This is a genomic window from Dickeya sp. Secpp 1600, from assembly GCF_003049805.1.
Lineage (GTDB): Bacteria > Pseudomonadota > Gammaproteobacteria > Enterobacterales > Enterobacteriaceae > Dickeya > Dickeya fangzhongdai.
The window spans coordinates 4,898,303-4,955,973 of sequence record NZ_CP023484.1 but is presented as its reverse complement, the minus strand read 5'-3'; the positions used below and the strand labels follow the sequence as shown (position 1 = coordinate 4,955,973).

Sequence of the window (57,671 nt, the reverse complement as noted above, 5' to 3'; positions counted from 1 at the left end):
TGTGATCCAAATTGGCTCTGTGCACATCTCTGCACAGAGCTTTTATTTTAGCACCTATCCCTCGAAGGCTAATTTCCTTGCCGTGTTGAACCCTGGTAGTATCCGACATGCTCACGGATTCCGTGTTGGTGACGGGTTACTCGCTCTGCCTGAACCATCCTGCAACCCAAATATTTAGGGTATAGATACGTGAAATGTGAAATAGGCTACAGTATTTTTTTCTATCATTGATAAAAAACGGGTTAACTATATAATTGTATTGTGCTGTTTGGTATAAAATACGGTGGGAATATGAAAAATAATGAGATCGTGATTTTTTCAGTTTCAAAAACGATTACTCAACGAATTTCCAACGTGTTGATTGAAAGAGAGTTAGATATTCCCCTCTACGAAATTCATTATTTTGATGTTGTGGAAAATGCGCTTGATCTTATTCGTGGTGGAACGAAGATAATTATTAGTCGTGGGGGCACTGCGGCACTGTTAAGAAGTAATGTTAATATTCCCGTTGTTGAAATAGCACATGATTTTCATGGTATTTATCGAATCATTCGTGAGGCGAAAAATCAATCGCAAAAAATTGCTGCTGTAGGGTTCCCTCAATTCTGCAATGTCCTTAGACATTATCAGAATATGACGAATGAAGAGTTAAAAATATGTCAGGTATACAACCATTACGATATTGAAAGTGTAGTGAAAAACCTTGCGGAAAATGATTATCAGTTGGTCATCGGTGGGCTTGCCGTTGCTGAGATGGCCAAAAAATATGATCTTAATGTCGTCATGGGGGATACGGACAATATATCTATTGAGCAGGCACTGAATGAGGCGTTTAGCCTGTTAAAATATATCAATAAAGAAAATGAAAAACTCTCGATGAGTTATTCAGCGTTGAACCAGTCTAGAGAAGCTATCATGTGCATAGATCAGACTGGAGAAGTTATTAGTATAAACTCCAAAGGGCTTGCATTATTTCAATGCAATCCTGGTGATAAGATCTTCAAAAAAGAAGTTTTTAAAGATATTTTTGGAAGCATCATAAAAGAAATTGATGTTAAAGATCTGGTCATGGAGATTGATGGTGAGTTGATACATGTAACTATTAAACATTTCTCGCATAAACAAAATTTCTATAGCGTGATAACTGGACTTAAACAAGATGGTTCACTGTGGTTAAATTCGCGTGGTAATAAGAAAAATAACCTTAAAGGATTTGCCGCTACTTACTTTTTCTCCGATATTATAGGTAAGTCAGAGGTTATTTCTAAGGTGATTGAAAGAGCAAGGCTATATGCTCATCACGATTTACCCGTTAACATTTTTGGTGACACGGGAACGGGTAAGGAATTATTCGCACAGAGTATTCATAATGCCAGCGTCAGGTGCGCAGAACCATTTATTGCCATCAATTGTGCAGCAATCCCTGAAAGTATTCTTGAGAGCGAACTGTTTGGTTATGCAGACGGTGCATTTACAAATGCCAGAAAGGGTGGAAAACCTGGTATATTTGAAATGGCGATGAATGGTACTGTTTTTATTGATGAGATTAGTGAAGCCCCGCTATCAGTACAAGTGAAATTATTAAGAGTATTGCAGGAAAAGAAATTTACGCGCCTTGGTGGTGATTCTCTGATTTCTGCTGATTTTCGTCTAATAACTGCCAGTAATAAGGATCTGAGTGAACTGGTAAAATCAGGGAGTTTCAGGCAGGATTTGTATTATCGAATTAATATACTTGAATTAAAGTTGCCTGCTTTACATGAAAGATCTGATGATGTAATGCTGATTATTAATGATCTGCTATCCCGGCATGGTAAGAATCTAACATTCACTAATGATGCTATAGATTTTCTTAATAATTATACCTGGCCAGGGAATATTCGAGAATTACAGGCGATGATATACAGATTAATCGTTTTGATTAATGGAGATGTCGTTGATAAGAGTGTTCTACATAATATAATTAAAATTTCTTCATCTAATATAAATTATTTTACTGAAAATCAGGACTCTGGCGAGATAGATTTATTGAAAAAACAAGAGAAAAAACTTATTGCCAGTATAATAAAGAAAACAGACGGTGATCGTGCGAGAGCCTCTGTAATTCTTGGCATAAGTCCAACTACACTCTGGAGAAAAATAAAAGAATATAAAATAAACGGCTGATAATCCCGTTTATAGCTTAAATAATTCGGGTTGCATACGCTCCACTTACCCCAGCGCCTGCGCACACGCCCAGGCGGAGCTCCAGGCCCACTGGAAGTTGTAACCGCCGAGCCAGCCGGTGACGTCCACCACTTCACCGATGAAGTACAGCCCCGGCACTTTGCCGGCTTCCATCGTTTTTGACGACAGTTCGCGGGTATCGACGCCGCCGAGCGTCACTTCCGCCGTGCGATAGCCTTCGGTGCCGTTAGGCTGTACCCGCCACTGTTGCAGCGTGGTTTCCACCTCGGCCTGCTGTGGCTTGTTGAGCTGTTTTAGCGTGACGTCCGGTAACTGCCCCAGCGCCTGCAGGCATTCCACCAGCCGCTTCGGCAGCCACTGAGCTAATGTGTTTTTCAGGCTCTGGTTCGGATGCGCCAGACGTTCGTTGTTAAGGCATTCGGTCAGATCAAGGTTCGGCAACAGGTTGATGGTGACGAATTCTCCCGGCTGCCAATAGCTGGACAGCTGTAGGATCGCCGGGCCGGACAGGCCGCGGTGAGTAAACAGAATATTTTCGCGGAAGGTGGTGCCGTTTTCGGCCGTGACCACCGCCGGCACCGACACGCCGGAGAGCGTCTGCAACTGTTCCAGCAGCGGCTTATGTAGGGTAAACGGCACCAGCGCGGCGCGGGTCGGTAATACGTTGAGGCCAAACTGCGTCGCCAGTTGATAACCGAACGGCGTAGCGCCCAGCCCCGGCATCGACAGCCCGCCGCTGGCGATCACTAGCGCCGGCGCCTGTACCACCCCGGTGTTGAGCTTCACCAGGAACCGATCGGTTTTTTCCACCGACAGCACCTCGCTGCGCAGACGCAGCGTCACCTTACCGGTTTCGCACTCTTTCATCAGCATATCGACAATCTGCTGCGCGGAATCGTCGCAGAACAGTTGGCCGAGGGTTTTTTCGTGATACGCGATGCCGTGGCGGTTTACCAGGCTGATGAAATCCCATTGGGTGTAGCGGGCGAGGGCGGATTTGCAAAAGTGTGGGTTGCTCGACAGGTAGGCTGCCGGCTCGGCGTACATATTGGTGAAGTTGCAGCGCCCGCCGCCGGACATCAGAATCTTGCGGCCCGGTTTTTTGCCGTTGTCCACCAGCAGCGCCCGCAGTCCTTTCTGGCCTGCCTGCGCCGCACAGAACAGCCCGGCCGCGCCCGCGCCAATGATGATTACGTCAAACTGTTCCACATTACTCTCCCGTTGTTCCGCCATGCCATTGCCCCACAGGGCGGCCGATTATAGGCGATGTCCCGACGCCGGTCATCGCCCAGGTGCGCCTTGTTCCTTGCGCCATGCTGCGCTGCCGCCGTTTGCCGGTAACAAAGTGTGTGGAGGGGTAAAAACAATAATGCCTTGATTTTAATTAACTAAAACATTGTCACCGGCAAGAATGGCGTAAATTAAGTCAAAATAATGTCATATTTTGCTTTTCCCGTTTCCGCTTGTCGCCGATAATGCGCCGCGTTCATGACCACTACATGGCCTAACACTTATGCTACATTTATTTGCCGGGCTTGATTTCCACACCGGTCTGATGCTGGTTCTCGCTCTGCTATTTGTTCTGTTCTACGAAGCCATTAACGGCTTTCACGATACCGCCAACGCGGTAGCCACTGTTATCTATACCCGTGCGATGCGTGCCCAACTGGCGGTTGTCATGGCCGGGGTTTTCAACTTTCTCGGGGTATTGCTGGGCGGGCTGAGCGTTGCGTACGCCATTGTTCACCTGCTGCCGACCGATCTGCTGCTGAACGTTAGCTCGACCCACGGGCTGGCGATGGTGTTTTCCATGCTGCTGGCGGCGATCATCTGGAACCTGGGAACCTGGTATTTCGGGCTGCCTGCTTCCAGTTCGCATACGCTGATCGGTTCCATTATCGGTATCGGTCTGACCAATGCGTTGGTGACCCATACGTCGGTGGTGGATGCGCTCAATATTCCCAAAATGGTCAGTATCTTCCTGTCGCTGCTGGTGTCGCCTGTGGTCGGCATGATCATCGCCGGGTTGATGGTGTATCTGCTGCGTCGTTACTGGAGCAGTAATAAGAAGCGCCAACGCGTTCACCTGACGCCGGCCGAGCGCGAAAAACAGGACGGTAAGCGCAAACCGCCGTTCTGGACCCGTACCGCGCTGATCCTGTCTGCGGTGGGCGTGAGCTTCTCGCATGGCGCGAACGACGGTCAGAAAGGCATCGGTCTGATCATGTTGGTGCTGATTGGCGTGGCGCCGGCCGGATTTATGCTGAACATGAATGCGTCCGGTTACGATATCAGCCGCACCCGCGACGCGGTGGTGAACCTGCAGACATACTACCAGTCTCACAGCGCGGCGCTGACGCATGTGATCGACCTGTCGCATCCGGTGATTCCGGCGCCGGAAAACGTGATTCCGTCCACCGGCAATAAACCGGATTTTCACTGTGATACCTCCCGCGCGATGATCGCCATCGATCGCGTGCAGGTGCTGCTGAATAACGTCAAAAGCTACGATGAACTGGCGGCGGATGACCGCGCCCGCGCTCGCCGCTTGCTGATGTGCATCGCCGATACGCTGGATCGCGTCGTCAAGCTGCCGGAAACCCCGTCTGACGACAAACGCCTGCTTAACAATCTGCGCAGCGATTTGCTGTACACGGTGGAATATGCGCCGCTGTGGATTATCGTTGCGGTGGCGCTGGCGCTGTCGCTCGGCACGATGGTGGGCTGGAAGCGCGTGGCGGTGACCATCGGCGAGAAGATTGGCAGAAAAGGCATGACCTATGCGCAGGGCGTTTCGGCGCAGGTGACGGCGGCGATGTCCATCGGTATCGCCAGCTATACCGGCATGCCGGTCTCCACGACTCACGTACTCTCGTCCGCGGTGGCCGGAACCATGATTGTAGATGGCGGCGGCGTACAGGGGAAAACCGTGAAAAGCATTCTGCTGGCCTGGGTGTTTACCCTGCCGGTATCAATGTTGCTCTCCGGCGTGCTGTACTGGCTGGCGCTGAAGCTGATCTGACTCGGCACGGTGATAAAGCCGTAGCGGGTATAAGTATAAGAAAGGCGGCCATCAGGCCGCCTTTCTGCTGTCAGGGCATAGGGTTGGGGTTGATAGAAACACGACCGGTTTACGCTGCCGGGCCGCCTCAGTGCCAGATGATCAAGGCAATGAGACTGACCACAATCAGCCCGCACAAGGCGGAGGTCAGCAGAAACTGACCGCGCACCCGCGCGCAGCGACGGATGAACTCGGGGTCGTGATGATCAAGATAACGTTGTGCGTAGATGTAGCGAACCAACCGCAACTGTTTACTGGGCTGACCGTGGGAGGTAAAAAAACCGCCCCCGTCCACATACTGGTACAGTAGCGGATCGCAGTCTCTCAGTATCAGCAGCAGCACTCGTAACGAAGAATAATATCGCGCCATATTGATGACACAGACGACACATAAAGCCCAGAAAAGCGCAAATGTACTAATCATCATGCTTCCCTCCCGGATTATGACCCATCAGATGCTTTCACGTGTCGAGTCCTGCCGACATCACATCTGTGGGTATTTATGCCACACGTTATTCACGCGATGTTATGGGGCTGCCAGACCATGGCGAGTTGCCCGGGTGTTCTTCTTCACCGCTGTATCCTTGCCTGGAGAAGGGCCTGCAGGGTCCCCCTCAATTTCATTGTAGAAGAGCCTTGCGTTTTTTTTCCATATCTGACGTAAGGTTCCTGAAAGCAAAAAACATCACGACTTCTTTTGATCTGACACCGGCTTTCTCCTCCGTAGGTCGCGCCCTTTTCAACTACACTTTGCATACGGGCGGGAGGTTTCACCGTTATAAGCGATAAACCGTCATCAGCTATAAACAGTATCGGCGCAGATGGACGGTCGCTTCAGGGCAAGTAGTTACCAGTATCCGCAGAACCGTTACAAAATATGTGGCGTTGTGATCTGTTGAACATAACCCGGAATCAGCGGGGTGCTATGCTCATTACAGCCATCGGTTATCAGACTGGCAGGAGAAATATCTGCTGACCCATCAGTTAGTCATTACGGAAGGAGCTTATCATGGCTTACAAACACATCCTTATCGCGGTCGACCTGTCACCGGAAAGTAAGGTGTTAGTGGAAAAAGCGGTTTCCATGGCGCGACCGTATGATGCCAAAGTCTCTTTGATCCATGTTGACGTGAATTACTCCGATCTCTACACCGGGCTGATCGATGTCAACCTGGGCGACATGCAGCAACGTATTTCCGAAGAAACCCAGAATGCCCTGAGGGAACTGGCGGAAAACGCTGGCTATCCGATCTCGGAAACCCTGAGCGGCAGCGGCGATCTGGGCCAGGTGTTGGTTGACGCCATCCGCAAGTATGATGTCGACCTGGTGCTGTGCGGTCATCATCAGGATTTCTGGAGCAAACTGATGTCGTCCGCGCGCCAGCTGATCAATACGGTGCACATCGACATGCTGATTGTGCCGCTGCGTGAAGAAGAGGAATAAGCCGCCCGAAGCGGCTCTGATAAGGGTCGGGTGAGCAGGCGGATACGAATAAGGCATAGCCATTCGGCTATGCCTTTTGCGTGATGGGGTTCCGCCAGGTGATCAATGAATACGGAACACCTGCACCAGTTGCGCCAGTTGCCGGGCCTGATCTTCCAGTGAAGCGGCGGCGGCTGTGGCTTGCTGTACCAGCGCGGCGTTTTGCTGGGTGACGCCGTCCATTTCATGCACCGCCTGCGTCACCTGACTGATACCGCGGGATTGCTCGTCGGACGCGGCGACAATCTCGCTCATGATGTCGTTGACCGACGTCACGGCGGTCAGCATGTCCCGCATGGTTTTCCCGGCGCTTTCCACCATGCCGACCCCATGACCGACCCGTTCGGCGGATTCGCCGATCAGCGCGGTGATGTCTTTTACCGCATCGGCGCTGCGCTGGGCCAGACTGCGCACCTCGCCGGCCACCACCGCGAAACCGCGACCCTGTTCGCCGGCGCGGGCCGCTTCCACCGCCGCATTGAGCGCCAGAATGTTGGTCTGAAAAGCAATGCTGCTGATGATGCCGGTGATCTCGCTGATTTTCTTCGAGCTTTCATCAATGCTGCCCATGACGCTGACCACCTGACCCACAATTTCGTCGCCGCGCTGGGCGATGTGCGCCGCGTTCTGCGTCAGTCGGGTGGCGCTGTGCGCGTTATCGGCGTTTTGTTTCACGGTAGCGGTGATCTGTTCCATGCTGGCGGCGGTTTCTTCCAGCGCCGCCGCCTGCTGTTCGGTACGGGACGCCAAATCGACGTTGCCGGCTGAGATTTCCACCGCACCGTGACTGACCGACTCGCTGGTGCTCATCAGTTGTTCCACGATGCTGCGTAGCTGCTGCTGCATTTCCGACATCGCATAGAAGATGCTGCTGGTGTCTTTGGGTTGGACCGGGATGTGGAGCGTCAGGTCGCCTTGCGCCACCGCCAGCGCGATCGCCGCCGCTTCCACCGGTTCGCCGCCCACCGGGCGCAGCACCTTGCGGGTGAAGATCAGGCCAATCACCCCGGACACCACCAGAATGCTAAGCAGGGTCATGAGTGCGCCGATGTAACGCAGCCGCACCGATTCGGCCATCACCACCTGTTCCGGCACGCTCACCCCCAGCATCCACGGCGTGCCGGTATTGCCGATGGCGATCGGCACGTAGGCATTCATCATGTCGGCGTTGGTGAAGCTATTGAAACGCTGCCGGTTATAGGGCTTGCCCGCGGCGATGCTATCCATCAGCGGCGGGTCGCCCTCCAGTTTTTTGGCGATGCGCGCCTTGTCCGGATGGGCGATGTAGGTGCCGGAGGCGGAGTACATCGTGGCGTAACCGGCGCCCTGATAAGGTTTGATGCCGTTGACCATCTGCTGCAGCGTATCCAGCGAGAAGTCGGCGGTTACCGAACCGTAGAATTTGCCGTCAATCATGATCGGCACCGCAATCGAGGTCAGCAGTACGTCGACGCCGTTATAGGGGTAGCTATAGGGTTCGAGAATCACCTCTTTTTGCAGTTTGCGCGGCAGCAGATAGTAATCGCCGCTGCCGGGCGTTTCGTAATCGGTCAGGTTGTGCAGCGCCACTTTACCGGCGTTGTCGCGGTCAACGTAGCGCACAAACCGGCCCTTCGGGTCCTGCTCCGGCTGGCTGGCGTACTGTTGGTCTTTGCCGTCAAAGGCGTTCGGCTCCCATGCCAGCGACATCGACAGCAAATCCGGGTGGCTTTTGAGCGCGTTTTTCAGCAACAGCTCGGCGGTGGCGCGGTCCGGCGCGCCGGTTTCCCGCAGGCTGGTCACGCTCTGCGCCAGGTCGCGGGCGGCAAACAGCGCGATATCGAGCCGGTTCTGCACCGAATAGGCGCTGGTGTAGGCGGTTTGTTCCAGTAGTTGTTGGGCGGTGTTTTTTTGTTGCTGGCCGGATTGCCACAGCAGAAAACCAATAGTAAGGATAAAGCCGCAGGTAATGATGAAAACCGTGGTAATCAGCACCAGCGCGCGGGTAGACAGTTTTTTCTTCCCGGCGGTGGAGGGAGAAACCAGAGGCGTCTGGGTAGAGGAAGTATGGGAAACCAGCTCAATGGACATGATGAGAACTCCCCTGTGTGAAGCCATTCAATGGATGAAAGAAAAATCAACAGCAGGTGAACGTGTGCAGCCTGAACCATGTCCCTATTGTGAACTGCATCACATTTATAATATCGGCCAGCGTAGAGGGGGCTTTAATGTAGGAGCCATGAAACTGACGCTGTTTTTCTGGCTTCGCCCGGCGAAATCGCGCTAGCATGCAGGGAGTTGAACTGATTATTGGGGAAATTCATGGCGATAAAACTGATTGCGATTGATATGGACGGCACGCTGCTGACGCCGGAAAATCAAATCTCGCCAGTGGTGAAACAGGCGATTGTCGCCGCACGCGAAAAAGGCGTCTATGTGGCGCTGGCTACCGGGCGTCCGTTCATCGGCGTCGAGCGCTATCTGCAACAGCTGGGCCTGCAGCAGGACGGACATTACTGCATCACCAATAACGGCGCGCTGGTGCAACGCACGGCGACGGGCGAATGTGTGGCGCAAACCACGCTGAGCTTTGAGGATTACCTCCATTTCGAGGCGCTGTCGCGTGAGCTGGGCGTGCACTTCCATGCGCTTGATTTCAATTATGTTTACACCGCCAACAAAGACATCAGCGCCTACACGGTGCATGAGTCCCATCTGACCAGCATGCCGCTGAAATACCGGGCGGTGGAGGAAATGGACCCTGGTCTGCGTTTCCCGAAAGTGATGATGATTGACGAACCCGAGTTACTGGATGCCGCTATCGCTCGCATTCCGCGCGAAGATTTCACGCGTTACACCATCATGAAAAGCGCCGCTTTCTATCTGGAGATTCTGGACCAGCGCGTGAATAAAGGCGAAGGGGTGAAAATGCTGGCGCAGCACCTTGGCCTTGAACGTGATGAAGTGATGGCGCTGGGCGATCAGGAAAACGATCTGGCGATGATTGAGTTCGCCGGGCTGGGTGTGGCGATGGGCAATGCTATCGACGCGGTCAAGGCGGCGAGCCAGTTTGTCACCAAATCTAATAGTGAAGACGGCGTGGCTTACGCTATCGAGAAGTTTGTGTTGAATGTCTGACCCGCGCGGGCCAGACATATATACCCGTCATACTTCAAGCTGCAGATGCGTTGGCTTTATTACTCGGCCCATCCCTGGGCCTCGCCCCTTCGGGGCCGCGGTAAACCGCGTTCAACGCTGCTCCCGGCAGCGTTGTCGCTCACCCCAGTCACTTACTTGAGTAAGCTCCTGGGGATTCGCTGCGTCGCCGCGTTACAAGGCTCATTCTGAGCCTTGCCCTAAAGGGCCAACGCGTGGCGTTGTTCAACACGCGAGCGTGTTGTCCTGCAACTTGAATTATTTAGGGTATAGGGGAGTGTGCGGATCAGTCGTTAAAGAACGTCTGTTTGATCGCCAGTTCGACGCCGCGCACTTCCGCCAGCCCTTTTAGCCGCCCGATGGCGGAATAACCGGGGTTGGTTTTCTTCTTCAGGTCATCCAGCATCTGGTGGCCGTGATCGGGGCGCATCGGAATGGCACGGGTGTTGCCCTGCTGACGGCGGCGGTGTTCTTCCGCCAGAATCGCTTTCACCACTTTCACCATGTCCACATCGCCATGCAGGTGCGCGGCTTCGTGGAAGCTTTTCGGGTTGTCTTCGCGGCAGGTAGCGCGCAAATGGGTAAAGTGGATGCGGTCGGCGAAGGTTTCGATCATCTTCACCAGATCGTTGTCCGCCCGCACGCCGTAAGACCCGGTGCACATGGTGAAACCGTTATGGATGCTGTCCACGGCGTCTTTCAGCCACTGCATATCTTCAATGGTGGACACGATGCGCGGCAGGCCGAGAATCGGACGCGGCGGATCGTCCGGATGCACCGCCAATACGATGCCGGCTTCTTCCGCCACCGGCACAATCGCCCGCAGGAATTCAGCCATGTGCTCACGCAATTTCGCCTTGTCGATGCCGTCGTACTGCGCCAGCTGGGCGCGGAACTGTTCCAGCGTATACCCTTCTTCGGCGCCCGGCAGACCGGCGATAATATTGCGGGTCAGCTTGTCTTTGTCCGCGTCGGTCATGGCGGCGAAATAGGCGGCGGCCTGGCGTTGTTCGTCGTCGGTGTAGTCGGCGGCGGCGCCTGCGCGCTGGAGCAGGTGCAGTTCGAAGGCGGCGAAGGCGGTGTGGTCAAAACGCAGCGCCCGGGAGCCGTCCGGCAGCGGGTATTCCAGGTCGGTACGGGTCCAGTCCAGCACCGGCATAAAGTTGTAGCACACGGTATCGATGCCGCAGGCGCCGAGATTACGCAGCGACTGCTGATAGTTGGCGATGTAGCGGCGGTAGTCGCCGGTCTGGGTTTTGATGGCTTCGTGCACCGGCACGCTTTCCACCACCGACCAGATCAACCCTTTTTCAGCCAGTTGCGCCTGGCGTTTCTTAATCTCTTCAACGCTCCACACTTCGCCATTCGGGATGTGATGCAGAGCGGTGACGATACCGGTCGCGCCCGCCTGGCGGGCATCATCCAGCGACACCGGATCGTTGGGGCCGTACCAGCGCCAGGTGTGTTCCATAAAGTAGCTCCTTAAGCTATCGACTTGAGTAATCATCGGGATCGGATAATAATCGGTCTGGTGGTCAGGCCACCAGACCGGTTCACTATTCACCACCTGCGGTGATATTTCTGTGATTTAGATCACGCAAACATCAGGCAAGAGGCCGCTGTGGTGCCCGGGTGTGAGATGGATAGCAGCCTTGTCATCTGCGTATGGCGCTGCGGCATTTAATTTTCTGGCGTTTTGGCGGCTATGGTAAGCTGCGGGCTATTGTTTACAGGACATATGCTTATAGGGCATATGCTGACAGGACACGGCTGGCGCGGCCGGAGGGGATATAGTGTTACCCACACTGAAAGTTGAGCGGCTGTACCGGCAGATATCCAACCTGCTGATTAACTGTATCAGAAACGGTCAGTTTACGGCCGGGCAACTGCTGCCCTCGGAGCGTGAACTGGCGAAACAGCTGGGGGTGAGCCGCTCGTCCATCCGCGAGGCGCTGATTGCGCTGGAAATTACCGGTTGGGTGGAGATTCGCACCGGGAATGGCGTGTACGTCAACGACCCGCTGCCGGACGCGCCGCCCGCCGCACCGCCGGAAGACGAATTCAGCCTGCGGGCGTTCATTCAGGCCCGTCAGGTATACGAGGCGATGATGGCGGAGCTGGCGGCGGTGCATGCCACCGACGAGCAACGCGCCGCGTTGCAGGATATCACCCGCGACCTGTCACGCCTGCACGTCAACGACGCGCAATTTCTGCACGAAGACAAGCGCTTCCATCTGTTGATCAGTGAAATGTCCGGCAATGAAGTGCTGCAGGACATGATGGATTACCTGTGGAACAAGCGTCAGAGCAGCCGGTTTGTGCGGCTGGAAACGCTCTACGCCGACCCCGATTTCCCCCGCACCATGAATCAGGACCATGCCGATATTGCCGACGCCATCGTCGCGCGCGACCCGGCCCGGGCACGCGCCAGCATGGAACGCCATCTCCAGCATGTGTACGATCATCTGTTCAGCGGTGATAAGTAGGCGTGAGTTCCGCCAGAAATGAAAAAACCCCGGGGGGACACAGGCACCGGGGTCGAGGGTAATGATGAGCGTGGGCGATTATTTGTAGATCACCGCGTTGCCGCGCAGGGTGTTGTCGCCGCCAGCATAGGTGATGGTGTAAGCGGAAGCGCCGGCGGCCTCAGCCTGATGGGCCAGTTTGGCCTGCAGCGAGCTCAGATCGTTGGCGGTGGCGGAAACGGAACCGATTTTTTCCAGCTGCTGGGCTTGCTCATAGTTGACGCTCTGGGCGGCGAAAGAACCAAAAGATACGGTGGCAAGGGCAGCGGCGATAGCGATGGTTTTGATGTTTTTCATGATCTTTTTCCTTCCTCGGGTAAATGACGTTGAAAGGCGTTTGTCCTTTCGATAACGGAAAGGTTACGCCCTGTTGGCCTTCGTGGAAAACGGAGGTTGTTGAAGATATCTTTCTATTTTTTTGATGGGAAATACAGTCAGGAATGGAAAATAACTCAATGATTTCTATTGTCTTTGTTATTTTTTGAGCGATTTTTTAGGATATGCCAAGTTATGTCAAGAAGGCGAAAAATCTGTGAAGAATGAAGACAGTCAGATAACATTTAATGCTTTTTCACATCAGTTAACCAATATAAATATCTGGTCATGCGATGGCAACTGGTTGATTTATGACGTTCGGCCGCACGGATCTTCATTCACGGGATTGACCATCGAACGCGTCAACGTGGAAACCCGTCAGCGCGAGGTAATTTACCGCGCCGGGCAGGGCGCGCATGTCGGCGTAGCGACCGGCAGCCCGGTGGCGCCGCAACGTTATGTGTTTATCCACGGCCCGGAACACCCCGATGAGCGCTGGCAGTACGATTTTCATCACCGCCGCGGCGTGGTGATATCGGATGATGACCGCCAGCAGGCCACGACGCTGGATGCCTGCGTGCTGACGGCGCCGTATCTGGCCGGCGCGCTGCGCGGCGGTTCCCATGTGCATGTGTTCAGCCCGGACGGCAGCCGGCTGAGTTTCACCTACAACGACCATGTGCTGCACGAGCGCGACCCGGCGCTGGATCTGCGCAATGTCGGGGTGGCGGTGCCGCTGCATCCGGTGGCCGCGCCCCACCGCCATCCGCGCGAGCACGACGGCAGCCATTTCTGCGTGCTGGTGAGCGACACCACGCCGCAGCCGCGCCCCGGCAGCGATGACATCAACCGCGCCTACGAAGAAGGCTGGGTGGGGACGGCAGGCTATCTGCGTCCGGATGGATGCCGTCAGCGTTGGGCGCTGGCGTTTATCGGCGATACGCTGTCCGCTGGCGGCGAGAAGGTGCCGGAAGTGTTTATCGTCGATTTGCCGGAGCAACTTAACGATTACGCCCGCCCCGGCGAGCGGCCGTTGGGCGGCACCGACGATCGTTTGCCTGCTCCGCCTGCCGGCGTGCGCCAGCGGCGTCTCACCTTTACCGCCGACAGGCTACATCCCGGCGTAGTCAATCAACCGCGTCACTGGCTGCGCAGTTCGCCGGACGGCAGCCAAATCGCGTTTCTGATGAAAGACGATCGCGGCGTGGTGCAGTTGTGGACGGTATTGCCGAACGGCGGCGAACCCCGTCAGGTGACGCAGGGCGACTGGCCGGTACAGTCGGCGTTCAGCTGGCATCCGGACGGCAAATATCTGGCGTTCATTGGCGACAACAGCGTGATGCTGTGCGAAGTAGCGACCGGTCGGTTGATTCGCCAGACCGTGCGCAGCGAAACGCCGCCGGTGGGGGATGCGGTGGTGTTTTCGCCGGATGGCGATCGCATCGCCTACCTACGGGATATTGATGGCTACAACCAGATTTTTGTGGTGACGGTCATGCGTTAACGCCGGCGTTTTTCCTGACGGGCGGCGCGCCCAGACTGGCCCGCCGCCTGTTGTTTACCCCGCTTCCGCCCTTCTCTGGTGGTTTCCAGCGCTCCGCTGTTTTGATTACCCAATAAAACTGTTTCCTTTCAAACGATTGCTTTTTATTCACCGATCCGCCTCACAGTTCGCAGCAAAAAACATTGTCACCGACTCCGTGCTTCAAATACATTGCTAACTCGACTTAGCAAAGAGATTTCAGCATGAAAAACGGTTGCTTCATCGGTGTGGATGTCGGGTCGGCCAGCGTCAGGGCCGGGGTGTTTGACGGCAATGGCCAGCGTCTGGCGTTTGCGGTGCGGCCCATCGAACAGTTTCATCCTCGCACGCACGTGGTAGAGCAATCGTCGACGGATATCTGGCAGTCGGTCGGCGCTTGCGTACGTGAAGCGCTGGGCATGGCGGCGATAGCGCCTTCGCAGGTACGCGCCATCGGCTTTGACGCCACCTGCTCGCTGGTGGCGGTCGGGCCGCAGGGGCAGCCGGTATCGGTGGCTGAGCAGAACGACCCGCAGCGGGACATCATCATGTGGATGGATCACCGCGCCGCCGCCGAAACCGCCGACATCAACGCCACCGGCGACGACGCGCTGCGCTATGTAGGCGGCGAGGTGAGCATCGAGATGGAACTGCCCAAGATCCTGTGGTTAAAACGCCATTTCCCGGCACGTTATCAGCAGGTATGGCGCTTTTTCGATCTGGCGGACTATCTGGTGTGGCGCGCCACCGGTACGGACGCCGCCAGCGTTTGCACGCTGACCTGCAAGTGGAACTATCTGGCGCATGAAAACCGCTTTAGCGACAGCCTGTTGCAGGCGGTTGGGCTGGCTGATTTGCCGCAGAAAATCCCGCCGCGCATCCTGCAACTGGGCGACGCCGCTGGGACGCTGGCCGCCGACGTGGCGCGCGACTGGGGGTTGCCGGAAAACGTGGTGGTGGCCGGCGGCATTATCGACGCGCACGCCGGCGGGCTGGCGCTGGTGGGCGGCGAACCACAGGGCAGCCTTGCCGTCATTAGCGGTACGTCTAACTGCCATATGCTGGTCAGTCGTCAGCCGGTCGATGTGCCCGGCGTGTGGGGGCCGTACTGGGGCGCGATGTTGCCGCAGTGGTGGCTTAACGAAGGCGGGCAGAGCGCGGCGGGCGCGCTGGTGGAATGGACATTGCGCCAGCATGCGCAATGGCCGGCGTTGACGGCGCAGGCGGAGCAACAGCACCGTAGCCCGTATGCGCTGCTGAACGAGTGGGTGGCGTCGTTGGAACAGCGCGAACCGCTGCCGACCCGTCATCTGCATGTGCTGGCGGATCACCACGGCAACCGCTCGCCGCGCGCCAACCCGAATGCGCGCGGCATGGTGATGGGGCTGACGCTGGAACAAGGGCCGGATGCGCTGGCGCGGCTGTATCTGGCGACGCTACAGGCGATTGCTTATGGCACCCGCCACATTATCGAGGCGTTGAATCAGGCCGGTCATCAGATTACCCGGCTGACGATGTGCGGCGGCGCCACCAAAAATCCGCTGTGGCTGCGGGAATATGCCGCCATCACCGGTTGCGATATTCAACTGGCGAGCGAAGAAGACGCAGTGACGCTCGGCGCGGCGTTGCTGGGGGCGGTGGCCTGCGGCGCGTATCCCTCGCTGCCGCAAGCGGCGCAGGCGCTGGTGCAGCCCGGCCTGCTTATTCGCGCCGACCGATACAATCAGGCGTTTCACGACGCCAAATACCAGATTTATTTACAGATGTATGACTACCAGCAGGCCGCCCAGCAACAGATGAGCCGTCACTGATAGCCGAATTTTCTTCCGGCATCGTCCGGAACGGACACCAGGAGTACATATGTTGACACTGAATCTTCCCGCTTCACCCCGCCGGCTTTCCGTCGGCGAACGCGAGGTTTTGCTGGTTACCAATGCGGATCTGCGGGAGTCCGCCAACCTGACCTGCTGGCCGACCCAGCAGCAGTTTGAAAGCCGTCTACAGAGCGCGCTGGAACAACTGGGATACCGCATGACGCGCGCTCATGCGGTAGACAACGCCCGCGGGCACGGTTTCATCAGCAGCCAGCGGGAAGGCAGCGATGTGTTCGCCGCGCTCGACCCCGACGCGCCGGTGATCGTGCTGCTGACCGCCTGGCAATATTCTCACCATGTCGCGCCGTCGCTGGTGCACCACCGCGGCCCGGTATTGCTGCTGGCCAATTTCGACGGCACCTGGCCGGGGCTGGTGGGCATGTTGTGCATGGCGGGCTGCCTGACCAGTCTGGGGCGCACGTATTCCCGGCTGTGGTCGGAAACCTTTGAGGACGACGCGTTTCGTCAGGGGCTGGCGACCTGGCTGCGCGACGGCGCGGTCAGCCACAAGACCGGCTACCTGCGCCCGGTGGCGGCGTCTCATCCGCTGCTGGCGGCGCCTGCCGGTCAGATTGGCCGTCAGGTGGGGGAATACATTCTGCGGCATAAAGCGATTATCGGGCTGTTCGACACCTTCTGCATGGGGATGATCAACGGCGTGTTCCCGCAGCAGGCGATGGTGAATATTGGTATGCCGATTGAGTCGTTGTCCCAGTCGGCGTTGCTGGTGGAGATGGCGAAGGTGCCGCACGCCCTGCGTGAAAACTGTCTGGCGTGGTATGAGCAGCGTGGTATGCAGTTTGAGTTTGGCGACGACGGCAGCCGCCAGCTGACGCGGGATCAGGTGCTGGAGCAGTGCGCGATGATGATTGCGATGGCGCGCGTCGTGCAGCGCTTCGGGCTGACGGCGGTCGGGGTGCAGTACCAGCAGGGGCTGAAAGACAGCTGCGCCGCGTCCGATTTCGCCGAAGGGGCGATCGGCAACGCAGAGCGCTTCCCGCTGCCGGATGAGCAGGGCGAGCCGATTCGCCCCGATGTCGCTATCCCCTGCATCAATGAAGTGGACATGGGCAGCGCCATTCCGCAGGTGATGTTGTGGCATCTGCTGCATGGGCTGGGGCTACCGGCGGAAACCACGCTGCACGATATTCGCTGGGGCAGCGAGTATCAGGGCGTCTTCTACTGGGATTTGGAAATTTCCGGCGCGGTGCCGTTTGCTCACCTCAAAGGCGGTATCGCCGGCGCCACCGGCTATCGTCAGCCGCCGATGTTCTTCCCGTACGGCGGTTCCACCATCGCCGGGCAGGGCAAGGCGGGGCGTTTTGTCTGGGCGCGGGCGCATTACGAAGGCACGCAGGTGATCATGCATATCGGCACCGGCACGGCGGTAGAATTGCCAACTGATGAGTTTGAACGCCGCCGCCGCGCCACCAACTACGAGTGGCCGCTGCTCAACGCGGTGCTGGACGGCGTCACCCGCGACAACCTGATGGCGGGTCACCAGAGCAACCACCTGACGGTGGCGTATGTGGACGAGGATAAGCTTGCCGAGGTGCTGAAAGCCTTTGTCGCTCAGGCGCTGACGCAGCATATCCAGGTATGGACGGCGGGCGATGCTCACCGGTTGCTGGCGGAGTAAATCATGAATTACGACAACTCATCCTTCAGCGATGAAAACAAATACACCGGCATCTGGCCGGTGATGCTCACCCCGTTCGACGCGCGCGGCGAAATCGACTACGCCTCGCTGGCGCGGCTGGTGGAGTGGTATCTGGATGCCGGGGTGCACGGGCTGTTCGCCGCCTGCCAGTCCAGCGAGATGTTTTTCTTAAGCGATGCGGAAACCCGCGAACTGGTGCGCTTTATCGTGGCGCAGGTAGACGGCCGGGTGCCGGTGGTGGCCTCGGGTCATACCGCCAACGCGTTCAGCCAGCAGGTGGATCAGCTAAACGGCGTGGCGGAAACCGGCGTGGACGGCGTGATCCTGATCAGTAACCGATTGGCGCTGGCGGGCGAGCCTGACGAACAGGCGCTGGCACGGTTGCAGGCATTGACGGCGCAACTGCCCGCGCAGGTGGATTTGGGGATTTATGAGTGCCCTTACCCTTATAAGCGGCTGCTGTCTGACGAGACGGTCGCCTGGTGCGCGCGCAGCGGGCGCTACACCTTCATCAAAGACACCTGCTGCGATCTGCCGACCATTCGTCGTCGTCTGCAGCTGGCGCAGGGTACGCGTCTGCATCTGGCCAACGCCAACAGCCAGACGTTGCTGGCGTCGTTGCAGGCCGGCTGTCAGGCCTACAGCGGCGTGATGGCCAACTTCCACCCGCAGCTGTACGTGTGGCTGTTCGAGCACTGGCGCGAGCACCCGCAGGCGGCGCAGCAGCTGGCGGATTATCTCGGTACGGCGGCGCTGGCGGAGTTTCTTGATTATCCGGCCTGCGCCAAGTTCTATCAGCAGCAATGTGGTAATTTCTCGACCCATGTTTGCCGGGTGCGCAACAGCGCCGCCTACGGCGAGAGCTTTTTCCCACAGGCGATTGAGAGCATGCTCCGGCTGGGCCAGACGCTGGCGACGCAGCTCCCGGTACCGCGCCGGTAACCTGAAGGACACCCTGATGAAGCTGACAATGACAACACAGCAATTCGTCCTGCCTGAAGGGCATGACTACTTCGGCAACTGCCACGCCTCGACCGTGGCGGCATTGCCGGGCGGGCGGCTGCGGGTGGCCTGGTTTGCCGGCGAAAAGGAAGGCAGCGGCGATACCGCAATCTGGCTGGCCTGCGCCGAGCAGGGGCGCTGGTTGCCGCCGGTGCGGATAGCGTGGGAAGACGGGCTGGCGCACTGGAATCCGGTGTTGCACCAGCAGGCGGGCAAGTTGTGGCTGTTCTATAAAGTGGGCGCGGATGTGCACCACTGGCAGACCCGGGTGATGGTATCGACGGATGACGGCGCGAGCTGGTCTGCGCCGTGTCCGCTGGTGCCCGGCGACAGCGCGCCGCGCGGGCCGGTGAAGAACAAGCTGCTGGTGATGTCCAACGGCGAGTGGCTGGCGCCCGCGTCTGTCGAGGACGACCGCCACTGGGATGCCTTCGTGGATCTCAGCGGCGATCAGGGCCGGAACTGGCAGGCCGTGCCCATCCCGCTGACCCACCGCATACCCGGCGATGAAGGCGACGGGGCGTTATGGCAAGGACTGGAGCAGGCGGCGCTGTGGGAAAACGACCTGACGCGGGTGTTCCAGTGGGACGGCGTTATTCAGCCGTCGGCGTGGGAGTCGGCGCCGGGGCGGGTGCACGTACTGATGCGCAGCACGCGCGGCGCGCTGTACCGCAGCGATTCGGACGACTACGGTCGCCGCTGGCGCGAGGCTTATGCCATCGACCTGCCGAACAACAACAGCGGCGTCGATCTGGCGCATCTGGGGGCGGGTCGTCTGGTGCTGGTCTACAACCCGGTGACCGGCAACTGGCGCCATCGTTATCCGCTGACGGTAGCCTGCTCCGTCGATAACGGCGAACACTGGGAAAACCGCATCGACCTTGAGCAGGAGCCCGGCGAGTTTTCTTATCCCGCCATTATTGCCGATGGCGACACGGTTAATGCCGGTGGCGCCACATCTCATGCCGGTGGCGCCACATCTCATGCCGGTGGCACCACATTGCATGTGACCTACACCTGGAATCGAAAAAATATCGTTTACTGCGCGCTGATATTCAGCGGGTAGTCGTTGTAGCACTCAAAAAAACCTGTACCCTACACCCCCCGCCGACCTCCGGGTACGGCGGCGTCCGGATGGCTTTGCCTGAAGGGCGATAAAATCATAAAGCGAGGAACATCATGTCGATTTCCGTGGAATTATCCCAACACCAGGCGATGCACAATAAATCCAATATCCGCCGCGTGGTGATCTCCAGTTGGATTGGCAACACCATCGAGTTTTACGATTTCCTGCTCTACGGACTGGCGAGCGCGCTGGTGTTTGGCAAACTGTTCTTTCCCACCGTCAGCCCGGTCACGGCGATGCTGGCGTCATTCGCTACCTTCGGCGTGGGATTCATTGCCCGCCCGCTGGGCGGCATCTTCTTCGGCCACATGGGCGACACCCTGGGGCGTAAGCTGACGCTGTTGATTACCCTCGGCGGCATGGGGATGGCGACCTTTCTGATCGGCTGCCTGCCTACTTATCACCAGATCGGCGTCTGGGCGCCGGTGCTGCTGGTGGTACTGCGTTTCGTGCAGGGCTTTTTGGTGGGCGGCGAGTGGGGCGGCGCGATGCTGATGGTGGTGGAAACCGCGCCCGCCAACCGTCGCGGCTTGCTCGGTTCCATCCCGCAGACCGGCGGTTTTTCCGGACAACTGCTGGCGACGGCCATATTCGCCATGGTGTCGACGCTGCCGGAAGACCAACTGATGTCGTGGGGCTGGCGCGTGCCGTTCATGCTGAGCGTGGCGCTGGTGCTGGTGGGGCTGTATATGCGCCGCAAGGTGGACGAAACGCCGGTGTTCCAGCAGGTCCAGCAACAGCAGCAACAGCAGCAACAGCAGGCGCGTGAGAGCGAGCCGGCGCGTCGTCAAAGCCCGGTGGTGGAAGTACTGCGTAAACAGTGGCGCAGCGTCTGCCTGATTATGGTGCTGCGTTTCGCGGAAAGCGTGCCGTTCTTCCTGGCGACCGTGTTCGCCGTGTCCTACGCCACCGTACAGTTGGGCGTGCCCAAACAGACCATGCTCAACGTGATTATGGCGACCTGCGTGCTGGCGTTTCCGATGCATGCGCTGTTTGGCGCGCTGTCCGACCGGGTGGGCCGCCGTCCGATCTATATCTTCGGCGCGCTGTGCGCCGCGGCGATGGCGTTTCCGTTCTTCTATCTGCTGGAAAGCGGCTCCTTTGGGTTGATGGTGCTGGGGTACATCCTGCTGATCAACATCGCCCATAACTCCATCAACTCGGTACAACCGGCGTTCTTTACCGAACTGTTCGGCCCGAAAGTGCGTTATAGCGGCGCGTCCATCGGCGCACAACTGGGGGCGATTGTCGCAGGCGGTTTCACTCCGTTTATCGCCAAGGGGCTGACCTCGCTGGATAACGAGTCCTGGACGCTGGTGGCGACCTACGTCACGGTAGCGGCGCTGGTGGCGGCGTTCGCAGCCTGGAAAGCGCCGGAAACGTCGCGCCGGGATATGACCAAAGAGGTGTGATTTATTGATCGCGGCCAGGGTCGGCCGCGCTTTAGCTGCGTCGAGTTAGTTATTCCGCTACACTGGCCTCTTTCAGTTCTCACAGGGATATTCTGTTTCATGGCGAAAACAGTTGAACAGATTGCCAGTGCCTTGAAGTTGTCCGTGACCACGGTGCGTCTGGTGCTGAATGGAAAAGCGGAACAGTATCGGATCAGCGCCAAAACCCAGCAACGCATCCATCAGTACGTGACCGAGTACGGTTACACCGTCAATCACGTCGCCCGCAGCCTGAAGCTGAACAAAACCGAAACGCTGGGGCTGATCGTGCCCCGACTATCCAACCTGTTTTTCTCGACGCTGGCTGAAAAGCTCGAAACCCGCTGCCGCGAGGTGGGCTATCAACTGATGATCAGCTGTTCTTACAGCGATCCGCAGTATGAAAACCGGCTGGTGGAGGCGCTGTTGCAGCGCAATGTCGACGGGTTATTCGTGGTGCCGTCGTCGCTACAGTCGGCTCAGCACCACGCTAAGGTCGTGAAAAAGCCATTGGTGCTGCTGGATCGTGATTTCGGCATCGATCAACTGCCGCTGGTGATGAGTGACAACCTGCAGGGCGGGGCGGCGCTGACCGAAGCGATGCTGGCCGACCAACCTGCCGCGCCGCTGTTTTTCATGGCCGGCGACGTGCAGCAGCCGGCGATTCGCGACCGCCTGCGCGGGTATCGCCAGTCGGTGCAGCAGGCCGGGCTGACCCCGGCGGTGCTGGAAGCCAGCCATAACCGCCGTGAAGACGGCATGCTGATGATGGAGCAGTTTTTGCGCCAGCACGACGCGCCGCCGCCGGCGTTCATCGCGTCGTCACTGCCGGTGCTGGAAGGGATGCTGAGCGTGGTGCGCGAGCGCTATGGCTATATTCCGGCGCACATTAATATCGGCACCTTCGATGAACACGCCATGCTGGGATTTTTACCGAATACGCTCTGGTCAATGCGTCAGAACGAAGACGCCTGGACTGAACAGGCGTTTGCGGCGATGCAGCAGGCGCTGAACGGCGATGCGCCGCCGCATAAAGCGGTGATCCCCATGACCCTGATCCACCGCCGCCAGGCGGAAAGTCACTGACCGGCGTTATTTGCCGAAACCGGTATCATCATCGGCGGCGGTTCGTCTGCCTGCTTGCGGCGTTCGTATTCTTCCAGCCGGTCGCGGGCCGAGGTGTTGTGGTGGTCGCTGTGGACGCGATAATAGTCATAGGGCAGCAGTAGCGTATCCAGCATGGCGGAGAAGGGAACGTCCAGCGCCACCATCGGCATCATCGCCCAACTGGTGTCCTCGTCTTTCATGGTAGCCATGCTGGATTTGGTGCCGGAATAGTACCCCTGCTCGCCGCCAGAGTGAGTCATTACACTGGAGCAGCCACCGCATGTCGCCAGTATCCCGCCTGACAGTACGAACGACAATGAGGCATTTTTCAGTATGGTCATCATGCTACCCTGAGGAGAGTTTTCCCGGTTACGTGGTTGACTGCGCGTGCATCACCCTGCATATGGATTACGACCTTCACATGTTTTAGCAAAATGTGCTTGCTGTCCAGTGTATGTGATTACACCTGAACCGGGGAAAGAATAAGAGAATTTTCCTTCACGGTGTTGAAAAGCGGAGGTGGGTCACCATATTGATATCAGGCAAGACGGAAATACGCCGACAGGGTATTTCCCCACGCCAGACGCCTGTCCGAATGGAGGGCGGTTATCTTTCGACCTCGCTGCATGTTAGGAGGCAGTTTATGCGTAACCCCGATTTTTCCCCGCTGTATCGCTCCGCTATTGGTTTTGATCGTCTGTTTAATCTGCTGGAAGCCGGCCAGAGCCAGGGCAATGGCGGATATCCCCCGTATAACGTTGAGCTGGTTGACGAAAACCAGTACCGCATTGCGATTGCCGTGGCCGGTTTCGCTGAAAGCGAACTGGAGATCACCGCGCACGACAACATGCTGATTGTCAAAGGATCGCACAGCGGCGACGCCACCCCACGCAACTACCTTTATCAGGGCATTGCCGAGCGCAATTTCGAACGCAAATTCCAGCTGGCGGAACACATTCAGATCAACGGCGCCAACCTGGAAAACGGTTTGCTGTTCATCGATCTGCAACGGGTGATTCCGGAAACGCTGAAACCGCGGCGTATCGAAATCAAATAATCGTGATGGCCGCCGGCGCGCGACGCCGCGGCGATGAGTGAACCGATCTCAGCGATCTCTCTGAGTGATTGCATCTGTTCGTCCGCCGAATGGGGACGACCCGGCTGTCGCCGGAAACCGTTATCTCGCTTCACAGAAGGAGTTATGAGTATGCGCAACTACGATTTATCCCCCCTGCTGCGTCAGTGGATTGGCTTTGACAAACTCGCCAGCGCCATGGGCAACCAGGAAGCGGTGGAATTCCCGCCGTACAACATCGAAAAAGTCGATGACAACCATTACCGTATTACGCTGGCGCTGGCTGGATTTCGTCAGTCGGAGCTGGATATTGAAGTGGAAGGGCAGCGTCTGACCGTGAAGGGCGCGCCGACGCCGCCGGAGAAAAAGGCGCAGTACCTGCATCAGGGGCTGGTGTTCAAGCCGTTCTCGCTGAGTTTCACGCTGGCCGATCACCTGCATGTGTCCGACGCGCAGTTCCAGCACGGGCTGTTGCACATTGACCTGATTCGTGACGTGCCGCAGGCGTTGCAACCGCAGCGTATCGCCATCGGCCGCCGTGCGCCCGCGCTTCACGAGAAGGCGCCGGATGAACAGGCTTAACCGGCCATAATCGACCGCCCGCGAGGTACTCGCGGGCATTTTTTTAACATTTTTTCCCACTTTTCCCAGCCGGTCATCTGGCGCTGGCGATGGTTTACATTAGTTCTCAATGGTTATTTTCCGCATTTAAAGGGAAAATATCGAAAAATACTTCAGAATTATTTTATTTCCTGCCTGAATAGAATGAAATAAACCAATAAATAGCGGTGATGAGAGCGGTATTCATTAATGAATTATTATTAACATCATCGTTAATTCCATGTTCCATAATTGTTATTTTGTGGCGAGTTTTTTGGTTTTATTTATTTTTGAAATGGCGTTTTTATTTTCAAAAGTAAATTATTAAACCTATTTAGTAATTAAAATAACAGTAGTGGATTCCACTTTTATAATACTATTTTTCCCGTTGATCACTTCACTTGATTTTGATGGGACGAGAAAAGCACCCTGTTCTTTTCGTTTTCTCGTCTTTTTTTTGCTGATGCTGTACCCGTTGTGTTTGTCAGGCTGTATCCCGCCATGAAAGATGGCGATGGCGCGCCGGAAAACTCGCTATCCGCATAGTCGGACGGCGGAAATAAGGGTGATGAAGAAATAAAACAACTCCTCCACTCGTAACACGGGACTTCCGGTAAAAGCGGCTGATTTCGTTTTAATCTTGAGTGGTGTTGGTATGTCTGCAAATAACAGCAGGTTAGTTAAGCTTCTTATTATCCTCGGCATAGCCGTTATATTTTGGTTTGTTCCTGTTCCTGAAGGCGTTAATCCTACCGCATGGCACCTGCTGGCAATATTTATTGCTACGGTCATCGGTCTGATTCTCTCCCCTTACCCCCTTGGCGCCATTGCCATTTTTAGTATCACCGCCGTCTCGGCGCTCGGCTTGCTGCCGGTCAAGGATGTGCTGGTCGGGTTTGGCGACCCCACCATCTGGATGATTGCCTGTGCCTTTTTCATTTCGCGCAGCTTTATCAAAACCGGTTTCGGCCGCCGTATCGGGTTTCTGTTCATCAGCAAGCTCGGCAACAGCAGCCTGGGGCTGGCGTATGGTCTGGTATTCACCGACCTGCTGTTTTCCCCGGCGATGCCGTCAACCTCCGCACGCTGCGGCGGCATTATCACCCCGCTGTTCCGCTCTATCGCCGAAGCTTACGGTTCGACGCCGGAGCAGGGCACCCAGCGGCGTATCGGCGCGTTTCTGGTGCAGACCATTTTCCAGTGCAACGCCATTACCTCGGCGATGTTCATGACGTCGATGGCTGGTAACCCGTTGATCAGCAAGCTGGCGACCCAGTTCGGCGTTCACCTGACCTGGACCGAATGGGCGGCGGCGACGCTGGTGCCGGGGCTGCTGTCGCTGATCGTGATCCCGCTGGTGCTCTACCGTTTCTACCCGCCGGAACTGAAGAAAACCCCGGAAATGCGCGAGCTGGCCAAGGCTCGCCTGCACGAAATGGGGCCGATGAGCCGCAACGAATGGATTGTGCTGTGCGTGTTCCTGGGGCTGGTGGTGTTCTGGGTGTTGGGGTCGACGCTGAATATCGACGCTACCCTGACCGCGCTGGGCGGCCTGAGCGTGTTGCTGTTGACCCGCGCATTGAGCTGGGAAGACGTAACCGGCGAGAAAGAGGCCTGGCACACTGTGGTGTGGTTCGCCGTGCTGATGATGCTGGCGACCCAACTGAACAAGATGGGGCTGATCGCCTGGCTGGGCGGCATCGCCGGCCACGCCGTCGCCGGGATGCACTGGTTGCCGATGATAGGACTGTTGCTGCTGGTGTACTACTACAGCCACTATTTCATGGCCAGCGCGGTGGCGCACATCAGCGCCATGTACGCCATTTTCGTGTCGATCGCCATTGCGGCGGGCGCGCCGCCGGTGCTGACGGTGCTGGCGTTTGCCGCTTTCAGTAACCTGTTTATGGCGACCACGCACTACTCCGGCGGCCCGGCGCCGATCATGTTCGGCTGCGGCTACCTGTCGCTGGGAACCTGGTGGAAGATCGGTTTCCTGGTCGGGCTGGTGGTCATTCCCATCTGGCTGGGCATCGGCAGCCTGTGGTGGAAGGTTTTGGGGATGTGGTAATAAGTGCTGGGGATGTGGTGATCGTCTTTTGCCTATCTGTTTGATTCGCCGCCGCCGGATATGGGCGGCGGTTTTGTTCTCTGCGTGCGGAAATGGCGCAGAAATAGCGTGAACAGGTTAAGATAGCGGGATCGATGATGCGAATTCCGGAGCGAGAGATGAGTAAGAAAAAGACACCGCTAAAACTAGGCACGTCGATCATTCTGATGGTGTCGGCGGTGATTGGCTCGGTGCTGCTGGTGGTTTACGCGCTGCTGTTTTTTCGCATCACCGAACTGACCGAAACTCACCTTAAGGACAAAGCCTTCGCCATTGCCCGCACCGTCGCTAATTCGCCGATCGTGGTGGACGACCTGAAAGGCATCGGCAATCCGATGCTGGTACAGCGTTTTTCCGAGGACGTGAAAAGCCGCAATCACCTGCTGTTCGTCATCGTTACCGGCATGGACGGTATCCGTCATTCCCATCCTGAGCCGGGGCAAATTGGCCGCCATTTTATCGGCGATGACCTCTATCCGGCGCTGCTGGGGCTGGAGAATACGGCGGTGAACCGCGGGGTGCTTGACCCGGCGCTGCGTGTATTCACGCCAGTGTTTGACGAGAATAACCAGCAGCTCGGGGTGGTGGCGGTGGGGATTTCGCTGTCCAGCGTGCAGTCAGTGATTAACGAAAACCGCTGGATTATTCCCTGGACCATCCTGTTCGGCGCGCTGGTCGGCCTGCTCGGCACCTATTTTCTGGTGAAAACCCTCAAACGCATCATGCTGGGTTTTGAACCGTTCGAAATTTCCAATCTGTTCGAGCAACGCAACGCGATGCTCAAGCAAATCAAAGAAGGGGTGATCGCGGTGGATACCGACCTGCGCGTCACCATTATCAATGACGAAGCCAAGCGGTTGTTCAGCCAGCATGGGTCTGGCGAAACGCTGGCGATCGGCAGCACCATCAGCCGCTGGCCGGCGCTGATGAATCTGGAAAAGGTGCTGGAAACCGGTGCGCCGCGGCAGGATGAGGAAATCAATTTCAACGGCAATCTGTTGCTGATCAACACAGTACCGGTGGTGGTGAAGGGCGATATTATCGGCGCCATCGCCACCTTCCGCGATAAAACGGAAGTCAGCCAACTGCTGCAGCGCCTGACCGGGATGTCGTATTACGCCGACGCCCTGCGCGCCCAGTCACACGAATTCATGAACAAGCTGCATGTGATTCTCGGCATGCTGCATTTAAAATATTACCCGCAACTGGAAGAATATATTCTAAAAACCGCCAATAATTATCAGGCGGAAATCGGCTCGATTATCCGAAAAGTAAAATCTCCGGTGATTGCCGGGTTCCTGTTGGGTAAAATCAATCGGGCACGGGATTTGGGCGTTACGCTGTCCATCAGCGAAGACAGTCTGTTGCCGGATACCGACGACTCCCAGGCCACCAATGAGCTGATCACCGTGCTGGGCAACCTGATCGAAAACGCGATGGATGCCTTGTCCGGTCTGGAAAACCGCGAGATCACCGTGACCTTCCATCATCAGGATGGGCAGTTACACTGTACGGTGAGCGACGACGGACCGGGCATCGCGCCGGATATTCAGCAGCGCATTTACCAGGAAGGATTTTCCACCAAAGGCTCCGGACGTGGCATCGGCTTGTATCTCACCCGGCAGAGTCTGGAAAAAATCGGCGGTACCATCGATTTTGAATCCGAACCGGACGTTTACACCCAGTTTTTTGTGAATATCCCGTATCAAGCAAGGCAGTTTGACCATGATTAAGGCAGTTTGACCATGATAAATGTACTGATCGTCGATGACGACGCCATGGTGGCGGAGTTGAATAAGTGTTATCTGAATCAGATTTCCGGGTTTAGCTGCTACGCGACGGTACCGACGCTGCAGCAGGCGCGAAATCTGCTGATGCAACCGGACTGCGAGATCGATCTGGTGCTGCTGGATATCTACATGCAGCAGGATAACGGTCTGGATTTGCTGCCCACGATCCGTGAATTCAGCGAACACACGGACGTGATTATCATTTCGTCGGCCAGCGACGTGTATACCATCAAGAAAGCGCTGCATTACGGCGTGGTGGATTATCTGATCAAGCCGTTCCAGTTCGCTCGCTTCGAACAGGCGCTGACCGCCTACCGGGAAGAGGCCAACCTGCTCAAACACCGCGAGTTTGTGGCGCAGTCGGACATCGATAACCTGATCCGCCGCACCAGCGGCACCCCGACGGTGGAGCGTAAGAAACTGCCGAAAGGGCTGACCAGCCTGACGCTGCGCACCGTCTGCGAATGGGTCGAGGGCAATCAGGGCGCGGAGTTCTCCACCGAGATGCTGGCCAACGCCATCGGCATTTCCCGCGTGTCCTGCCGTAAATACCTGATCTATCTGGCGGATACCGGCATTCTCGACACCAATATTCTCTACGGTTCCACCGGCCGCCCGGTCTACCTTTACCGGTTGCTGCCGGAAAAGCAGGACGCGCTGCGACAGTACTGCGAATAACGCCGAAACGACAAAGCCACGATCAACGTGGCTTTTTATCTGGCGTTGATCCGTCCTGAATAGCGTTGACACGTTCCTGACTTAAATCTGGAGAACGTGATGATGACTGAGTTCAAACGTACCCAACGTGATTATCCTCTATCCTTTAAAATAGCCGTCGTTGAGCAAGTCGAAAAAGGCGAAATGACCTACAAACAGGCTCAGCAACGATACGGTATTCAGGGGCGCTCCACTGTCCTTGTCTGGCTGCGTAAATACGGCCGGCTTGACTGGAGCCCCGGACTTCCGAATTTGGTGAAGAGGAAATTGCTTGTGGCTCAGACAAATACCCCACTCACCCCCGAGCAAAGAATCAAAGAGCTTGAAGAACAGCTTGAGCTGGCGAACCAGAAGGCTGAGTTTTTTGAGTCGGTTATCAATGTCCTGAAAAATGATTACGGGGTGAGTGTCGTAAAAAAGCGGCCCGGCAAGTCCTTGCTCAAGGTCAGACCTCAAAAATAACCGTTACGCGCGCCTGCCAATTTCTGGGTCACAGCAGACAGGCATGGTATCAGTACAATGCCCGCTGCAATCAACGACATGCACACCATAGTAAGGTCCTTGATGTTATTGCCCGGATCCGGTGCCGCCAGCCGAGGATCGGCACACGTAAACTGCACCATCTATTGAACAGTCACCCGGACAAGACACTGAATATCGGTCGGGATAGCCTGTTCAGCCTGCTGGGTGAGCACCGGCTTCTGGTGCCCGTAAAACGGGGATACCACAAAACCACCAACAGCCACCATCGTTTTTACCGGCACCCGAACCTGCTGAAACCGGGTCCTGGACAGGTTACCGCTCTTGAGCCGGAACAGGTATGGGTGGCAGATATTACTTACCTGCCGATACGCAACGGCACGGTTTATCTGAGTCTGGTCACTGATGCCTGCTCAAGAAAAATCATGGGTTATCATGTGGATGAAAACCTGCACACTGAAAATGTAGTAAAAGCGTTCAAACAGGCACTGCGGCAAAGGCAAACAGAAGGCCCTCTGATACATCACTCAGACAGGGGGATACAATACTGTTCAGCACTTTATCAGTCAGTGCATAAAGAATACGGAATAACCTGTTCGATGACAGATGGTTACGACTGCTACCAGAATGCACTGGCGGAACGAATAAACGGGATCCTGAAGAGTGAATTTTTACTCTCACGTCCGGCCGATCTGGCACAGGCAAGGAAAATGGTGAAAGAGTCTGTAGCAATTTATAACCATGAACGGCCACATCTGGCCCTGAAATACAAAACGCCTGATGAAATTCATCAGGCGTTTTGCGGGCAAACAACTGTCAACCTATATCAGGACTAGTCACGTATAAAACGAAAAAGGCCACGGTATCCGTGGCCTTTTTGTGTATGAACCGGTCGACGGACTACACCAGCCAGCCGAGCAGCAGGGTGGCGGCGATCACGGTGGAGGCGCCGCCGATACGGGTGGCGATTTGCGCGAACGGCATCAGCGACATGCGGTTGGACGCGGACAGAATCGCCACGTCGCCGGTGCCGCCCAGGCCGCTGTGGCAACTGGTCACGATGGAGGCTTCAACCGGGTACATCTTCAGGTACGGCGCAATGAAGAAGCTGATCAACGCCATTGAGAGCACCACGGAACCGCACACCACCACGTAGCCGACGGAGAACACCGCCACCACGCTTTCCAGCGGCACGTACAGCATGCCCAGACCGATCATCAACGGCCACACCAGCGAACTGGATACGAACTTGTAGAAACTGTTGGCGCCGGTTTCCATGCTGGACGGGATAACACGACCGTACTTGCACAGCACCGCGATCAGAATCATCAGTACCGGGCCGGGGATATGCAGCACTTTTTCAAACAACCCGCCGACGATGAAGAAGGTGCAGATCAACAGCAGACCGCCGCCCATCAGGTGGAAATCCACCGTTTTCGGCGCGTCTTTCACTGCAAACAGCGCGTTATCGGTTTCGTTGCGCACCAGGTTGCCGTTACCATTCAGGTCGCTGCGCCATACGCCGATGCGGGCCAGCACGCCGGCGCAGATGATGGCGAAAATGTTGCCGACAACGGCGGCAGGCGCCAATTGGGCGACGTACACGTCCGGCGCCTGACCGAGGATGGCGGAATAGGCCAGCGACAGCGGCAGGATGCCTTCGCCGATGCCGCCGCCGATGATCGGCACGATGATGAAGAAGAAGGTGTGGTAGAAGCTGTAGCCAAACAGTTTACCTACCAGCAGGCCGGTCACCAACGCGGTGGCGGTGCCTACCACCAGCGGAATGAACATGCGGATCATGCCCTGAATCAGGATGACGCGGTTCATGCCGAGAATGCTGCCCACCACCAGACTGGCGATGACGAAGTAGAGGAAGTTGGCGTCTTTCATCAACAGCTTGACGGTATCCAGCGTGTTGGCGTTGAACAGATGGAAATACACCAGAATGGACGGCACCATCAGGCAGAGAATCGCCGGGCCGCCGATTTCTTTCAGCACCGGAATACGCTGGCCGATATAAGCCAGCAGGAATCCCATGGTCATAATAACGGCGAATCCGCCGATCATGTTTTTAGGTAAATAACTGGCATAGGCCGCAATAAATACAATGGCGGCAATGACCAGGAAAAGAATAAAAGGCACGGAGCCAATGCGAGTTTTATTTAAGCTTTCCAGTAAGCTTGATGGTGCGGCGGTGGCGAGCGTGTTATCGCTCATGATTTCAGTTTCAATGTTTTTCATTATATTCACCCTGTTGTAGCGGCATAGGACAGAGATAAGCAACTTGCTCTGCAAGACGTGGAAAATTGTGTTATGAGCGCAAAGCGCAATAGCCATGCGACACACCATCAAAAGAAAAAAAGCGATGTTATTTTTATTGCAGCATGTTCTTTAGGTAATCTAGCATGGGTAAATGTTAAAAATAATAGCCATTCACTACAAACATGAGGGAATTGTGAACCTCACAGCAATTCGACTTTAAATAACTTAATTCGTGGTTTTGTAATTAAAATTAATTTGTGAATATTGTGGTGGGATTATTTAGATAGGCGGGTTAGTTTTAGCTGTGTAAAATTACCACGGCAGGGATAAATAAAAAATAAAATTTAAAAAGTTATATAAATAAAATTCCAGAGCGATGTGATTGAGGCCGGGATTATGTCGGCGAGGTCTTTGCTATCCGGCGGAATCGCCATTTTCTGCCATACTGTCTGTGATAAGCAGGAAAGAAACCAGTGGACGTAATGTGACGGTCGGATTGACCGCCATGCTGTACGCCTGGTGCTTTTGCCGCGTGGTATAAAGTTTTTTTATAGTGCGCAAATAGTTACAGAAAGGGCAGCAGGGATGATAGGAATACATCATCCATGTCAGGGTTTTGTCAGTATTTTCACCTGATTTTAACCTTTTTAACACGCTTTATTGTGCAGTAATTCACCATTCGAGAGGATTTTCCTATGAGTTCTTACATGGTGATAATTATTGTATGACGCTGTTTTTATGGTGCTACCTGTTGTTTTTTTGTTATTTTGCGGACCTTATCACCAATAAAGTGGCGGTTTAAGCTAACTTTATACCATGATGATTCTGTGGTTTCTGTTTGTAAATCCTAACAGGTTATATTGACGCGATTGTGATCTGTTGACACATTGTGGGCGTCACAAGGAGGAGGGCGGCAGAGTACCTGGAATCATTATGGTTGATCCGACAGGGCTGGCGGGGGTTTTCCTGCTTGTCCCGCACTGTTGTCTCTCCCTGTTTACTATTACATCAGTCTCCGGACGCGTTCCTCGGGCTGAAACAGAGAAAAGTACAGACCACCGCGATAAAAACCGTCGCGATAACCCCAATCGCGATAGCCATGTTGCAATGACAACAGTCACGACGACAACGATCGCGATGACAACAACAGGTCTGACTGACACACAACATCCACAATGGAGTTCATGTAATGGCTAAATCCCTGATGAAATCAAGGGTGCTGAAATTCAGCCTTGGTTTGCTGGCGCTGTCCGTTGCCGCCGGTGTACAGGCAAAAACCCTGGTGTATTGCTCAGAAGGTTCTCCGGAAGGTTTTAACCCGCAGCTGTTCACGTCCGGCACCACTTTTGACGCCAGCTCCATTCCTATCTACAACCGTCTGGTTGAGTTCAAAAACGGCACCACGGAAATTGAACCGGGTCTGGCCGAAAAATGGGATATCAGCGCCGACGGCAAAACCTATACTTTCCACCTGCGCAAAGATGTGAAGTGGCAGGATAACAAAGAGTTCAAACCGAGCCGTACCTTCAACGCTGACGACGTACTGTTCTCCTTCCAGCGTCAGATCGACGCCAACCACCCGTTCCACAAAGTTTCCGGCGGCAGCTACGAATACTTTGAAGGCATGGGTATGCCGGAGCTGATCAGCAAAATCGAGAAAGTGGACGACTATACCGTTCGTTTCCAACTGACCCGCGCCGAAGCGCCGTTCCTGGCCGACCTGGCGATGGACTTTGCCTCCATCATGTCCGCCGAGTACGGCGACAAAATGCTGAAAGCCGGTTCGCCGGAGAAAATCGATCTGGATCCGATCGGTACCGGTCCGTTCCAGTTGCAGCAGTACCAGAAAGATTCCCGCATCCTCTACAAACGTTTTGACAGCTTCTGGGGCACCAAGCCGGGCATCGACCGTCTGGTCTTCTCCATTACGCCGGATGCATCCGTGCGTTACGCCAAGCTGCAGAAAGACGAATGTCAGGTGATGCCGTACCCGAACCCGGCGGATCTGGCCAGCATGAAGCAGGACAAGAACATTGAACTGCTGCAGAAGCCGGGCCTGAACGTGGGTTACCTGTCGTTCAACGTCGAGAAGAAACCGCTGGATAACGTGAAAGTGCGTCAGGCGCTGACTTACGCGGTGAACAAGCAGGCGATCATCGAAGCGGTTTATCAGGGCGCCGGTCAGGCCGCGAAAAACCTGATTCCGCCGACCATGTGGGGCTATAACGACGACATTAAAGATTACGCTTACGATCCGGCTAAAGCCAAAGCGCTGCTGAAAGAAGCGGGTCTGGAAAACGGTTTTGAAATCGACCTGTGGGCGATGCCGGTACAGCGTCCGTACAACCCGAATGCCCGCCGCATGGCGGAGATGATTCAGGCTGACTGGGCGAAAGTAGGCGTGAAAGCCAAGATCGTTACCTACGAGTGGGGCGAGTACCTCAAACGCGCCAAAGCCGGCGAACACCAGACCGTGCTGATGGGCTGGACCGGCGACAACGGGGATCCGGATAACTTCCTGGCTACCCTGTTCAGCTGCGACGCGGCGAAAAAAGGCTCCAACTACTCCAAATGGTGCTACAAGCCGTTTGAAGACCTGATCCAGCCGGCTCGCGCGGTGTCCGATCAGGCTAAACGTATCGAACTGTACAAACAGGCTCAGGTTGTGATGCACGATCAGGCTCCGGCGCTGATTGTGGCGCACTCCACCGTGTATGAACCGATCCGTAAAAACGTGAAAGGCTACGTCATCGAGCCGCGCGGCGTGCACAGCTTCAATCACGTATCAGTAGATTAATTATCTATCATGTCACCTTTATGGGCGATGGCAGCGCTGTCGCCCCTGTTGTTTCTAGAGACGAGTGTTTCTGTAGGGGAACGGCAGGGGGCGCTTCAACGCCCGTTTTAACGCAGTGAGCAATGTCAGGCTCGATGGTGAGCGCCATCGGGCCCTTTATCTCTAATAAGAGAAGCACAGAGAGTTCGGGATATGTTGCAGTTCATACTCCGTCGTTTGGGGCTGGTTATCCCAACGTTTATCGGTATTACCCTACTGACTTTCGCTTTCGTGCACCTGATCCCCGGCGACCCGGTGATGATCATGGCAGGTGAGCGCGGTATTTCTCCGGAGCGCCACGCGCAGCTGATGGCGGAACTGGGGCTGGACAAGCCTCTTTGGGAGCAATACCTCCACTACATCAACGGTGTGTTGCACGGCGATCTGGGCATGTCCCTGAAGAGCCGCATACCGGTCTGGGACGAATTCGTGCCGCGGTTCAAAGCCACGCTGGAACTGGGCGTCTGCGCGATGATTTTCGCGGTGATCGTCGGTATTCCGGTCGGGGTGCTGGCGGCGGTCAAGCGCGGTTCCGTGTTCGATCATACCGCGGTCAGCATCGCGCTGACCGGCTACTCCATGCCGATTTTCTGGTGGGGCATGATGCTGATCATGCTGGTATCGGTGCAGTTGAACCTGACGCCGGTATCCGGCCGGGTGGGCGACACCGTGTTTCTGGATGATTCTCTGCCGCTGACCGGCTTTATGCTGATCGACACCTTAATCTGGGGCGCGGAAGGCGACTTCAAAGATGCCGTGATGCACATGGTGCTGCCGGCTATTGTGCTCGGCACCATTCCGCTGGCGGTGATTGTACGTATGACGCGCTCGGCGATGCTGGAAGTGCTGGGCGAGGACTATATCCGTACCGCTCGCGCCAAGGGGCTGGGCCGCCTGCGGGTGATTGTGGTGCATGCGTTGCGCAACGCCATGCTGCCGGTGGTGACGGTGATCGGCTTGCAGGTGGGCACCATGCTGGCCGGGGCGATCCTGACCGAAACCATCTTCTCCTGGCCGGGGCTGGGCCGCTGGCTGATCGATGCGCTGCAGCGCCGCGACTATCCGGTGGTGCAGAGCGGGGTATTGCTGGTCGCCACCATGATTATTCTGGTGAACCTGCTGGTGGATGTGCTCTACGGCGTGGTGAACCCGCGTATCCGGCATAAGAAATAAGGGGAAGCGGAGATGACTCACGTTACCGAATCCGCAGCGACGACTGCGCCGAAGCCGATGACCCCGCTGCAGGAGTTCTGGCACTATTTCAAACGTAACAAAGGGGCCGTGGTCGGCCTGGTCTACATCATTCTGATGCTGGTGGTGGCGATTGGCGCCAGCGTGCTGGCGCCGCATTCGCCGGCCGAGCAGTTCCGCGACGCGCTGCTTAAACCGCCGGTATGGCAGGAGGGCGGCAGCTGGCAGTACCTCTTCGGTACCGACGATGTCGGCCGCGATGTGCTGTCGCGCCTGATGTACGGCGCGCGCCTGTCGCTGCTGGTGGGCTGTCTGGTGGTGGTGATGTCGCTGATCCTCGGCGTCGTCTTCGGTCTGGTCGCCGGTTACTTCGGCGGCGCGGTCGATGCCGCCATCATGCGTCTGGTGGATATCATGCTGGCGCTGCCGAGCCTGCTGCTGGCGCTGGTGCTGGTGGCGATTTTCGGGCCATCCATCGTCAATGCGTCGCTGGCGCTGACCTTCGTGTCGCTGCCGCACTACGTGCGCCTGACCCGCGCCGCGGTGCTGGTGGAAGTCAACCGCGACTACGTCACCGCTTCGCGCGTGGCGGGCGCCGGTCCGCTGCGCCAGATGTTCGTCAACATTTTCCCTAACTGTCTGGCGCCGTTGATCGTGCAGGCATCGATGGGTTTTTCCAACGCCATTCTCGACATGGCCGCGCTTGGGTTCCTCGGCATGGGCGCCCAGCCGCCCACACCGGAATGGGGCACCATGCTCTCCGACGTGCTGCAGTTTGCGCAGAGCGCCTGGTGGGTGGTGACGTTCCCCGGTCTGGCGATTCTGCTGACGGTATTGGCATTTAACCTGATGGGGGACGGCCTGCGTGATGCTCTCGACCCCAAACTCAAGCAGTGACAGAGCAAGCAGTGATAGAGGTAAAGAGATGGCGTTACTCAACGTAGAAAAACTGTCGGTGCACTTTGGCGACGAGGGGCTGCCGTTTCGCGCGGTAGACCGCATCAGCTATCAGGTGGAGCAAGGGCAGGTGGTCGGCATCGTCGGCGAGTCCGGCTCCGGCAAATCCGTCAGTTCGCTGGCGATCATGGGGTTGATTGATTTCCCCGGCAAGGTGATGGCCGACCGGCTGGAGTTCAACCAGCGCGACCTGCAGACGCTGTCCGACAAGGAACGGCGTCAACTGGTGGGTGCGGAAGTGGCGATGATCTTCCAGGACCCGATGACCAGCCTCAACCCCTGCTACACCGTGGGTTTCCAGATTATGGAAGCCATCAAGGTGCATCAGGGCGGTAACCGTAAAACCCGTCGTCAGCGGGCGATCGACCTGCTGAATCAGGTGGGTATTCCCGACCCGGAATCGCGGCTGGATGTGTATCCGCACCAACTGTCGGGCGGGATGAGCCAGCGCGTGATGATCGCCATGGCGATTGCCTGTCGGCCGAAGCTGCTGATCGCCGACGAACCGACGACGGCGCTGGACGTGACCATTCAGGCGCAGATCATCGAACTGCTGCTGGAGTTGCAGCAGAAAGAGAACATGGCGCTGATCCTGATTACCCACGATCTGGCGCTGGTGGCGGAAGCGGCGCACCACATCATCGTGATGTACGCCGGGCAGGTGGTGGAATCCGGCAAGGCGGCGGACATTTTCCGCGCTCCGCGTCACCCCTATACCCAGGCGCTGCTGCGCGCGCTGCCGGAATTCGCGGTGGACAAGTCCCGGCTGGCGTCGCTGCCGGGCGTGGTGCCGGGCAAATATGACCGGCCGAACGGCTGTTTGCTCAATCCGCGCTGCCCGTACGCCAGCGATCGTTGCCGTCAGGAAGAGCCTGAGATGCGGGACATCCCCGGTCGTCAGGTGAAATGTCATACACCGCTGGATGATGCGGGGAGGCCAACCGTATGAGCCAGACCATGAATGCCGCCGGGCAGCCGTACCTGCTGCAGGCGATTGATTTGAAAAAACACTACCCGGTTAAAAAAGGGTTGTTCGCGCCGGAGCGGCTGGTAAAGGCGCTGGACGGCGTATCCTTTACGCTGGAGCGCGGCAAGACGCTGGCGGTGGTGGGCGAGTCCGGTTGCGGTAAGTCCACGCTGGGCCGCCTGCTGACCATGATCGAAACCCCGTCGCACGGCGAGCTGTACTATCAGGGGCAGGATCTGCTCAAGCCGGACCCGGCGGCGCAGAAGCTGCGCCGGCAGAAAATTCAGATCGTGTTCCAGAACCCGTACGCGTCGCTCAACCCGCGCAAGAAGGTAGGCCAGATCCTGGAAGAGCCGCTGGTGATCAACACCGATCTCAGCAAGGCGGAACGCCGCGAGAAAGCGCTGGCGATGATGGCGAAAGTGGGCCTGAAAACCGAGCACTACGACCGCTATCCGCACATGTTTTCCGGCGGTCAGCGCCAGCGTATCGCCATCGCCCGCGGGCTGATGCTTGACCCGGACGTGGTGATCGCCGATGAACCGGTGTCCGCGCTGGACGTATCGGTACGCGCGCAGGTGCTGAACCTGATGATGGATTTGCAGCAGGATTTGGGGCTGTCTTACGTCTTCATCTCTCACGACCTGTCGGTGGTGGAGCACATCGCCGACGAAGTGATGGTGATGTATCTGGGCCGCTGTGTGGAGAAAGGCAGCAAAGACGCCATTTTCAGCAACCCGCGCCACCCGTATACCCAGGCGCTGTTGTCCGCCACGCCGCGCCTGAACCCGGACGCCCGCCGCGAACGCATCAAGCTGACCGGCGAGCTGCCAAGCCCGCTCAGCCCGCCGCCGGGCTGTGCCTTCAACGCCCGCTGCCAGCACCGTTTCGGCACCTGTACCCAGTTGCAGCCGCAGCTGAAACGGCACGGCGAGCAACTGGTCGCCTGCTTCGCGGTGGAGCAGGAGGACAGTCAGGTAAGCTGACGCTGGTGGTGAAATAAAAACGGCCCCGGTATTACCCTGGGGCCGTTATACGACCGCGAACTGGCTCGCTTTATTCTCTTAACTGCCGCCACTTGCTATCGATCTCCCGCTGAATGGTGGTGATCAATGGAGCTGGTAGGTTGAAATGGCTGGCTTCACGATGAAAATCTTTGGCAACTTCGTAGAGTTCATCCACGATTTTGAGCACAGCGTTAGCTCCCGATAAACCAGCCTGCCCCGCCAGTTGCTCCATTGTGCTTAAGGTAATTCGGGAACCGTGGCCATTAAACGCCGTCATATGCTCTCCCTGTGGCGATGGGCTGTAGACCACATCATAAAACGGGGAAAGCCGCCAGTTGTCCTGATCGTCCGCCAGAAACGAGAAGTTTTTGGCATGGTCGTCCTGATTGACCAACAGATAATTGAACAGTGCCCGGCGCAGTAACTTTCTGGCTTCCGCCACGCCGCACAGCAGTCGCGTTGCCTTGATCAGATCGACATAATCCAGAGAAGGCGCACGGAAGGAGGCATCCAGCAAGCCGCTGGCGGACACCATATGCAACCGGCCTGTTTCGCCGACACAGTCAAATCGGGACTGTTGTAACCAGTAGCGCCCTTCACCGACAGGCAGTAACTCAAAGTCAGCCACATCAATACCGGCCTGCCTGGCTATTTTCATATAGAGATACTCGATCTGGCTTTCAGCGTGCTGGAGAGCGAATTTCTTTGATGTGAGCTTGACCAGTAGTTTGTCGCCCGCCGTATCCTGACGAGTGGTAAAGGTGCCGTCAGGCTTTTTTGTCACGCTGAGCTTCGGTCTGGCGCCACCAGAACCCCCTGCATTCATCAAGTGTGCAATCAGACTGGATTCTGTACCTTCGAACTCTTCGACGGCGGCGTGACCCAGTTGGATCAACTCAATGGCCTCTTCACCAACGCCGTCAGGACGGGACATTGCTGGCTCATAGCGTAATGCACCCGGACCTCGGTGACCGATAAAAGCGAGTCTTTCCAGAGCCGTAATCCGAGCGGGGTTATAACCCTGCTGGCGGAAAAATCGGTCCATCAGATACAAACCCCAGCCATCAGGCAGACTGTCGCCAAATATGCCGTGTAAGCCGTAATGAGGCTGGCGTGGCGCAGCCTGAAGCTGGTTATTGAACGCCAGATTGAAGGGGCCGAGAGAGGATGTATGGCTGGCGAGATAGTCTGCGTCATACTGGAAATAGACACCTTGGCGGTTTTCCGCCAGTTGTCCAACCCGTTCGTCCCGGCCATCACTTAAGCGGCGTATGACATCCAGAGGCACACTAAGCATTTTTGAGCACCTCTTCGATGCTGGTCGGCGTATGCGCTTGATTGGTGAGCGTGTTGAGATCGTTTAGGTTGCCCAGAACTTCGTACAACATCAGAAACTGTCTGAGTGAGATATTACCGGTCGCTTCAAACTTTCGGATAGTGCTGTTGGGAACACCGGACTGTCGGGACAGGGCATCGACAGAGAGTTTGCGATGTTTGCGCATCGCTTTCAGGTGCTGTTTGAGGTTTTGTTGAATATCGTAAGCCGTGTGTAGCGATAGCATATCAAGGCTCCTGATTACGCCAAATTTGCTACTATATTAGCAAATTTTGTGAAAAAGTGACATTGATTGCTACTATGGTGGCAACCAATGTTATTGGCTACTGCATCAATTCCACTGGGCGATCGGTTCCGTTCTCCCGCACCCAGCGCGCCAGCAGCCGAATAGCGTCGTGTACCTCTTCGTTCCAGCCGAAACCGGCGTTGAGCCGCAGGCAGTGGTCGTAGCGCCGGTCGGTGGCGAAAATGTGCCCCGGCGCGATGCCGATGCCCTGCTGCCGGGCGCGGGAAAACAGATCGCGCGACGAGCAACAGCCCGGCGGCAGCGTGACCCAGATGGCGTAGCCGCCTTCCGGTTGCGAGATCTGGGTGCCGGCCGGGAAGTAATGCAGCACCGCCTGACGCAGCCGGGCAACCTGGCGCGCCAGTTCGCGGCGTAGTTTGCGCAGATGGGCGTCGTAACCGCCATTGCGCAACAGATCGGCCAGCGCTACCTGCGGCGTCAGCGACGTGCCCATGGTGGAGGTGAATTTGAGGGCGGCGAGTTTGCGCTGCCAGTGAGCGCTGCTGACCCAGCCGATGCGGATGCCGGGGCCGACCGTCTTGGAAAAGCCGTTGCAGAGCAGCACATTGGGGCTGAACGCGCGTAACGGAAACGGCCGCTGTTCGCCGAAAGCGGTATCGGCGAAGGTATCGTCTTCAATCAGCGCGATGCCGTACCGATCTGCCGCGTCGGCGATACGGCGCTTGTAGGTATCCGGCAAGCTGGTGCCGAGCGGATTGTTGATGTTGGTCAGCGAGATGAACGCGCTCACCTGACGCTGGCTGAACAGCGACTCCAGTTGGTCCACGTCCATATGCCCGCTGGCGTCCTGCCCGACTTCCACCACCCGCAATCCCAGATTGCGCAACATCTGCAGCAGCACGAAATAGCAGGGCGACTGCACCGCCACCGCGTCGCCGCTACGGGTCACCGCCCGCAACGACAGCGACAGCGCTTCGATGCAGCCGTTGGTGATCAGAATATCGTCGGGATGCAGGTGGCAGCCGTAATCCAACGCCCGACGGGCGATCTCTTCTTTTAGCGGCAAATAGCCGCTGCCCTTGACGTCGTTGCCCAGCATCATCGGATTGGTGTAACTGGCCTGACGGATGAGCCGCCCCATCTTTTTCAGCGGATAGAGCGCGTTATCGCCGTTAGCCAAGTCGAGCCGCACCCGGCATTCGGTGCCGACCAGCGACAGGTGCAATTCGGTTTGTTCGTCGAGCACCGGCAGCGCGACCGGCTGCGGGACCGCCGTCATGGCGTTGCTGCGGCGCGTGTCGGCGACAAAAAAGCCGGATTTGGGTCGGGCGAGGGCGAAATGCTCATCTTCCAGCGTGCGCAGCACCTTCATCGCCGTGGTGGCGCTGGTGCCATGTTGCTGCGCCAGCGCCCGCACCGACGGGAGCCGGTGATGGGCAGGCAACGTGCCGCTCTGGATGGCCCGAATGAAGTGATCGGCAATCTGGCGGTAACGGGGGGTGTCTGACATCGGGAGGCCCTGAATTCAGCAGTGATGCCGACAGGTTACGTTGAAGCGTAGGCGACAGGCAATCCTGCCGTATCGCTAAACCAGCCAGCCCGCAGGCCAACGGGCTGGCCGGCTATCCTCAGGCGTTGGGATAGGCAAAAACGCGCAGACGATGGCCGTCCGGATCCAGCACCGTAAAGGTGTAGCCAAAGTCTACGGTGGTCGGTATCTGGACGACGGTCACGTCCTGTGCGGTCCAGCGGGCGTAGCAGGCATCGACCGCCGCCGGGTCCGGCAGACGGAAAGCCAGCTCGCTGGAAAAACCCGGCTGGGCAACGGCGGGCTCTACGGTGTGTTTTGACCACAGCCCCAGCACCAGGTCGGCTTTCAGCGCAAACATCGCAAAAGTGGGAGATTGTTCTACCGGGGTCAGATCCAGCAGTTGACCGTAGAAACGGGCGCTGCGGGCCGGGTTATCAACGTAGAAAAGTACGTAATGGGCGTCTGTCATGATGCACTCCGATAAAGAGATAAGCAGGCGGTGTCCCGTATAAGCGCGGGATGTCGCCTGGGTTCGAAAGTCCGGCTGTGTGCCGTATTCGTACCTTATCTCGCTTTGCTGACAGTTTTTGTCAGTAGCCTTCTTTGGGCAATCGGATACCTTGCTGCTCTCGCCATTGTTTGAACAGACGGCGTCGCGACACCGGGTAGGTTTCGGCTTCGACCGCAAAGGCGAGGATGCGGTCGGTGCGGAAGTGGCGGAACGCCTGACGCGTTTCGCACCAGGCGCCAAGAACCCGGACCTGTTCGAAATAACCCAGCACGAACGGCCAGATCAAGCGGGTTGAGGTATTGCCCTGCCCGTCCTGATAATGCAGCGTGACTTTGCGTCCGTCGCGGATTGCCTGACGCAGCGGTTGCAGGTCGACGCTATCGCGTGCCGTCAGGTTGGTCGGCGCCACCAGCAGCGTGGTGCCGTCCAGCGTGTCGCGCAGCGCATCGGGCAGCACGGCGGCGATCTTCATCAGTGCGCTTCTGGCGCCTTCCTGCAAACGAGGGTCCGCCTGTCTGGCCACCCAACGCGACCCCAGCACCAGCGCTTCAATCTCTTCTTCGGTAAACATCAGCGGCGGCAGGGTGAAACCCGGTTGCAGCACGTAGCCGAGTCCGGCTTCGCCGATAATCGGCGCGCCCTGGGATTGCAGCGTGGCGATATCGCGGTACAGCGTGCGCAGGCTGATGCCCAGTTTGTCCGCCAACTGCGGGCCGGGCACGGCGAAACGATGGCTTCTCAGCAATTGGATCAGGGTGAGCAGGCGTTGGGCGCGGGACATGCGTGATTTTCCCTCTTAAACCGGATGTGGCGGTTGTAACCGGATATCGTGAGTAACCGGATATCGTGATGGTATCCGGATATCGTGATTGTACACCGGCGCTCTGTATTACCTGTCATTGCGCGCAACTGTGTCTGTCGGCAGTACCGATTTACCAGTAGGTTAATCAGCAGGTGTGGTTCTTGAAGGCAGGAAAAAAATGACAATAAAAGATCAGTTGCTGGCGTTGTGCGTGGTGGTGGTGTGGGGCGTTAATTTTGTGGTGATGAAAATCGGCCTGCATGATATGCCGCCATTTCTGCTGGCCGGGCTGCGTTTTTTGCTGGTGGCGTTGCCCGCCATCCTGCTGGTGCCGCGTCCGGCGTTGCCGTGGCGCTGGCTGGCGGCGTATGGCATGACCATCAGTTTCGGGCAGTTCGCCTTTCTGTTCTGCGCCATCAAAATGGGGATGCCGGTGGGCATGGCGTCGCTGGTGATCCAGTCGCAGGCGTTCTTTACCCTGATGCTGGGCGCATGGTGGTTGAAAGAACGGCTGCAGTGGAATCAATGGTTGGGGATTCTGGTAGCGGCGCTGGGCATGGTGGTGCTGGCCGAGAGCAATACGGCCAACGCGTCGCAGCCGGGCATGACGTTGACCACGCTGTTGCTGACGCTGGCGGCGGCGGCTTCCTGGGCCTGTGGCAATATCTGCAACAAGCAGATTATGCGCCGTCACACGGTGAACGCCATGTCGCTGGTGGTCTGGAGCGCTCTGATTCCGGTTGGTCCGTTCCTGCTGTGTTCCTGGCTGTTCGAAGGCGGAGACACGATAGTCGCCAGCCTGACGTCTATTCGTTTGTCCACCGTGCTGGCGTTGATGTATCTGTCGTTTATTTCCACCCTGATTGGATACGCCATCTGGGGCAACCTGCTGTCGCGTTATGAAACCTGGCGGGTGGCGCCGCTGTCGCTGCTGGTGCCGGTGGTCGGCATCCTGAGCGCGGCGTTGTTGCTGGGCGAAAATCTGTCGACCGGGCAGCTACTGGGAGCGCTGCTGGTCATGCTGGGGCTGCTGGTCAATGTGTTCGGCGCGCGGCTATGGTCGTTGCGGGCGGCGCGTCAGCCCTAATTTTGGTGATAAAGGCCGGTTCCTCCGGCCTTGTCCCGTTGCGGGGCGCAAATGCCGTCGGAGGCAGGGACTGGCAAAAATAAAGGCAGATAGCCTGGAGGAGTAGGGTTATCGCGATTATTTAATTTATTTTAACAATTTGGTGAATATTTAATCATGGATTTCAGGTGAGCACTGCGCTATCTTCACGTTGGTCTATTTATCATCCGATACCAATCCATTAATTTCTTCTGTGATTACCCGTAGATTAACTATCTATATAGTGAAATTTCAGTCGGGTGAATTATGTTTTTTCAAGCAGTTAGAGAGAGGGGGTTTTACTTACGGATTATTTGTTTATTTTTCTGGAGTAATTTACCTTCGTCACAAATATCGGTATAAGACTAATCCGAAAAGATTGTTTTTTGCGCTGTTACCCAGCGCCATATTCGCCGTCACCCTTTTCCAGGGAAATGTCAGTTAGATGAAAAGTTATGATGATATGCAGCGCTTTAAGGACAAAGCCCAGATAAAAGATATTAATTTCAGGGACATGTCCGGCCAGGTATTGCAATCTGAAACCGTAGTCTGGCCGATTATGAAACAGCTGTTGCGCAATCAGACCGGTGATGACGACACGCTATCTGGCGCGCAACCGGTGAGTATTGCGCAGCCTGTGCCGGTGAGCCAACACGTCTTGTCAGCGCCTGCGGCGTCTTCATCGTCGTCCCGCCGCGTAGCGCCATCATCTAGCTTGAGCGCTGCTCCTTCCGAGGGCAATCAGCACTCTCTGTTTAACGCTATTGCCGCATCGTTGCCGCCTGCTGAGGCGGTCTCGGTTCCTGTGCCGCAACCGGCGGCGCCGGCGCCACAAGCGGCGGTCCTGGCGATGGAAACGGCGCAGCCTGAAGCGGCGCGCCGACATTTGCTGGCGTCTGCACCGGCGGTGAGCGAGGCCAGCGTTGCATCCGACGCCGGCCGGTTCCGCCAGTTATTCAGTAGCCACCGCCATGATGAAATTCATTCGGTATCCAAGACCATGTTGTTGAAACCCTTGCTGGAGAAAATTGCGTTATGCCGTTAGTTTGTGTTTGTTCTCCGAAAGGTGGCGTCGGCAAAACCACCATGGCGGCTAATCTGGCATATGCGCTGGCCCGCGGGGGCAGCAAGGTGCTGGCGATTGATTTTGATGTGCAGAACGCGCTGCGCCTGCATTTTGGCGTACCGCTCGGCGATGAGCGCGGTTATGTCGCTAAATCCGACGAAGCGGCGGACTGGAGCCAGTCCATCCTGACCACCGACGATAATATTTTCGTGCTGCCTTACGGCAACGTCACCGAAGATCAACGGCTGGCGTTTGAGCATAATCTGGCAAGCGATCCGCTGTTTCTCAAGCGTGGCCTCAGCACGGTGATGAACTACCCGGGATTGGTGATCGTGGCGGATTTTCCGCCCGGACCGAGTCCGGCGCTGAAAGCCATGACCGACCTGGCCGATCTGCACCTGATGGTGATGATGGCGGATACCGCGTCGTTGTCGCTGATGCCGTATATCGAAGACAACAAACTGACCGGTCAGCGTCTGAACCGGAAAAAGGGTTACTACCTGCTGCTGAATCAGACGGATAACCGCCGTGCTATCAGCAGCCAGGTTTCGTCGTTTGTTCAGCAGCGTATGCCGGACAAACTGATTGGCAGCGTACACCGTGATGAGAGTGTCGCTGAAGCCAATGCCTCCCAACGCTCCATTTTTGATTTCAGCCCTGTCTCCGCCGCTGCGTTTGATATTGAGCTTATCGGAAAACGCGTTGCGGCTCTGCTGGATATCAGGATTGGCAACGGAGAAGTTCACGCCGATTTTCCAGCTTATCAGGCTGTACCGGCCAGTTAAGCGCCGGTCAGCCTAGACTCGTACGAAATTGACATTATCTGGCTGGTTTTTTCAGCGCAAGGCATGCTCGCGCGGGCGTTTTCTATCCATTAAATATCAGGATAATCGATGAAAAAAATCCTGTTTTTGGTTTTATTGTTGTTATTGCTACCGGCTGCGGCGGTGATTGTCATCACCCCGATGGACAGTGAAAAACAATATATATTCGGTCTGATCAGCATGGCGCTGATGTTTTTGCTGGGGCTGAGCAAGCGTCGGCAGGTGACGGTCGTACTGATAGTGCTGTCGATATTGACCTCGACACGCTATATATACTGGCGCGCAACGGAAACCCTGCATTTCAATTCTGAAATTGAAGCCATTCTTGGCATCGGGTTATTTATCGCCGAATTCTATGTCTGGGTGATTCTGCTATTGGGCTTTCTCCAGACTGCCTGGCCGCTGGAACGCGTTATTGAGCCGATGCCGGAAGACACCCAACTATGGCCGACGGTGGATGTGTATATCCCCACCTATAACGAAAGCCTGGATGTGGTGCGTGATACGGTGCTGGCCGCACAGTGTATCGACTACCCGCGCGAAAAAATAAAAGTCTATCTGCTGGATGACGGCAGGCGCAGCGAGTTTGCCGTGTTCGCCTCGCAGGCTGGTATCGGCTATATCACCCGCGATAACAACGCGCATGCCAAGGCCGGTAACCTCAATCACGCGCTTAAGCTGACTCAGGGCGAACTGATCTGCGTATTTGACTGCGACCACGTCGCCAAGCGCATCTTCCTGCAGGCCACGGTTGGCCCGTTCCTGTCGGACCCGAAGCTGGCGCTGTTGCAGACGCCGCACTACTTCTATTCGCCGGACCCGTTTGAGCGTAACCTGCGCGCAGCGCGCGACATGCCGAACGAAGGCGCGCTGTTCTACGGACCGGTGCAACAGGGCAATGACCTTTGGAACGCCGCCTTTTTCTGCGGCTCCTGCGCGGTGATTCGCCGTGCGGCGCTGGATGAGATCGGCGGTTTTGCGGTAGAAACCGTGACGGAAGACGCGCACACCGCCATCAAGATGCAGCGCAAAGGCTGGAAATCCGCTTTTCTGGCGATTCCGCTGGCGGCGGGCCTGGCGACCGAGCGACTGGTGCTGCACGTGATCCAGCGTACCCGCTGGGCGCGCGGCATGACGCAGATTTTCCGGATTGATAACCCGCTGCTGGGGCGCGGGTTGAGCTGGCAGCAGCGGCTGTGCTACCTCAACGCCATGCTGCATTTCCAGTTCGGCCTGCCGCGAGTGGTGTTCCTGACCGCGCCGCTGGCCTACCTGCTGTTCAACCTCAATATCATTCATGCCTCGGCGGCGATGATCTTTGCCTATGCGCTGCCGCATCTGGTGATATCGATGTACCTCAACTCGCGCATGAACGGGCGTTTCCGGTACAGCTTCTGGGGCGAGATTTACGAAACGGTGATGGCGTTCCATCTGGTGATCCCGACGCTGATTACCCTGTTTTCGCCGATGCGCGGCAAGTTCAACGTGACCGATAAAGGCGGCCTGTTGGACGAAGGCTTTTTTGATTTTCGCATCGTGCGGCCGCACATTGTCGCCGCGGTTTTGCTGGGGGCGGGCGTTCTGGCCGGTATTACCCGCATCGCGGCGCATGATTATTTCAACGTTGATCCCTATGTGATCGTGCTGAACGTGGTGTGGGCATTACTCAGTTTGCTGACCCTGCTGGCGGCGATTGCCGTGGCGCGGGAAACCAAACAAGTGCGCAAAACCATTCGCGTCGATGTGGACGTACCCGCGATCATCCATTACGCCAGCGGCATCGCGTCTCGCGCCACCACCATCAACCTGTCGATGGGCGGGGTGCAGCTCAAAGCGCCGGATCAGCGTCATAAAACCGATGAAATTGAAGCCGTTGAACTGTTGCTGCAATCCAGCGAAATCTGCCTGCCGGTGCAGTTGGTGGCGGCGGATGACGACATCATTCGCCTGCAATTCGTCGATATTCCGTTAGCCCAGCGCCGGGCGCTGGTGCGGGTGGTGTTGTCGCGCGCGGATGCCTGGATGAATCCGCCCTGGCCGCAGGACCGCCCTTTGCGTTCGTTGTGGGCGGTGGTTCGCACCGTTTGCGCGTTCTTCTGGATGAGTTTGCGGGGCCGCGGCAGGAAAGCGGACCTGAAGAAGGAGGACGTCGCAGCATGATGACGCCACGTTTTATGAAAGCGCTGTTGTCCCTGTGCGTGGGCGGCGTGTTGGCGCTGGGCGGCAACGGGGCGCTGGCCGCCGGCGATGCGGCGGATGCGCCGCTGCCCGCCATGCTCAGCCCCGGCGGCAGCAATCCACAGCCCGCTGCGACCGAACCTGCGCCTGTTACGGACTCCGCTGCGGCCCCGACCACGGCGCTGCCGGCGCTGCCGGCGATGCCGCCGGTAACGTCGCCGCTGATGTCGCCGGCGACGCCGTCTGCGGTCACGCCAGCCGCGGCGCCGACGGCCTCGGATTTTCCTGCGCCGCCGTCGCTGACCACGCCTTCCATGCTGTTGCCGACGCCCGTCGGCGATCAGACGGCGGCGGGTTACCAGCCGCTGGCCAGCAGCGTCTCCGTGGCGCAGATGGGGCAAATTCATGGGATTACGCTGGCGGGCGGTCAGGCGCAGGCCGGGGTGATTTTCACCCTGCCCGGCGATCAGGTGGTGACCAACGCGCGTCTGGATCTGGCGCTACGAGTGTCGCCCGAACTGGCGGCGCTCAATACGTCGATGCAGCTGATGCTGAACGGTCAGCCGCTGGGCACCGTGCCGCTCAACGCCGCCACCGGCGACAGTACCCTGTTTCAGCTGGATATTCCCGCCGCGATGGTGGTGTCCAGCAACAACCTGAGCTTTCGCATCAATGACGCCGATCGCCTGCTGTGCGAACGCGACAGCGCGACCCGCTACAACCTGACGATTTTGCCGACCACCACCCTGAATCTGGAAGGTCAGCAGCTTGATATCGGTACCCGGCTGGAGAATTTCCCGCGTCCGTTTATCGACCCGTTGCAGATGACGCCCGCCACCGTGCCGATGGTATTTCCGGCCGATGTCACCCCCGAGCAGGTCAGTGCGGCATCGCTGGTGGCCTCCTGGCTGGGGATGCGTATGGACGGCTACGGCGTGACTTTCCCGGTAATACGCGATGCGTTGCCCGAGAAGAGCGGCATGGTGTTTGGCCGCCCTGGGGACAAAGTGGGCACGCTGACGCTGCCGGACGTTACCGGCCCCACGCTGCAACTGATTGATAACCCGGTAAACCCGGTTTACAAACTGATGCTGGTCGTGGGCAAGGATGACGAACAGTTGCGACAGGCGGCGTACCGTCTGGTCAGCCAGCCGTTGACTGGCGATGCTTCAACCCTGTCGGTGGCGCAGCAGACCATACCGTTCCGCCGCGCCTATGACGCGCCGCGCTGGATCAACACCGACCGGCCGGTACGGCTGAGCGAACTGTTGCGCAACGATCAAAGCATGACGGTCAGCGGGCTGTGGCATGAGGCGTTGCGCATCAACTTCCGCGCCGCGCCGGATCTGTTCCTGTGGGACGGCGACACCATTCCGGTGAAGGTCGACTACCGCTTCTCGTCGGAAAGCTGGATTGACGAAAGCCGCTCATACCTGAACGTGATGCTCAACGGCACCTTCCTGCGCAACCTGACGGTGAACAAAGTCGGCGTGTTGCAGCAGCTGTGGCGCGAAATGGGCGGCGATACCCGTCAGGAAAACTATACGCTGAAGGTCGAGCCGTACCTGATTTACGGCTACAACCAGTTCCAGCTCTATTTCAACATTCGCGCCAAGGATGATGCGCCCTGCAGCGTGCTGCTCAACAACAACATCAAGAGCCAGATTGCCGACAGCGCGTCGATCGATCTGAGCCGGACGCGCCATTTCACCCTGCTGCCGAATCTCTCCTATTTCGTGGGCGTGGCGTTTCCGTTTACCCGTCAGGCGGATTACGCCCAGACGGTGATGCTGCTGCCGGAAAAACCCACCAACGCCGAAATCGGCCTGTTGTTGGATCTGGCCGGACGCGCCAGCGACGCCACCGGCGTGAGTCTCAACCACAACCGCGTGATGTTCGGCCTGCCGGCCAACGCGGCGGATCGCCAGAAGCTCGAAAACAGCGACGTGCTGGCGGTCACCACGCTGCCGCAGGCCGCGTTCAATCAGAACCTGCTGTCTGGCTCGCCCTACACGGTGAACGACCATACCTTCGGCGTCAGAGCGCCGGGCGCGTGGGAGCGCGCGCGAACCCTGTTGACCGGCGATTGGGACCGCGCGCCGCTGGATGCGGACCGCTATTTCTCGTCCAACGAGGCCTGGCGCGGTTTCCTCAGCTACCGGTCGCCGTGGAACCCCGAGCGAGTGGTGGTGGTTGCCACCGGCAGCGGCGACGAACAGTTATTGCGGTTGTATGGCGACCTGAACTCGCCGAACATCAACGCCGCGGTGCGGGGCGATACCGCCATCATCACCGATGAAAACGGCGTGCGCAGTTTCCGGGTCGGGCCGCAGTTCCCCAGCGGCGAAATGCCCTGGTACATGATGATTGTCTGGTACGCCAATCAGCACTCGGTGTTGCTGGCGCTGGCGGCGTTGCTGCTGGCGGCGGTCGTGGGGCTTAGTCTGGCGTCGATCCTCCGGCGGCTGGCGGAGAAAAGGCTGTCGACCCGACGCGATGCGGGTTTAGATAAAAAATAAGCGAGCCACCTATGAAGATGACGACATTAACAGCCCGCATCCGTCAGTCACTGTCTCTCACCGGGGTGGTGGTCGGCGGCGTGCTATCGGCCTCCGCGCTGGCGGCGCAGACTAATCCGGCGCTGCAGGCGCTGTTTGAGCAGGCGGATTACTGGCATCAGCGCTCTCACGACGATCTTGCCCGCGACGCGCTGCAGAAAATCCTGCGGGTGGATGCCAACAACCCGCGCGCGCTTTACCTGATGGCGCTGTATGCCCAGAACAGCGGCGACAGCGCCGAAGCGGCCAAATGGCGCGAACGCTTGAGCACGGCATCGCCGCAGGACCCGCTGTTGCAGGCGCTGGACAACGCTCGCCAGGCCGCGACCATTCCGCAGGCGCAACTGGCGCTGGCGCGTCAGCAGGCGCGCAGCGGCAATATCAGCGCCTCGCTGCAAACCTGGCGCAATCTGTTCAGCGGCACCCAGCCGCCCGCCGGCATCGCGGCGGAATACTATCTGACCATGGCGGGCGACCGCACGCTGCTGCCGCAGGCGATTGATCACCTGCGTGAATTTGCGGCGGCGCATCCGCAGGACACCAATGCCGCCGTGGCGCTCGGCAAGGCGCTGACCTATCAGGAACCGACCCGCCGCGAAGGGGTGCAGATCCTGAGCGGGCTGGCGTCCGGCAGCGCCGATGCCGATCAGGCGATGCGGCAGGCGCTGCTGTGGTTGGGGCCGAAAGCGGACGACGCGCCGTTCTATCAGCTCTACCAGCAGCGGCACCCGCAGGACACGGCGGTGATGGACTATTACCGCAAGAATGTGGGCGGCAGCGAGAAAGACAAAGGGTTTACCGCACTCAACAGCGGCGATCTGTCCAGCGCGCAAACCGCGTTCAGTCAGGTGCTGCAGGCTAACCCGGAAGACGCGGATGCGCTGGCGGGGATGGGGTATGCCGCCCAGCGACGCGGCGATTTTGCCGCTGCGGCGTCCTATCTGGAGCGGGCGGCCCGGCAAGGCGGCGAAAACAGCACGCAGCGCCAGCAGCAGGCGGAAGACGCTCGTTTCTACGCCCAACTGGCGAATGCCCAGCAGGCGATGAAGAGCGGCAATACGGCGCAGGCGCTGACCCTGAGCGAGCCGCTGGCGCAGGCCGGCGGCGACAAAGGGCTGACGGCGAAACTGTTCCGGGCTGACGTGCTGCGCCGCACCAACAACTTCCCGCAGGCGGAACGGTTATATCGCGAGGTTCTGCAAACCGATGTCGATAATCGCAACGCCAAAGAAGGGCTGTATTACGTACTGCGCGAGCAAAACCGCGCCGATGAGGCCAATACGCTGTTCGCGGCCTTGCCGGAGAGCGTGCGGCGCAGCATGGCGCCGCGCCCGGTCGCGACCAGCGCGCCGGTGCGCAATGAAGCCAAACAGGCGCTGGCGGCGGGCGATACCGTCCGCGCCATCGGCCTGTTGCAGCAGGGCATGGCGCGTTTCCCGAACGATGGCTGGCTGAAGCTCGATCTGGCGCGGATTTACCAGCAGCAGGGTAATACGGCTGCCGCCACCTCGTTGATGCAGCCGCTGTTCCGCGCTGGCGCCAGTGCGGACGACCTGTACGCCGCGGCGTTGTTCGCCAGTGAAAATAACGCCTGGCAGCAGGCCAGCACGCTGCTGTCGCGCATTCCGCCGCGTAACCAGAATGAAGATACCCGGAGTCTGGCGCAGCGGGTCAATTTCAATCTGCAGATGGCGACCGCCCAGGTTTATCTGTCGCGGGGCGAAAACGCCGCGGCGGCCAACACCCTGCGGGCGTTGTCGGTGGCGCCGCCGGAAAATCCGGCTGACGCGGGCAAACTGGCCCAGTCGCTGGCGGCTGCCGGCGATACCGCCGCGGCGGTGGCGGTGGTGCGCAACAGCATGCAACGCGGCGTGCAGGGCAATGCCGGCGATTACGCCGATCAGGTTGGGGTGTTGAATCAGGCCGGACTGAGCGATGAAGCGCGGTCGTGGCTGAGTCGCCCGGAACTGGTGGCGCGCAGCAGCACGACGCAGCTGGATGGATTGCGTACCGGTTTCGTGGTGCGCGAGGCCGATCGCCTGCGCGAAAACCAGCAGTATGCGCAGGCTTACGACAAGCTGGCCCGTGCGCTGCAGCGCGATCCGAAAAATACCGACCTGATGTTCGCTATGGCCCGGCTATACCAGTCCGGCAAAATGAACAAAGAGGCGGCGGACGTTTACGATTACCTGTTGTTGCACGATACCCCGACGCAGGAAGCGCGCGTCGGCGCCATTAATGTGGCGCTGGAACGTCACGACCCTAAAAAGGCGCATGCGCTGTCAACAGGCTTGCAGGGCGAGCAGACGCCGGAACGGCGGCTGCTGCTGGCTCGGATCGCGGATGCCGAAGGCAACCGCGATCAGGCGCTGGCTTACCTGAAAACCGCCCGCTCGAAAGCGGTGGGGCTGGAAGGCGCTGCGCCAGGCAACGCGCCCGCGATCGGCGGACTGGCGATGACGGACAACCCGTTCATCGATCGTTCGACGCCGGCGGCTACCCGTGTCGCCAACAGTTCTTCCACTTATGGCAGCGTGATGCCGTGGCAGCAGCGTAACGGTGTCGCCACTGGCGACACCGCGGTGGTGGTGGCCGGAGCCACCACCACACAACAACAGGCTGCTACGCTGACCCAGATTAACGGCATGATGGCCGATCTGGAACGGGATACCGGCGGCTGGGTGCAGTCCGGAGTGCAGATTCGCGGTCGTGATGGCGAGTCGGGCCTCAGTCGGTTGACTGAAGCCAAAGTACCATTGACCTGGTCGAGCGGATCGTTTGGGGATGCGCGGATCAATTTTAGCGTCACGCCGATGTCGCTCAGTGCGGGCAGCGCCAGCGGTGATGCTTATCGACGATATGGTGCAGGGGCCGGGGCTGTGGCTGTGCAGAATATGGTTGATACGGTGAATGCTGAAATTCTTAACATGCGGTCGCAGCTTGCGAGCGGTAATGCTTCAGCGTTGGCCACGTTGCTAAGCAGCCAGGGTATCAATCCCTCCACTGTTAACACCATTAATTTTGATACATTGAACCCGTTAACCAAGCAGGGACAGGACAATCTGGCATTACTGAATGGCAACTCGGCGATTAAAAATTACCTGCTTGCATCGTCGAATAAGCCAAATGTCAATACGGCGAGTTCCAGCGCTACCGACTCGCAAAAAGCGTCTGGGGTTGAACTTAATCTGGGGCTTATCGGCAAAAACTATAAGCTCGATCTCGGCAGTACGCCGCTCGGTCAGGACCTGAATACGCTGGTGGGCGGTGTGCAGTGGTCGCCTAAGCTGACCGATTTCCTGACGTTGATCGTGACCGGCGAACGCCGTGCCGTTACCGATAGTCTGCTTTCTTATGTTGGCAGCAAGGAGGCTTTCAGCGGTAAAAGCTGGGGGCAGGTCACCAAAAACGGCGGCAATGTGTTGTTGAGCTATGACAACGGCGATGTCGGTTTCTATGGCGGAGGCGGTGCTTATAGCTACCTCGGCGAGAACGTGAAAAGCAACACTGGCGTGATGGCGAATGCCGGCGCCTATATTCGGCCGTTCCATGATCGCGACCGTGAGTTGAAAACCGGTGTCAACTTAAGCTGGATGAACTTCGCCAGTAACCTGAGCTACTACAGTTACGGCCAGGGGGGCTATTTCAGTCCGCAGAATTACGTGTCGGTATCGTTGCCGGTGGAATGGAGTCAGAAATACGACAACCTGAGCGTCAAGGCGGGCGTGGCTGTGGGTTATCAGTCTTATTCGCTTGATCGCAGCGATTATTTCCCTAACAACCCGGACTGGCAGGCGTTTCTGGATGATGCTGTGACTAACGGCTTCGCCAAAGAATCCCACTACGCAGGCGACAGCAAGAGCGGCATTGGCTATAACGTGCATGTCGGCGCGGATTATCGCGTTACCAAAGACGTGACCGTTGGCGGACAGATGGGCTATGACACCTTTGGCAACTATAACGAAACCACGGCCCAGCTCTATTTCCGCTACGGGCTCGGAGGCAAATAAGCATGAGTGACCTGCAACAGCATGCATTGAACTATTATCGCCAGCAGCAACTGCCGCCCGGCTGGGCGGATCTGCTCGGCGTGATCGTCAACGGGATGATGGATAACGCCGGTGAGCAGGAAGGGCTGGCGTTTTTGCGTCATATGGGCGGGCAACTGGCCGAACGCTACCCGCTGTCAGCGGCGGTGACGGTGGTGGATCTGGAACGGGAGATCAATCGGGTGTTGTCTCTGTTCGATTGGGGATGCGTGGACCTGCGTCCGTATGAAAATCGACTGGAGATTTATCATCTGGCATTGCCCGTCTCCGTGAATACGTCTGGCAGCGCCAGATGGCGCATGGCGATGGCGGCGGTGTTGCAGGGGCTCTACAGCCGTTGGCTGCGCGAGCAGGGCGGCGTCGAGTCTGTGCCATTGTCCTGCGAAGAAACCGACAGTGAATCGACCCTGCTGTTCCGTTACCAACACTGAGTCGGAGGCGTAATGGTAAAGCCAATGTGGCGTTGTTGGGCGTTGATGCTGATAGTGCTGTTCAGTGCGTCGGCAACGGCGGCAAACGGCTGGGAAATCTATAAAAGCCGTTTCATGACCGCGGACGGGCGCATTCAGGATACCGGCAACAAGAATGTCAGCCATACCGAAGGCCAGGGATTCGCCATGCTGATGGCGGTGCATTATGGTGATCGGAGCGCGTTCGATAGCCTGTGGAACTGGACGCAAAGCCACCTGCAGAACACGACCAGCGGCCTGTTCTACTGGCGTTATGACCCGTCGGCGGCCAATCCGGTGGTGGATAAGAACAACGCCTCGGATGGCGATGTGCTGATCGCCTGGTCGTTGTTAAAAGCGGGAAACAAATGGCAGGACAACCGTTACCTGCAGGCGTCGGACAGTATCCAGAAAGCGATTATCGCCAACAATATCATTCAGTTTGCGGGCCGCACCGTGATGTTGCCCGGCGCCTATGGCTTCAACAAGAACAGCTATGTGATCCTTAACCCGTCATATTTCCTGTTCCCGGCCTGGCGCGACTTTGCGAACCGCAGCCATCTTCAGGTGTGGCGGCAACTGATTGACGACAGCCTGTCGCTGCTCGGAGAAATGCGTTTCGGTCAGGTTGGGTTGCCGACGGACTGGGTGGCGTTGAACGCGGATGGATCGATGGCGCCGGCGACGGCCTGGCCGCCGCGTTTCAGTTACGACGCCATCCGTATTCCGTTGTACCTGTATTGGTATGACGCCAAAACGACGGCGCTGGTGCCGTTCCAACTGTACTGGCGTAATTATTCCCGTCTGACGACGCCGGCCTGGATCGATGTGCTGAGCAATAACGCCGCAGCTTACAACATGCAGGGCGGCTTATTGGCGGTACGCGACCTGACGATGGGCAACTTCGACGGACTCAGCGATCTGACCGGCGCATCGGAAGATTACTACTCGTCCAGCCTGCGTCTGCTGGCCACTTTGGCACGCGGTAAATAACCTATCCTGTGGTAAACATGGCGAGGCATCGTCCTCGCCATCTCCCCCATTTTTACCCCTCAGACATAGCATGTTTCACGCTTTGTTAACCTGATTGTTACTCGTGATCCCATTCACAAAAAATTCTTATGAATCAGCGCAGAATAGAGTAATGACGCGGTTTGCCGCGAGGTTTAGACGGCGTTAGTCATGCGTGATGTTACCGATAAATTAATGCAATGTTTTTGGGAAGAATCTGTTGAAGCGATTCAGCTCTTGTTTTTAACCGGATGTTCACAAACTAAAGTTATAAAAGTATTCAGCCTGTTATCAGGGTGTTATTTTCCGGCGCAAGCACAGGCGGCAACTTTATCGTTCTTTGTCCCCCGTGTGTTTTCCCATCAAAGGACGTCACACTATGAAAAAATCAATATTCAAAAGTCTCTACTTTCAGGTGCTTACTGCTATTACCATAGGGATATTGCTGGGTCACTTCTACCCAGGACTGGGGCAGCAAATGCAGCCTCTGGGCGATGGATTCGTGAAATTAATCAAAATGGTGATCGCGCCTGTGATCTTTTGTACCGTCGTCACCGGGATCGCCGGGATGGAGAGTATGAAAGCCGTCGGGCGTACCGGCGCCGTTGCGCTGCTCTATTTTGAAATTGTCAGTACGCTGGCGCTGATCATCGGTCTGGTGGTGGTAAACGTGCTGCAGCCTGGCGTGGGTATGAACGTGGATCCGGCGTCGCTGAACGTGGCCGCGGTGGCGAACTACGCTACTGAAGCCGGTAAGCAAGGCGTGGTGCCGTTCCTGATGGACGTGATTCCTTCCAGCGTGATCGGCGCTTTCGCCAGCGGCAACATCCTGCAGGTGCTGCTGTTTGCGGTGATGTTCGGTTTCGCTCTGCACCGTCTGGGCGACAAGGGCGTGCTGATTTTCGACGTGATCGAAAGTTTCTCCAAAGTGATTTTCGGCATCATCAACATGATCATGCGTCTGGCGCCGCTGGGGGCATTCGGCGCGATGGCCTTCACCATCGGTAAGTATGGCGTGGGCACGCTGGTGCAGCTGGGGCAGTTGATTATCTGCTTCTACATCACCTGTATCCTGTTTGTGGTGCTGGTGCTGGGGTCTATCGCCAGAGCTACCGGTTTCAGCATCTTCAAGTTCATTCGCTACATTCGTGAAGAACTGCTGATCGTACTGGGTACTTCCTCTTCCGAGTCCGCGCTGCCGCGTATGCTGGAGAAGATGGAAAAACTGGGTTGTAAGAAATCGGTGGTGGGTCTGGTGATTCCGACCGGCTACTCCTTCAACCTGGACGGCACCTCGATTTATCTGACTATGGCGGCGGTGTTCATCGCTCAGGCGACCAACAGCCACATGGATATCTGGCATCAGATCACCCTGCTGGTGGTGCTGCTGCTGTCGTCCAAAGGGGCGGCGGGCGTGACCGGCAGCGGCTTTATCGTGCTGGCAGCCACCATTTCTGCCGTAGGGCACCTGCCGCTTGCCGGTCTGGCGCTGATTCTGGGCATCGACCGCTTCATGTCCGAAGCCCGCGCGCTGACTAACCTGGTCGGCAACGGCGTGGCGACCGTAGTGGTGGCCAAATGGTGT

Annotated in this window: 44 protein-coding genes (1 of these 44 cut by a window edge); 32 read left to right on the top strand and 12 right to left on the bottom strand. The window is 57.3% G+C overall.

Annotated elements, in window-relative coordinates:
* The first annotated feature begins 291 nt into the window (after window positions 1-291).
* Window positions 292-2,166 (top strand): sigma 54-interacting transcriptional regulator, encoded by a 1,875-nt coding sequence (locus tag CPA59_RS22125; RefSeq protein ID WP_107760705.1) that lies wholly within the window; start codon window positions 292-294, stop codon window positions 2,164-2,166.
* A gap of 45 nt (window positions 2,167-2,211) precedes the next feature.
* Here CPA59_RS22125 and CPA59_RS22120 read toward each other — a convergent pair whose 3' ends face one another.
* Window positions 2,212-3,396 (bottom strand): NAD(P)/FAD-dependent oxidoreductase, encoded by a 1,185-nt coding sequence (locus CPA59_RS22120; protein ID WP_038920749.1) that lies wholly within the window; start codon window positions 3,394-3,396, stop codon window positions 2,212-2,214.
* Window positions 3,397-3,700: 304 nt separating this feature from the next.
* On the opposite strand from CPA59_RS22120, the gene pitA reads away from it, so the two are divergent.
* A complete protein-coding gene (pitA, locus tag CPA59_RS22115; RefSeq protein ID WP_038917382.1) occupies window positions 3,701-5,209 on the top strand; it encodes an inorganic phosphate transporter PitA in 1,509 nt (502 codons plus the stop codon).
* Between the two features lie 127 nt (window positions 5,210-5,336).
* Here the strand turns inward: pitA and uspB are convergent, their stop codons facing one another.
* Window positions 5,337-5,672, bottom strand: coding sequence for a universal stress protein UspB (gene uspB, locus CPA59_RS22110; protein WP_038920750.1), 336 nt, complete (start codon window positions 5,670-5,672; stop codon window positions 5,337-5,339).
* Between the two features lie 585 nt (window positions 5,673-6,257).
* On the opposite strand from uspB, the gene uspA reads away from it, so the two are divergent.
* Window positions 6,258-6,692, top strand: a complete 435-nt coding sequence (gene uspA, locus CPA59_RS22105; protein WP_038917384.1) for a universal stress protein UspA — start codon at window positions 6,258-6,260, stop codon at window positions 6,690-6,692.
* A gap of 102 nt (window positions 6,693-6,794) precedes the next feature.
* On the opposite strand, the gene CPA59_RS22100 is transcribed toward uspA, so the two are convergent.
* Window positions 6,795-8,801 (bottom strand): methyl-accepting chemotaxis protein, encoded by a 2,007-nt coding sequence (locus CPA59_RS22100; RefSeq protein ID WP_100850334.1) that lies wholly within the window; start codon window positions 8,799-8,801, stop codon window positions 6,795-6,797.
* A 231-nt stretch (window positions 8,802-9,032) separates the two neighbouring features.
* On the opposite strand from CPA59_RS22100, the gene yidA reads away from it, so the two are divergent.
* Window positions 9,033-9,848 carry a sugar-phosphatase gene (yidA, locus tag CPA59_RS22095; RefSeq protein WP_038917387.1) on the top strand — a complete coding sequence of 272 codons (816 nt, stop codon included), beginning with the start codon at window positions 9,033-9,035 and terminating at the stop codon, window positions 9,846-9,848.
* 304 nt (window positions 9,849-10,152) lie between these two features.
* Here the strand turns inward: yidA and uxuA are convergent, their stop codons facing one another.
* The gene (gene uxuA, locus CPA59_RS22085) at window positions 10,153-11,337 is read right to left on the bottom strand and encodes a mannonate dehydratase (protein ID WP_038917388.1); all 1,185 of its coding nucleotides are present in this window, start codon (window positions 11,335-11,337) and stop codon (window positions 10,153-10,155) included.
* 319 nt (window positions 11,338-11,656) lie between these two features.
* Here uxuA and CPA59_RS22080 point away from each other — a divergent pair, with 319 nt between their 5' ends.
* A complete protein-coding gene (locus CPA59_RS22080; RefSeq protein WP_038917389.1) occupies window positions 11,657-12,352 on the top strand; it encodes a FadR/GntR family transcriptional regulator in 696 nt (231 codons plus the stop codon).
* Window positions 12,353-12,430: 78 nt separating this feature from the next.
* On the opposite strand, the gene CPA59_RS22075 is transcribed toward CPA59_RS22080, so the two are convergent.
* A complete protein-coding gene (locus CPA59_RS22075) occupies window positions 12,431-12,688 on the bottom strand; it encodes a YdgH/BhsA/McbA-like domain containing protein (RefSeq protein WP_042858122.1) in 258 nt (85 codons plus the stop codon).
* Window positions 12,689-12,923: 235 nt separating this feature from the next.
* Between CPA59_RS22075 and CPA59_RS22070 the strand changes: the two genes are divergently transcribed.
* The 7 genes from CPA59_RS22070 to CPA59_RS22040 all read left to right on the top strand — a co-directional run bounded on the left by CPA59_RS22070 (window position 12,924) and on the right by CPA59_RS22040 (window position 22,406).
* Window positions 12,924-14,210, top strand: a complete 1,287-nt coding sequence (locus CPA59_RS22070) for a DUF3748 domain-containing protein (RefSeq protein WP_107760704.1) — start codon at window positions 12,924-12,926, stop codon at window positions 14,208-14,210.
* A gap of 242 nt (window positions 14,211-14,452) precedes the next feature.
* Window positions 14,453-16,039: an FGGY-family carbohydrate kinase gene (locus CPA59_RS22065; RefSeq protein ID WP_107760703.1), complete on the top strand. Its 1,587-nt coding sequence runs from the start codon at window positions 14,453-14,455 to the stop codon at window positions 16,037-16,039.
* 49 nt (window positions 16,040-16,088) lie between these two features.
* Window positions 16,089-17,741, top strand: coding sequence for a signal transduction protein (locus tag CPA59_RS22060; RefSeq protein WP_107760702.1), 1,653 nt, complete (start codon window positions 16,089-16,091; stop codon window positions 17,739-17,741).
* 3 nt (window positions 17,742-17,744) lie between these two features.
* On the top strand, window positions 17,745-18,704 hold the full coding sequence (locus CPA59_RS22055) for a dihydrodipicolinate synthase family protein (RefSeq protein WP_038917396.1): 960 nt from the start codon (window positions 17,745-17,747) through the stop codon (window positions 18,702-18,704).
* A 16-nt stretch (window positions 18,705-18,720) separates the two neighbouring features.
* A complete protein-coding gene (locus tag CPA59_RS22050) occupies window positions 18,721-19,830 on the top strand; it encodes an exo-alpha-sialidase (RefSeq protein WP_107760701.1) in 1,110 nt (369 codons plus the stop codon).
* A gap of 113 nt (window positions 19,831-19,943) precedes the next feature.
* On the top strand, window positions 19,944-21,302 hold the full coding sequence (locus tag CPA59_RS22045; RefSeq protein ID WP_107760700.1) for an MFS transporter: 1,359 nt from the start codon (window positions 19,944-19,946) through the stop codon (window positions 21,300-21,302).
* Window positions 21,303-21,401: 99 nt separating this feature from the next.
* Window positions 21,402-22,406, top strand: a complete 1,005-nt coding sequence (locus CPA59_RS22040; protein WP_038917400.1) for a LacI family DNA-binding transcriptional regulator — start codon at window positions 21,402-21,404, stop codon at window positions 22,404-22,406.
* Here CPA59_RS22040 and CPA59_RS22035 read toward each other — a convergent pair.
* The gene (locus CPA59_RS22035) at window positions 22,400-22,771 is read right to left on the bottom strand and encodes a YceK/YidQ family lipoprotein (protein ID WP_049842576.1); all 372 of its coding nucleotides are present in this window, start codon (window positions 22,769-22,771) and stop codon (window positions 22,400-22,402) included. The two genes, CPA59_RS22040 and CPA59_RS22035, sit on opposite strands and share 7 nt — an antisense overlap.
* 299 nt (window positions 22,772-23,070) lie before the next feature.
* Here CPA59_RS22035 and ibpA point away from each other — a divergent pair, with 299 nt between their 5' ends.
* The 6 genes from ibpA to CPA59_RS22005 all read left to right on the top strand — a co-directional run bounded on the left by ibpA (window position 23,071) and on the right by CPA59_RS22005 (window position 30,032).
* Window positions 23,071-23,484 carry a small heat shock chaperone IbpA gene (ibpA, locus tag CPA59_RS22030; protein ID WP_013315795.1) on the top strand — a complete coding sequence of 138 codons (414 nt, stop codon included), beginning with the start codon at window positions 23,071-23,073 and terminating at the stop codon, window positions 23,482-23,484.
* Window positions 23,485-23,634: 150 nt separating this feature from the next.
* Window positions 23,635-24,084, top strand: a complete 450-nt coding sequence (gene ibpB, locus CPA59_RS22025) for a small heat shock chaperone IbpB (RefSeq protein ID WP_038917402.1) — start codon at window positions 23,635-23,637, stop codon at window positions 24,082-24,084.
* 673 nt (window positions 24,085-24,757) lie between these two features.
* Window positions 24,758-26,170: an anion permease gene (locus CPA59_RS22020; RefSeq protein ID WP_107760699.1), complete on the top strand. Its 1,413-nt coding sequence runs from the start codon at window positions 24,758-24,760 to the stop codon at window positions 26,168-26,170.
* Window positions 26,171-26,328: 158 nt separating this feature from the next.
* On the top strand, window positions 26,329-27,942 hold the full coding sequence (locus tag CPA59_RS22015; RefSeq protein ID WP_049853800.1) for a sensor histidine kinase: 1,614 nt from the start codon (window positions 26,329-26,331) through the stop codon (window positions 27,940-27,942).
* A 12-nt stretch (window positions 27,943-27,954) separates the two neighbouring features.
* Entirely contained in the window at window positions 27,955-28,677 is a 723-nt protein-coding gene (dcuR, locus tag CPA59_RS22010) for a two-component system response regulator DcuR (RefSeq protein ID WP_013315799.1), read from the top strand.
* Window positions 28,678-28,776: 99 nt separating this feature from the next.
* Window positions 28,777-30,032, top strand: a protein-coding gene (locus CPA59_RS22005; RefSeq protein WP_107758483.1) for an IS3 family transposase whose coding sequence is annotated in 2 segments (ribosomal slippage) — window positions 28,777-29,128 and window positions 29,128-30,032 — 1,257 coding nt in all. Because the reading frame shifts where the segments join, the coding sequence is not laid out codon by codon here.
* 64 nt (window positions 30,033-30,096) lie between these two features.
* On the opposite strand, the gene CPA59_RS22000 is transcribed toward CPA59_RS22005, so the two are convergent.
* Window positions 30,097-31,440, bottom strand: coding sequence for a 2-hydroxycarboxylate transporter family protein (locus CPA59_RS22000; protein ID WP_107760698.1), 1,344 nt, complete (start codon window positions 31,438-31,440; stop codon window positions 30,097-30,099).
* Between the two features lie 1,210 nt (window positions 31,441-32,650).
* On the opposite strand from CPA59_RS22000, the gene dppA reads away from it, so the two are divergent.
* From dppA to dppF, 5 genes are all read left to right on the top strand, one after another.
* On the top strand, window positions 32,651-34,258 hold the full coding sequence (gene dppA / locus CPA59_RS21995) for a dipeptide ABC transporter periplasmic-binding protein DppA (protein ID WP_038917407.1): 1,608 nt from the start codon (window positions 32,651-32,653) through the stop codon (window positions 34,256-34,258).
* 192 nt (window positions 34,259-34,450) lie between these two features.
* Complete coding sequence (dppB, locus tag CPA59_RS21990) at window positions 34,451-35,470, top strand: dipeptide ABC transporter permease DppB (RefSeq protein ID WP_038664321.1); 1,020 nt, start codon at window positions 34,451-34,453, stop codon at window positions 35,468-35,470.
* Between the two features lie 12 nt (window positions 35,471-35,482).
* Complete coding sequence (gene dppC / locus CPA59_RS21985; RefSeq protein WP_038917409.1) at window positions 35,483-36,385, top strand: dipeptide ABC transporter permease DppC; 903 nt, start codon at window positions 35,483-35,485, stop codon at window positions 36,383-36,385.
* Window positions 36,386-36,413: 28 nt separating this feature from the next.
* Complete coding sequence (dppD, locus tag CPA59_RS21980; protein ID WP_033568951.1) at window positions 36,414-37,394, top strand: dipeptide ABC transporter ATP-binding protein; 981 nt, start codon at window positions 36,414-36,416, stop codon at window positions 37,392-37,394.
* A gap of 8 nt (window positions 37,395-37,402) precedes the next feature.
* Window positions 37,403-38,398 carry a dipeptide ABC transporter ATP-binding subunit DppF gene (gene dppF / locus CPA59_RS21975; protein WP_369831439.1) on the top strand — a complete coding sequence of 332 codons (996 nt, stop codon included), beginning with the start codon at window positions 37,403-37,405 and terminating at the stop codon, window positions 38,396-38,398.
* A gap of 70 nt (window positions 38,399-38,468) precedes the next feature.
* On the opposite strand, the gene CPA59_RS21970 is transcribed toward dppF, so the two are convergent.
* From CPA59_RS21970 to CPA59_RS21950, 5 genes are all read right to left on the bottom strand, one after another.
* The gene (locus CPA59_RS21970; protein ID WP_107760697.1) at window positions 38,469-39,716 is read right to left on the bottom strand and encodes a type II toxin-antitoxin system HipA family toxin; all 1,248 of its coding nucleotides are present in this window, start codon (window positions 39,714-39,716) and stop codon (window positions 38,469-38,471) included.
* Window positions 39,709-39,981: a helix-turn-helix domain-containing protein gene (locus tag CPA59_RS21965; RefSeq protein WP_107760696.1), complete on the bottom strand. Its 273-nt coding sequence runs from the start codon at window positions 39,979-39,981 to the stop codon at window positions 39,709-39,711. Before CPA59_RS21965 ends, CPA59_RS21970 begins: the two co-directional genes overlap by 8 nt.
* 97 nt (window positions 39,982-40,078) lie before the next feature.
* On the bottom strand, window positions 40,079-41,512 hold the full coding sequence (locus tag CPA59_RS21960) for a PLP-dependent aminotransferase family protein (RefSeq protein WP_107760695.1): 1,434 nt from the start codon (window positions 41,510-41,512) through the stop codon (window positions 40,079-40,081).
* Between the two features lie 118 nt (window positions 41,513-41,630).
* Window positions 41,631-42,002 carry a VOC family protein gene (locus tag CPA59_RS21955; RefSeq protein ID WP_038917414.1) on the bottom strand — a complete coding sequence of 124 codons (372 nt, stop codon included), beginning with the start codon at window positions 42,000-42,002 and terminating at the stop codon, window positions 41,631-41,633.
* 121 nt (window positions 42,003-42,123) lie between these two features.
* Window positions 42,124-42,825: a YafY family protein gene (locus tag CPA59_RS21950; RefSeq protein WP_038917415.1), complete on the bottom strand. Its 702-nt coding sequence runs from the start codon at window positions 42,823-42,825 to the stop codon at window positions 42,124-42,126.
* Window positions 42,826-43,024: 199 nt separating this feature from the next.
* Here CPA59_RS21950 and CPA59_RS21945 point away from each other — a divergent pair, with 199 nt between their 5' ends.
* From CPA59_RS21945 to CPA59_RS21905, 9 genes are all read left to right on the top strand, one after another.
* Window positions 43,025-43,933, top strand: a complete 909-nt coding sequence (locus CPA59_RS21945) for an EamA family transporter (protein ID WP_038917417.1) — start codon at window positions 43,025-43,027, stop codon at window positions 43,931-43,933.
* Window positions 43,934-44,396: 463 nt separating this feature from the next.
* Window positions 44,397-44,996 (top strand): cellulose biosynthesis protein BcsO, encoded by a 600-nt coding sequence (gene bcsO / locus CPA59_RS21940; RefSeq protein ID WP_107760694.1) that lies wholly within the window; start codon window positions 44,397-44,399, stop codon window positions 44,994-44,996.
* A complete protein-coding gene (gene bcsQ / locus CPA59_RS21935) occupies window positions 44,987-45,802 on the top strand; it encodes a cellulose biosynthesis protein BcsQ (RefSeq protein WP_107760693.1) in 816 nt (271 codons plus the stop codon). The genes bcsO and bcsQ overlap by 10 nt, the downstream gene beginning before the upstream one ends.
* Before the next feature lie 108 nt (window positions 45,803-45,910).
* Window positions 45,911-48,001, top strand: a complete 2,091-nt coding sequence (gene bcsA, locus CPA59_RS21930; RefSeq protein ID WP_107760692.1) for a UDP-forming cellulose synthase catalytic subunit — start codon at window positions 45,911-45,913, stop codon at window positions 47,999-48,001.
* Window positions 47,998-50,538, top strand: a complete 2,541-nt coding sequence (gene bcsB, locus CPA59_RS21925) for a cellulose biosynthesis cyclic di-GMP-binding regulatory protein BcsB (protein ID WP_107760691.1) — start codon at window positions 47,998-48,000, stop codon at window positions 50,536-50,538. Before bcsA ends, bcsB begins: the two co-directional genes overlap by 4 nt.
* 11 nt (window positions 50,539-50,549) lie before the next feature.
* Window positions 50,550-54,587: a cellulose biosynthesis protein BcsC gene (locus CPA59_RS21920; RefSeq protein WP_107760690.1), complete on the top strand. Its 4,038-nt coding sequence runs from the start codon at window positions 50,550-50,552 to the stop codon at window positions 54,585-54,587.
* A 2-nt stretch (window positions 54,588-54,589) separates the two neighbouring features.
* Complete coding sequence (bcsD, locus tag CPA59_RS21915) at window positions 54,590-55,057, top strand: cellulose biosynthesis protein BcsD (RefSeq protein ID WP_107760689.1); 468 nt, start codon at window positions 54,590-54,592, stop codon at window positions 55,055-55,057.
* Window positions 55,058-55,069: 12 nt separating this feature from the next.
* Window positions 55,070-56,068, top strand: a complete 999-nt coding sequence (locus tag CPA59_RS21910; protein ID WP_107760688.1) for a glycosyl hydrolase family 8 — start codon at window positions 55,070-55,072, stop codon at window positions 56,066-56,068.
* 397 nt (window positions 56,069-56,465) lie between these two features.
* On the top strand, window positions 56,466-57,671 hold the 5' portion of the coding sequence (locus CPA59_RS21905) for a dicarboxylate/amino acid:cation symporter (protein ID WP_042858155.1). The gene runs 81 nt beyond the window's last position; 1,206 of the gene's 1,287 nt are visible here — the first part of the coding sequence; it begins with the start codon at window positions 56,466-56,468; the stop codon falls past the right edge of the window.

Excerpts from the sequence above, each read along its gene's own strand:
- CPA59_RS22125 (WP_107760705.1), top strand. The coding sequence starts at position 292 with ATGAAAAATAATGAGATCGTGATTTTTTCAGTTTCAAAAACGATTACT.
- pitA (WP_038917382.1), top strand. The coding sequence starts at position 3,701 with ATGCTACATTTATTTGCCGGGCTTGATTTCCACACCGGTCTGATGCTG.
- uspB (WP_038920750.1), bottom strand. The coding sequence starts at position 5,672 with ATGATTAGTACATTTGCGCTTTTCTGGGCTTTATGTGTCGTCTGTGTC.
- uspA (WP_038917384.1), top strand. The coding sequence starts at position 6,258 with ATGGCTTACAAACACATCCTTATCGCGGTCGACCTGTCACCGGAAAGT.
- CPA59_RS22100 (WP_100850334.1), bottom strand. The coding sequence starts at position 8,801 with ATGTCCATTGAGCTGGTTTCCCATACTTCCTCTACCCAGACGCCTCTG.
- yidA (WP_038917387.1), top strand. The coding sequence starts at position 9,033 with ATGGCGATAAAACTGATTGCGATTGATATGGACGGCACGCTGCTGACG.
- uxuA (WP_038917388.1), bottom strand. The coding sequence starts at position 11,337 with ATGGAACACACCTGGCGCTGGTACGGCCCCAACGATCCGGTGTCGCTG.
- CPA59_RS22075 (WP_042858122.1), bottom strand. The coding sequence starts at position 12,688 with ATGAAAAACATCAAAACCATCGCTATCGCCGCTGCCCTTGCCACCGTA.
- CPA59_RS22065 (WP_107760703.1), top strand. The coding sequence starts at position 14,453 with ATGAAAAACGGTTGCTTCATCGGTGTGGATGTCGGGTCGGCCAGCGTC.
- CPA59_RS22060 (WP_107760702.1), top strand. The coding sequence starts at position 16,089 with ATGTTGACACTGAATCTTCCCGCTTCACCCCGCCGGCTTTCCGTCGGC.
- CPA59_RS22055 (WP_038917396.1), top strand. The coding sequence starts at position 17,745 with ATGAATTACGACAACTCATCCTTCAGCGATGAAAACAAATACACCGGC.
- CPA59_RS22050 (WP_107760701.1), top strand. The coding sequence starts at position 18,721 with ATGAAGCTGACAATGACAACACAGCAATTCGTCCTGCCTGAAGGGCAT.
- CPA59_RS22045 (WP_107760700.1), top strand. The coding sequence starts at position 19,944 with ATGTCGATTTCCGTGGAATTATCCCAACACCAGGCGATGCACAATAAA.
- CPA59_RS22040 (WP_038917400.1), top strand. The coding sequence starts at position 21,402 with ATGGCGAAAACAGTTGAACAGATTGCCAGTGCCTTGAAGTTGTCCGTG.
- CPA59_RS22035 (WP_049842576.1), bottom strand. The coding sequence starts at position 22,771 with ATGATGACCATACTGAAAAATGCCTCATTGTCGTTCGTACTGTCAGGC.
- ibpA (WP_013315795.1), top strand. The coding sequence starts at position 23,071 with ATGCGTAACCCCGATTTTTCCCCGCTGTATCGCTCCGCTATTGGTTTT.
- ibpB (WP_038917402.1), top strand. The coding sequence starts at position 23,635 with ATGCGCAACTACGATTTATCCCCCCTGCTGCGTCAGTGGATTGGCTTT.
- CPA59_RS22020 (WP_107760699.1), top strand. The coding sequence starts at position 24,758 with ATGTCTGCAAATAACAGCAGGTTAGTTAAGCTTCTTATTATCCTCGGC.
- CPA59_RS22015 (WP_049853800.1), top strand. The coding sequence starts at position 26,329 with ATGAGTAAGAAAAAGACACCGCTAAAACTAGGCACGTCGATCATTCTG.
- dcuR (WP_013315799.1), top strand. The coding sequence starts at position 27,955 with ATGATAAATGTACTGATCGTCGATGACGACGCCATGGTGGCGGAGTTG.
- CPA59_RS22000 (WP_107760698.1), bottom strand. The coding sequence starts at position 31,440 with ATGAAAAACATTGAAACTGAAATCATGAGCGATAACACGCTCGCCACC.
- dppA (WP_038917407.1), top strand. The coding sequence starts at position 32,651 with ATGGCTAAATCCCTGATGAAATCAAGGGTGCTGAAATTCAGCCTTGGT.
- dppB (WP_038664321.1), top strand. The coding sequence starts at position 34,451 with ATGTTGCAGTTCATACTCCGTCGTTTGGGGCTGGTTATCCCAACGTTT.
- dppC (WP_038917409.1), top strand. The coding sequence starts at position 35,483 with ATGACTCACGTTACCGAATCCGCAGCGACGACTGCGCCGAAGCCGATG.
- dppD (WP_033568951.1), top strand. The coding sequence starts at position 36,414 with ATGGCGTTACTCAACGTAGAAAAACTGTCGGTGCACTTTGGCGACGAG.
- dppF (WP_369831439.1), top strand. The coding sequence starts at position 37,403 with ATGAATGCCGCCGGGCAGCCGTACCTGCTGCAGGCGATTGATTTGAAA.
- CPA59_RS21970 (WP_107760697.1), bottom strand. The coding sequence starts at position 39,716 with ATGCTTAGTGTGCCTCTGGATGTCATACGCCGCTTAAGTGATGGCCGG.
- CPA59_RS21965 (WP_107760696.1), bottom strand. The coding sequence starts at position 39,981 with ATGCTATCGCTACACACGGCTTACGATATTCAACAAAACCTCAAACAG.
- CPA59_RS21960 (WP_107760695.1), bottom strand. The coding sequence starts at position 41,512 with ATGTCAGACACCCCCCGTTACCGCCAGATTGCCGATCACTTCATTCGG.
- CPA59_RS21955 (WP_038917414.1), bottom strand. The coding sequence starts at position 42,002 with ATGACAGACGCCCATTACGTACTTTTCTACGTTGATAACCCGGCCCGC.
- CPA59_RS21950 (WP_038917415.1), bottom strand. The coding sequence starts at position 42,825 with ATGTCCCGCGCCCAACGCCTGCTCACCCTGATCCAATTGCTGAGAAGC.
- CPA59_RS21945 (WP_038917417.1), top strand. The coding sequence starts at position 43,025 with ATGACAATAAAAGATCAGTTGCTGGCGTTGTGCGTGGTGGTGGTGTGG.
- bcsO (WP_107760694.1), top strand. The coding sequence starts at position 44,397 with ATGAAAAGTTATGATGATATGCAGCGCTTTAAGGACAAAGCCCAGATA.
- bcsQ (WP_107760693.1), top strand. The coding sequence starts at position 44,987 with ATGCCGTTAGTTTGTGTTTGTTCTCCGAAAGGTGGCGTCGGCAAAACC.
- bcsA (WP_107760692.1), top strand. The coding sequence starts at position 45,911 with ATGAAAAAAATCCTGTTTTTGGTTTTATTGTTGTTATTGCTACCGGCT.
- bcsB (WP_107760691.1), top strand. The coding sequence starts at position 47,998 with ATGATGACGCCACGTTTTATGAAAGCGCTGTTGTCCCTGTGCGTGGGC.
- CPA59_RS21920 (WP_107760690.1), top strand. The coding sequence starts at position 50,550 with ATGAAGATGACGACATTAACAGCCCGCATCCGTCAGTCACTGTCTCTC.
- bcsD (WP_107760689.1), top strand. The coding sequence starts at position 54,590 with ATGAGTGACCTGCAACAGCATGCATTGAACTATTATCGCCAGCAGCAA.
- CPA59_RS21910 (WP_107760688.1), top strand. The coding sequence starts at position 55,070 with ATGGTAAAGCCAATGTGGCGTTGTTGGGCGTTGATGCTGATAGTGCTG.